Annotated in this window: 51 protein-coding genes and 5 tRNA genes (2 of these 56 only partly in view); 37 read left to right on the top strand and 19 right to left on the bottom strand. The window is 71.0% G+C overall.

The genetic code is table 11. The annotated features are described in order from the left end of the window. The 3 genes from ilvN to serA form a co-directional block, all read left to right on the top strand. Positions 1–266: the 3' portion of an acetolactate synthase small subunit gene (gene ilvN / locus RI578_RS11875; RefSeq protein WP_121749334.1), read on the top strand. 259 nt of this gene lie to the left of the window's left edge; the window shows 266 of its 525 coding nt (coding positions 260–525); its start codon lies off the left edge, out of view; the stop codon is at positions 264–266. A gap of 118 nt (positions 267–384) precedes the next feature. Further along, a complete protein-coding gene (gene ilvC, locus RI578_RS11870) occupies positions 385–1,383 on the top strand; it encodes a ketol-acid reductoisomerase (protein WP_121749335.1) in 999 nt (332 codons plus the stop codon). 287 nt (positions 1,384–1,670) lie between these two features. Then, positions 1,671–3,260, top strand: coding sequence for a phosphoglycerate dehydrogenase (gene serA / locus RI578_RS11865; protein ID WP_310871051.1), 1,590 nt, complete (start codon positions 1,671–1,673; stop codon positions 3,258–3,260). Between the two features lie 59 nt (positions 3,261–3,319). On the opposite strand, the gene RI578_RS11860 is transcribed toward serA, so the two are convergent. Beyond that, positions 3,320–4,867, bottom strand: coding sequence for an MFS transporter (locus tag RI578_RS11860; protein WP_310871050.1), 1,548 nt, complete (start codon positions 4,865–4,867; stop codon positions 3,320–3,322). 97 nt (positions 4,868–4,964) lie between these two features. Between RI578_RS11860 and RI578_RS11855 the strand changes: the two genes are divergently transcribed. Continuing rightward, positions 4,965–5,543, top strand: a complete 579-nt coding sequence (locus RI578_RS11855) for a TetR/AcrR family transcriptional regulator (RefSeq protein WP_310871049.1) — start codon at positions 4,965–4,967, stop codon at positions 5,541–5,543. Here RI578_RS11855 and RI578_RS11850 read toward each other — a convergent pair. After that, positions 5,524–6,729, bottom strand: coding sequence for a helix-turn-helix domain-containing protein (locus tag RI578_RS11850; RefSeq protein WP_310871048.1), 1,206 nt, complete (start codon positions 6,727–6,729; stop codon positions 5,524–5,526). The genes RI578_RS11855 and RI578_RS11850 overlap by 20 nt on opposite strands. Positions 6,730–6,893: 164 nt before the next feature. Here RI578_RS11850 and RI578_RS11845 point away from each other — a divergent pair, with 164 nt between their 5' ends. The 5 genes from RI578_RS11845 (at position 6,894) to RI578_RS11825 (ending at position 12,414) form a co-directional block, all read left to right on the top strand. After that, on the top strand, positions 6,894–7,820 hold the full coding sequence (locus RI578_RS11845) for a proline dehydrogenase family protein (protein WP_310871047.1): 927 nt from the start codon (positions 6,894–6,896) through the stop codon (positions 7,818–7,820). Positions 7,821–7,866: 46 nt separating this feature from the next. Beyond that, the gene (gene pruA / locus RI578_RS11840; RefSeq protein ID WP_310871046.1) at positions 7,867–9,507 is read left to right on the top strand and encodes an L-glutamate gamma-semialdehyde dehydrogenase; all 1,641 of its coding nucleotides are present in this window, start codon (positions 7,867–7,869) and stop codon (positions 9,505–9,507) included. A gap of 306 nt (positions 9,508–9,813) precedes the next feature. Next, a complete protein-coding gene (locus tag RI578_RS11835) occupies positions 9,814–9,945 on the top strand; it encodes a hypothetical protein (protein WP_007444772.1) in 132 nt (43 codons plus the stop codon). Positions 9,946–10,020: 75 nt separating this feature from the next. Further along, positions 10,021–11,064: a 3-isopropylmalate dehydrogenase gene (locus tag RI578_RS11830; RefSeq protein WP_310871045.1), complete on the top strand. Its 1,044-nt coding sequence runs from the start codon at positions 10,021–10,023 to the stop codon at positions 11,062–11,064. A gap of 261 nt (positions 11,065–11,325) precedes the next feature. Beyond that, positions 11,326–12,414 carry a branched-chain amino acid aminotransferase gene (locus RI578_RS11825; RefSeq protein ID WP_310871044.1) on the top strand — a complete coding sequence of 363 codons (1,089 nt, stop codon included), beginning with the start codon at positions 11,326–11,328 and terminating at the stop codon, positions 12,412–12,414. A 54-nt stretch (positions 12,415–12,468) separates the two neighbouring features. Here the strand turns inward: RI578_RS11825 and RI578_RS11820 are convergent, their stop codons facing one another. Continuing rightward, entirely contained in the window at positions 12,469–13,923 is a 1,455-nt protein-coding gene (locus RI578_RS11820) for a cytosine permease (protein ID WP_310871043.1), read from the bottom strand. 147 nt (positions 13,924–14,070) lie between these two features. Here RI578_RS11820 and ureA point away from each other — a divergent pair, with 147 nt between their 5' ends. The 7 genes from ureA (at position 14,071) to RI578_RS11785 (ending at position 22,002) form a co-directional block, all read left to right on the top strand. Continuing rightward, the gene (ureA, locus tag RI578_RS11815) at positions 14,071–14,772 is read left to right on the top strand and encodes an urease subunit gamma (protein WP_310871042.1); all 702 of its coding nucleotides are present in this window, start codon (positions 14,071–14,073) and stop codon (positions 14,770–14,772) included. After that, positions 14,769–16,484, top strand: coding sequence for an urease subunit alpha (locus RI578_RS11810; protein ID WP_310871041.1), 1,716 nt, complete (start codon positions 14,769–14,771; stop codon positions 16,482–16,484). The genes ureA and RI578_RS11810 overlap by 4 nt, the downstream gene beginning before the upstream one ends. A gap of 11 nt (positions 16,485–16,495) precedes the next feature. Next, positions 16,496–17,533, top strand: coding sequence for an agmatine deiminase family protein (locus tag RI578_RS11805; RefSeq protein ID WP_310871040.1), 1,038 nt, complete (start codon positions 16,496–16,498; stop codon positions 17,531–17,533). 37 nt (positions 17,534–17,570) lie between these two features. After that, on the top strand, positions 17,571–18,065 hold the full coding sequence (locus RI578_RS11800; RefSeq protein WP_310871039.1) for a hypothetical protein: 495 nt from the start codon (positions 17,571–17,573) through the stop codon (positions 18,063–18,065). Beyond that, positions 18,062–18,673 carry a TetR/AcrR family transcriptional regulator gene (locus RI578_RS11795; RefSeq protein WP_310871038.1) on the top strand — a complete coding sequence of 204 codons (612 nt, stop codon included), beginning with the start codon at positions 18,062–18,064 and terminating at the stop codon, positions 18,671–18,673. The genes RI578_RS11800 and RI578_RS11795 overlap by 4 nt, the downstream gene beginning before the upstream one ends. 309 nt (positions 18,674–18,982) lie before the next feature. Continuing rightward, complete coding sequence (gene cimA, locus RI578_RS11790; RefSeq protein WP_310871037.1) at positions 18,983–20,587, top strand: citramalate synthase; 1,605 nt, start codon at positions 18,983–18,985, stop codon at positions 20,585–20,587. Between the two features lie 62 nt (positions 20,588–20,649). After that, entirely contained in the window at positions 20,650–22,002 is a 1,353-nt protein-coding gene (locus RI578_RS11785) for a hypothetical protein (RefSeq protein WP_310871036.1), read from the top strand. Between the two features lie 97 nt (positions 22,003–22,099). Here the strand turns inward: RI578_RS11785 and RI578_RS11780 are convergent, their stop codons facing one another. Continuing rightward, entirely contained in the window at positions 22,100–23,302 is a 1,203-nt protein-coding gene (locus RI578_RS11780; protein ID WP_310875743.1) for a Cmx/CmrA family chloramphenicol efflux MFS transporter, read from the bottom strand. A gap of 188 nt (positions 23,303–23,490) precedes the next feature. Further along, positions 23,491–24,456, bottom strand: a complete 966-nt coding sequence (locus RI578_RS11775) for a DMT family transporter (protein ID WP_310875742.1) — start codon at positions 24,454–24,456, stop codon at positions 23,491–23,493. Between the two features lie 82 nt (positions 24,457–24,538). Between RI578_RS11775 and RI578_RS11770 the strand changes: the two genes are divergently transcribed. Then, positions 24,539–25,204: a helix-turn-helix domain-containing protein gene (locus RI578_RS11770; protein WP_310871035.1), complete on the top strand. Its 666-nt coding sequence runs from the start codon at positions 24,539–24,541 to the stop codon at positions 25,202–25,204. After that, positions 25,201–25,341, top strand: a complete 141-nt coding sequence (locus tag RI578_RS11765) for a hypothetical protein (RefSeq protein ID WP_310871034.1) — start codon at positions 25,201–25,203, stop codon at positions 25,339–25,341. The genes RI578_RS11770 and RI578_RS11765 overlap by 4 nt, the downstream gene beginning before the upstream one ends. Here RI578_RS11765 and RI578_RS11760 read toward each other — a convergent pair. Then, positions 25,328–25,885 carry a YceI family protein gene (locus RI578_RS11760; protein ID WP_310871033.1) on the bottom strand — a complete coding sequence of 186 codons (558 nt, stop codon included), beginning with the start codon at positions 25,883–25,885 and terminating at the stop codon, positions 25,328–25,330. The genes RI578_RS11765 and RI578_RS11760 overlap by 14 nt on opposite strands. A gap of 92 nt (positions 25,886–25,977) precedes the next feature. Continuing rightward, positions 25,978–27,471, bottom strand: a complete 1,494-nt coding sequence (gene hpnR, locus RI578_RS11755) for a hopanoid C-3 methylase HpnR (protein WP_310871032.1) — start codon at positions 27,469–27,471, stop codon at positions 25,978–25,980. 145 nt (positions 27,472–27,616) lie between these two features. On the opposite strand from hpnR, the gene RI578_RS11750 reads away from it, so the two are divergent. The 3 genes from RI578_RS11750 to RI578_RS11740 all read left to right on the top strand — a co-directional run bounded on the left by RI578_RS11750 (position 27,617) and on the right by RI578_RS11740 (position 31,960). Then, positions 27,617–30,007, top strand: a complete 2,391-nt coding sequence (locus RI578_RS11750; RefSeq protein ID WP_310871031.1) for a polysaccharide lyase 8 family protein — start codon at positions 27,617–27,619, stop codon at positions 30,005–30,007. A gap of 154 nt (positions 30,008–30,161) precedes the next feature. Continuing rightward, positions 30,162–31,745: an acyl-CoA carboxylase subunit beta gene (locus RI578_RS11745; protein WP_310871030.1), complete on the top strand. Its 1,584-nt coding sequence runs from the start codon at positions 30,162–30,164 to the stop codon at positions 31,743–31,745. A gap of 17 nt (positions 31,746–31,762) precedes the next feature. Then, on the top strand, positions 31,763–31,960 hold the full coding sequence (locus RI578_RS11740; RefSeq protein WP_210960261.1) for an acyl-CoA carboxylase subunit epsilon: 198 nt from the start codon (positions 31,763–31,765) through the stop codon (positions 31,958–31,960). A 247-nt stretch (positions 31,961–32,207) separates the two neighbouring features. Here RI578_RS11740 and RI578_RS11735 read toward each other — a convergent pair whose 3' ends face one another. The 8 genes from RI578_RS11735 to RI578_RS11700 form a co-directional block, all read right to left on the bottom strand. Next, a complete protein-coding gene (locus RI578_RS11735) occupies positions 32,208–32,789 on the bottom strand; it encodes an ATP/GTP-binding protein (protein ID WP_009314218.1) in 582 nt (193 codons plus the stop codon). Then, complete coding sequence (locus RI578_RS11730; protein ID WP_053137547.1) at positions 32,770–33,342, bottom strand: DUF742 domain-containing protein; 573 nt, start codon at positions 33,340–33,342, stop codon at positions 32,770–32,772. Before RI578_RS11730 ends, RI578_RS11735 begins: the two co-directional genes overlap by 20 nt. 94 nt (positions 33,343–33,436) lie before the next feature. Then, the gene (locus RI578_RS11725) at positions 33,437–33,850 is read right to left on the bottom strand and encodes a roadblock/LC7 domain-containing protein (RefSeq protein WP_004983065.1); all 414 of its coding nucleotides are present in this window, start codon (positions 33,848–33,850) and stop codon (positions 33,437–33,439) included. Between the two features lie 10 nt (positions 33,851–33,860). Then, positions 33,861–37,142 (bottom strand): nitrate- and nitrite sensing domain-containing protein, encoded by a 3,282-nt coding sequence (locus RI578_RS11720; RefSeq protein WP_310871029.1) that lies wholly within the window; start codon positions 37,140–37,142, stop codon positions 33,861–33,863. A 402-nt stretch (positions 37,143–37,544) separates the two neighbouring features. Continuing rightward, complete coding sequence (locus RI578_RS11715; protein ID WP_055421789.1) at positions 37,545–38,120, bottom strand: ATP/GTP-binding protein; 576 nt, start codon at positions 38,118–38,120, stop codon at positions 37,545–37,547. After that, positions 38,101–38,499 carry a DUF742 domain-containing protein gene (locus RI578_RS11710; protein ID WP_003973454.1) on the bottom strand — a complete coding sequence of 133 codons (399 nt, stop codon included), beginning with the start codon at positions 38,497–38,499 and terminating at the stop codon, positions 38,101–38,103. The genes RI578_RS11715 and RI578_RS11710 overlap by 20 nt, the downstream gene beginning before the upstream one ends. Before the next feature lie 111 nt (positions 38,500–38,610). After that, entirely contained in the window at positions 38,611–39,024 is a 414-nt protein-coding gene (locus tag RI578_RS11705; protein ID WP_005479910.1) for a roadblock/LC7 domain-containing protein, read from the bottom strand. 9 nt (positions 39,025–39,033) lie between these two features. Then, positions 39,034–42,969, bottom strand: coding sequence for a nitrate- and nitrite sensing domain-containing protein (locus RI578_RS11700; protein WP_310871028.1), 3,936 nt, complete (start codon positions 42,967–42,969; stop codon positions 39,034–39,036). Between the two features lie 601 nt (positions 42,970–43,570). Here RI578_RS11700 and RI578_RS11695 point away from each other — a divergent pair. The 9 genes from RI578_RS11695 to RI578_RS11655 all read left to right on the top strand — a co-directional run bounded on the left by RI578_RS11695 (position 43,571) and on the right by RI578_RS11655 (position 47,620). Next, positions 43,571–43,759, top strand: a complete 189-nt coding sequence (locus tag RI578_RS11695; protein WP_193776563.1) for a hypothetical protein — start codon at positions 43,571–43,573, stop codon at positions 43,757–43,759. A 170-nt stretch (positions 43,760–43,929) separates the two neighbouring features. Continuing rightward, on the top strand, positions 43,930–44,706 hold the full coding sequence (locus RI578_RS11690) for a fumarylacetoacetate hydrolase family protein (RefSeq protein WP_310871027.1): 777 nt from the start codon (positions 43,930–43,932) through the stop codon (positions 44,704–44,706). After that, the gene (gene gltX, locus RI578_RS11685) at positions 44,699–46,183 is read left to right on the top strand and encodes a glutamate--tRNA ligase (RefSeq protein WP_310871026.1); all 1,485 of its coding nucleotides are present in this window, start codon (positions 44,699–44,701) and stop codon (positions 46,181–46,183) included. Before RI578_RS11690 ends, gltX begins: the two co-directional genes overlap by 8 nt. Positions 46,184–46,282: 99 nt before the next feature. Further along, complete coding sequence (locus RI578_RS11680) at positions 46,283–47,017, top strand: HAD family hydrolase (RefSeq protein WP_310871025.1); 735 nt, start codon at positions 46,283–46,285, stop codon at positions 47,015–47,017. Between the two features lie 92 nt (positions 47,018–47,109). Beyond that, positions 47,110–47,181: transfer RNA gene (locus RI578_RS11675), tRNA-Gln, on the top strand. A gap of 39 nt (positions 47,182–47,220) precedes the next feature. Further along, positions 47,221–47,293, top strand: a tRNA-Glu gene (locus tag RI578_RS11670). Positions 47,294–47,355: 62 nt separating this feature from the next. Beyond that, positions 47,356–47,428, top strand: a tRNA-Glu gene (locus RI578_RS11665). Between the two features lie 20 nt (positions 47,429–47,448). Beyond that, positions 47,449–47,520: transfer RNA gene (locus RI578_RS11660), tRNA-Gln, on the top strand. A 27-nt stretch (positions 47,521–47,547) separates the two neighbouring features. Then, positions 47,548–47,620: transfer RNA gene (locus RI578_RS11655), tRNA-Glu, on the top strand. 182 nt (positions 47,621–47,802) lie between these two features. On the opposite strand, the gene ndgR is transcribed toward RI578_RS11655, so the two are convergent. Then, positions 47,803–48,519, bottom strand: coding sequence for an IclR family transcriptional regulator NdgR (gene ndgR, locus RI578_RS11650; RefSeq protein ID WP_121749358.1), 717 nt, complete (start codon positions 48,517–48,519; stop codon positions 47,803–47,805). Positions 48,520–48,716: 197 nt separating this feature from the next. Here ndgR and leuC point away from each other — a divergent pair, with 197 nt between their 5' ends. From leuC to RI578_RS11630, 4 genes are all read left to right on the top strand, one after another. Further along, the gene (leuC, locus tag RI578_RS11645; protein ID WP_310871024.1) at positions 48,717–50,147 is read left to right on the top strand and encodes a 3-isopropylmalate dehydratase large subunit; all 1,431 of its coding nucleotides are present in this window, start codon (positions 48,717–48,719) and stop codon (positions 50,145–50,147) included. Between the two features lie 5 nt (positions 50,148–50,152). Then, entirely contained in the window at positions 50,153–50,746 is a 594-nt protein-coding gene (gene leuD, locus RI578_RS11640; RefSeq protein WP_310871023.1) for a 3-isopropylmalate dehydratase small subunit, read from the top strand. Between the two features lie 276 nt (positions 50,747–51,022). Further along, positions 51,023–51,253, top strand: a complete 231-nt coding sequence (locus tag RI578_RS11635) for a hypothetical protein (RefSeq protein ID WP_121749361.1) — start codon at positions 51,023–51,025, stop codon at positions 51,251–51,253. 137 nt (positions 51,254–51,390) lie between these two features. Then, positions 51,391–52,050 carry an HU family DNA-binding protein gene (locus tag RI578_RS11630; protein ID WP_310871022.1) on the top strand — a complete coding sequence of 220 codons (660 nt, stop codon included), beginning with the start codon at positions 51,391–51,393 and terminating at the stop codon, positions 52,048–52,050. Between the two features lie 92 nt (positions 52,051–52,142). Here RI578_RS11630 and RI578_RS11625 read toward each other — a convergent pair whose 3' ends face one another. Together RI578_RS11625 and cofC are read right to left on the bottom strand one after the other, a co-directional pair. After that, positions 52,143–52,346, bottom strand: coding sequence for a hypothetical protein (locus tag RI578_RS11625; RefSeq protein WP_310871021.1), 204 nt, complete (start codon positions 52,344–52,346; stop codon positions 52,143–52,145). Between the two features lie 9 nt (positions 52,347–52,355). Then, positions 52,356–52,994, bottom strand: coding sequence for a 2-phospho-L-lactate guanylyltransferase (gene cofC / locus RI578_RS11620; RefSeq protein ID WP_310871020.1), 639 nt, complete (start codon positions 52,992–52,994; stop codon positions 52,356–52,358). Positions 52,995–53,137: 143 nt separating this feature from the next. Here cofC and RI578_RS11615 point away from each other — a divergent pair, with 143 nt between their 5' ends. From RI578_RS11615 to RI578_RS11605, 3 genes are all read left to right on the top strand, one after another. Next, entirely contained in the window at positions 53,138–53,986 is an 849-nt protein-coding gene (locus tag RI578_RS11615; RefSeq protein WP_310871019.1) for a lysophospholipid acyltransferase family protein, read from the top strand. Next, complete coding sequence (locus RI578_RS11610) at positions 53,983–54,993, top strand: NAD(P)H-dependent glycerol-3-phosphate dehydrogenase (RefSeq protein WP_310871018.1); 1,011 nt, start codon at positions 53,983–53,985, stop codon at positions 54,991–54,993. The genes RI578_RS11615 and RI578_RS11610 overlap by 4 nt, the downstream gene beginning before the upstream one ends. A gap of 103 nt (positions 54,994–55,096) precedes the next feature. Further along, positions 55,097–56,254, top strand: a complete 1,158-nt coding sequence (locus RI578_RS11605) for a D-alanine--D-alanine ligase family protein (protein ID WP_310871017.1) — start codon at positions 55,097–55,099, stop codon at positions 56,252–56,254. 231 nt (positions 56,255–56,485) lie between these two features. Here the strand turns inward: RI578_RS11605 and RI578_RS11600 are convergent, their stop codons facing one another. Continuing rightward, on the bottom strand, positions 56,486–56,661 hold the 3' portion of the coding sequence (locus tag RI578_RS11600; RefSeq protein WP_053137604.1) for an Lrp/AsnC family transcriptional regulator. Its footprint extends 58 nt past the window's final position; 176 of the gene's 234 nt are visible here — the last part of the coding sequence; its start codon lies off the right edge, out of view — the gene reads right to left on this strand; the stop codon is at positions 56,486–56,488.

The following is a 56,661-nucleotide window of genomic DNA, read 5'->3' as shown; positions in this document are numbered from 1 at the left end:
TCGTCCTGGTGAAGGTGCGCGCCGACAACGAGACGCGCTCCCAGATCGTCGAGATCGTCCAGCTGTTCCGCGCCAAGACCGTCGACGTCTCCCCGGAGGCCGTCACCATCGAGGCCACCGGCAGCAGCGACAAGCTGTCCGCCATGCTCAAGATGCTGGAACCGTACGGCATCAAGGAACTCGTCCAGTCCGGCACGATCGCCATCGGCCGCGGCGCCCGTTCGATCACGGACCGCTCGCTTCGCGCACTCGACCGGTCCGCATAACGACGGAAACGGGCGGTCGTGCACACCACCGGCCGCCCGCATTCCGAGACCCCGAAACTTCCCTTCCCCTCACCGGCATACGGTGGGACGCAACACCTGCACACAAGGAGAGAACCCAGTGGCCGAGCTGTTCTACGACGCCGACGCCGACCTGTCCATCATCCAGGGCCGCAAGGTCGCGGTCATCGGGTACGGCAGCCAGGGCCACGCCCACGCGCTGTCGCTCCGTGACTCGGGTGTCGACGTGCGCGTCGGTCTGCACGAGGGCTCCAAGTCCAAGGCCAAGGCCGAGGAGCAGGGCCTGCGCGTGGTGAGCCCGTCCGAGGCCGCCGCCGAGGCCGACGTCATCATGATCCTCGTCCCGGACCCGATCCAGGCCCAGGTCTACGAGGAGCACATCAAGGACAACCTGAAGGACGGCGACGCCCTGTTCTTCGGGCACGGCCTGAACATCCGCTACGGCTTCATCAAGCCGCCGGCCGGCGTGGACGTCTGCATGGTCGCCCCGAAGGGCCCGGGCCACCTGGTGCGCCGTCAGTACGAGGAGGGCCGCGGCGTTCCCTGCATCGCGGCCGTCGAGCAGGACGCCACGGGCAGCGGCTTCGAGCTGGCCCTGTCGTACGCGAAGGGCATCGGCGGCACCCGCGCCGGCGTCATCAAGACGACCTTCACCGAGGAGACCGAGACCGACCTCTTCGGCGAGCAGGCCGTCCTCTGCGGTGGCACGGCCGCGCTGGTCAAGGCGGGCTTCGAGACCCTGACCGAAGCCGGTTACCAGCCGGAGATCGCCTACTTCGAGTGCCTGCACGAGCTGAAGCTGATCGTGGACCTCATGTACGAGGGCGGCCTGGAGAAGATGCGCTGGTCGATCTCCGAGACCGCCGAGTGGGGCGACTACGTCACCGGCCCGCGGATCATCACCGACGCCACCAAGGCCGAGATGAAGAAGGTCCTCGCCGAGATCCAGGACGGCACGTTCGCCAAGAACTGGATGGACGAGTACCACGGCGGTCTGAAGAAGTACAACGAGTACAAGCAGCAGGACTCCGAGCACCTGCTGGAGACCACCGGCAAGGAGCTGCGCAAGCTCATGAGCTGGGTCGACGAGGAGGCGTAAGCCGAACGCTCCGCGACGGTGCCGCCAGTTCCGGGTGCCGTCGCGGGGCTCCGCCCCGGACCCCGCTCCTCAAACGCCGGAGGGGCTGGATTCTCGTTGGCCACCCTGTACAGCCACTTCCGGGTGATCCTTCCGCAGAGGCGCAGGACGCCCGCCGCCGCGCCACTAGACTGCTGCACAACATACGCGTCAGGCCCACAGCGTCGTGCGTCTTCCACGCGGCCACCAACCCTCCACCGCCTGCGGCCGTCGGGACGGCCGTCCGCATTGGACTTGTGAGGACTCACGTGAGCTCGAAACCTGTCGTACTCATCGCTGAAGAGCTGTCGCCCGCGACCGTGGACGCGCTTGGCCCCGACTTCGAGATCCGCCAGTGCAACGGCGCGGACCGGGCCGAACTGCTCCCCGCCATCGCCGACGTGGACGCGATCCTGGTCCGCTCCGCGACCAAGGTCGACGCCGAGGCCATCGCCGCCGCGAAGAAGCTCAAGGTCGTCGCCCGCGCCGGTGTCGGCCTGGACAACGTGGACGTCTCCGCCGCCACCAAGGCAGGCGTGATGGTGGTCAACGCCCCGACCTCCAACATCGTGACCGCCGCCGAGCTGGCCTGCGGCCTGATCGTCGCCACCGCCCGCAACATCCCGCAGGCCAACGCCGCGCTCAAGAACGGCGAGTGGAAGCGCAGCAAGTACACCGGCGTCGAGCTGGCCGAGAAGACCCTCGGTGTGGTGGGCCTCGGCCGCATCGGTGCCCTCGTCGCCCAGCGCATGTCGGCCTTCGGCATGAAGGTCGTCGCCTACGACCCCTACGTGCAGCCCGCGCGGGCCGCGCAGATGGGCGTCAAGGTGCTGTCGCTGGACGAGCTGCTCGAGGTCTCCGACTTCATCACCGTCCACCTGCCCAAGACCCCCGAGACCCTCGGCCTGATCGGCGACGAGGCGCTGCGCAAGGTCAAGCCGAGCGTCCGCATCGTCAACGCCGCGCGCGGCGGCATCGTCGACGAGGAGGCGCTGTACTCGGCGCTGAAGGAGGGCCGCGTCGCGGGCGCCGGTCTGGACGTGTACGCCAAGGAGCCGTGCACCGACTCGCCGCTGTTCGAGTTCGACCAGGTGGTCTGCACCCCGCACCTCGGCGCCTCCACCGACGAGGCCCAGGAGAAGGCCGGCATCGCCGTCGCCAAGTCCGTCCGCCTCGCCCTCGCCGGTGAGCTGGTCCCCGACGCGGTGAACGTCCAGGGCGGTGTCATCGCCGAGGACGTCAAGCCGGGTCTGCCGCTCGCCGAGCGCCTCGGCCGCATCTTCACCGCGCTGGCCGGCGAGGTCGCCGTCCGCCTCGACGTCGAGGTCTACGGCGAGATCACCCAGCACGACGTGAAGGTGCTGGAGCTCTCCGCGCTCAAGGGCGTCTTCGAGGACGTCGTCGACGAGACGGTGTCCTACGTCAACGCCCCGCTGTTCGCGCAGGAGCGCGGCGTCGAGGTCCGGCTGACCACCAGCTCGGAGTCCCCGGAGCACCGCAACGTCGTCACCGTGCGCGGCACCCTCTCGGACGGCGAGGAGGTGTCGGTCTCCGGCACGCTGGCCGGCCCGAAGCACCTCCAGAAGATCGTCGCCGTCGGCGAGTACGACGTCGACCTCGCCCTCGCCGACCACATGGTCGTCCTGCGCTACGAGGACCGTCCGGGCGTCGTCGGCACCGTCGGCCGCGTCATCGGCGAGGCCGGCATCAACATCGCCGGCATGCAGGTCGCCCGCGCGACGGTCGGTGGCGAGGCGCTGGCCGTGCTGACCGTCGACGACACGGTGCCCTCCGGGGTGCTGGCCGAGGTCGCGGCGGAGATCGGGGCCACGTCGGCCCGGTCGGTGAACCTCGTCTGACGTGCCGTGCCCGGGGGCTGTCACCCCCGGCCCCCCGTTCGCCCTGAACGGGCTCGTCCTCAAACGCCGGACGGGCTGACCCGATCAGCCTGTTCGGCGTTCTCCGTGGGCGTCTCCGGGCGCACCCTGATGTGCCGCAGCCCCATCGCCGCCAGTCCCGCCGCCCCGACGAGCAGCAGCGCCCCCGCGATCGAGGCGCCCCGCATGCCGTCGGTGAACGCCTCGCGTGCCGCCGTCGCCAGGGCGTCCCCCGCGCGCCCGGGGAGTTCGGCGGCGACGGCCAGCGCGCCGCCCAGCGTCTCCTGGGCCGGAGCGGGCGCGTCCGACGGCATGCCGCGGTGGTAGAGGGCGGTACCGATGGAGCCGAGTGCGGCCATGCCCAGGGCGCCGCCGAACTCGGTGCCGGTCTCCAGCAGGGAGGACGCCGCCCCCGCCTTCTCGACCGGCGCCGAGCTGAGGGCCAGGTCGGTGAGCTGGGACATCACGATGACGATGCCGACGGCGAGGACGCCGGACCCGGCCAGCACCAGCCACAGCGAGTCCGTGCCGGCCAGGGCCAGCAGTCCGTAGCCGCCCGCCGCGATGACGAACCCGGCCGTCACGACGTGCCCGCGCTCGACCCCCCGCTGGACCAGCTGGGCGGCGACCGGTGCCGCGGCGCCGATGAGCACCGACGGCAGCAGGCTCCACAGCGCCGCCTCCAGCGAGCTCTTGCCCAGGACCGACTGGAGGTACTGGGTGGTGAAGTACGCCGAGCCCATCATCCCGAAGGCCGACAGGGTGTTGAGCGCGAGGGCCGGGGTGAAGCCGTGCCCGCGGAAGACGGCCGGTGAGATCATCGGCGAGGCCGACGTGCGCTGGCGCTGCACGAACAGCGCCGCGAACAGCAGGCCGACGGTGATCGACACGACGTACCGGACGTTCCAGCCCTCTGCGGCCAGTTCCTTCAGTCCGTAGATCACCGGCAGGACCGCCGCCATCGAGAGCGGCACGCTCAGCAGGTCGAAGCGGCCGGGGGAGGGGTTCTTCGACTCGGGGAGCAGTACCGGTCCGAGGACCAGCAGCAGGGCCATCGCGGGCAGGTTGACCAGGAAGACCGAGCCCCACCAGAAGTGCTCGACGAGAACGCCGCTCATCACCGAGCCGAGCGCGATCCCGGCCGTCATCACCCCGGACCACAGCCCGATCGCCTTCGCCCGCTGGGCGGGGTCGGTGAACATCGTGCGGACCAGCGCCATCGTGGTCGGCATCAGCGTCGCCCCACCGATGCCGAGGACCGCGCGGGCCGCGATCAGGGTCTCGGCACTGTGCGCGTAGGCCGCCAGCAGTGAGGCGGCGCCGAAGGCGGCCGCACCGATGAGGAGCAGCCTGCGGCGGCCGATGCGGTCGCCCAGCGAGCCCATCGTCATCAGCAGGCCGGCGAGGACGAAGCCGTAGATGTCGAAGATCCACAGCTGCTGCGTGCCGCTCGGGTCCAGGTCCGCGCTGATCTGCGGGATCGCGAAGTAGAGGACGGAGACGTCCATCGAGACCAGGAGGAGCGGGAGCATCAGCACGGTCAGCGCGGTCCACTCGCGGCGGCCGGCGCGTGGCGGGTTCGGTGTCATGCCGAGGACTGTACGTACGTCTTATACGTCTGTCTAGAACGGCTGTATATGACGACTGTGTAAGACGGCCGTATGGACGTGCGGGTAAGGTGGCGCCATGGGACACCGTGAGGATCTGCTGGAGGGCGCCAAGCGCTGCCTGCTCGCCAAGGGGTTCGTGCGCACGACGGCACGCGACATCGTCAAGGAGTCGGGGACCAACCTGGCGTCCATCGGCTACCACTACGGGTCGAAGGACGCGCTCCTCGCTCAGGCCTACGTGGCGATGGTCGAGAACATGTCCGAGGCCTTCGACGGCGAGATCGAAGGCGAGCCCGGCTCGTTGGAGCGGTTCACCTCGGTGTGGACGAACATCATCGGCACCATGCGCCGGCCCGGCTCGATGTGGCGCCTCAGCATGGAGGTCGTGGCCATGGGCGATCAGCTGCCCGAGGTGCGCGACCATCTGGCGCGGGCCCAGCGGGACGGCTCGCGCGGATTCGTCGCCCTGTTCACGGGCGCGCGCGAGGAGGACGTGCCGGAGGAGGTCGTCGACACGCTCGGGACCTTCTACACGACGCTGATGATGGGCGTCATGGCCCAGTGGACCTTCGACCCGAAGTCCGCTCCCGAGGCGGACCAGCTCACGGACGGCCTGCGTCAGGTGGTGGAGGCCGCTACAGGCGGTACGCCTTGAGGGCCATGTGGAGCAGCAGCCGGTCCTCGCCGTCGTCCAGGTCCAGGCCGGTGAGCTGTTCGACGCGGGAGAGTCGGTAGTACAGCGTCTGGCGGTGGATGCCCAGCTCGGCGGCGACGCGGCCGGCCTGGCCCGCGCAGTCGAGGTAGACCTCCGCGGTGCGGGCCAGTTCCCGGTGGGCGGGGGAGAGCAGGACCCGTACGGCGGGGTCGTGTGCGGCCTGCGGGGGCAGTGCGGTCAGCAGGCGGAACGGCCCGATGGACGTCCACTCGGCGACCGGCCCGAACCGGGTCTCGGCGCGTGCCGCCCGGGCCGCCGCCGACGCCTCCCACCAGGCCGCCCCCAGCTCCGCCAACCCGGTGCGCGGGGCGGAGAGCCCGGCCGCCGGGGTGCCCGCGGCCCCGCTCGCGCCCCGCGCCCGCTCGAGCAGCCGGCCCGCCGCCGAGGTCGCCGGGGTGAGCACATCCACCGAGCGCAGTCGGACCAGCAGTGCCAGTGACTGCCCGGCCGTCCCCCACGGCACCGTGCACAGCGCCGTCGCCCCCGGCACCGTACGGACCGAGGGGGCGTCGTCGGGACCGGCCGACGGCCAGGGGGCGACGCAGACCACCGCGTGCGGGGTGTCCGCGCGGGAGCCGAGGGCCGTGCGCAGTTCCGCCACGGCCATGTCCCGCTGCCAGTCGCGCTCGGCGGTCAGCACGGCCCGCAGCTCCCGGCTCAGGTCGGCGCCGTGCTGCGCCTCGTCCGCGAGCAGCGCGCCGATCCGGGCGGTGACCTCCATGGCCGCCGCCAGCTGCCGATCGGTCGGGCCGGGGTCGGTGTCCAGCAGCCACACGTAGCCGAGGACGACACCCCGGTGGCGTACCGGCAGGCACGTGCGGCCCCGGTACACCCCCGCGTCCGGGGTCGGCGGGATGCGGACCGGGCCGGTCGCGCGGGTGATGCCGAAGCCCTCGAACCAGGCCCGGACGGCGGCGGTGGAGCGCCGGGTCAGGATCGAGCGGGTGCGCACCGGGTCGAGGGCGGACGGATCGAGGTCGCCCTCGCTGTCGTAGGCGCCGAAGGCGATCAGCTCGAAGTCGCGGTTCTCCAGGGTCGCGGGCGCGCCCAGCAACTCGGAGATCTCGTCGACCAGCTCCTGATAGTCATCCTTGGAATCCGACATCACCCGGGCATTCTGCCGCATTTGCGCGCGCCCTTCATACATCTGTCTGAGATCTGCGGCACGGATGCGTGACAGCTGTCGATGGCCGACGATCGGGTGGATCCTTAGATTTCACGGTGGTTCTCCGTGCCGTCCCCCGTTCGTCGGGCAACGGCCTCGTGTTGGTTGGTAAGTGGAGGTGCCCCGTGCTGGGTCCCGTGATTCTCGCCGCGTCGCGCAGCGACCGGATGCGCCGGCTGGTCTCGGCCGCGCCCGTGACCAAGCCGGTCGTCGACCGGTTCATCCCCGGCGAGACGGTCGACGAGGTGCTGCCGATCATCCAGGACCTCACCGACCAGGGCCTGGAGCTGACGATGGACGTCGTCGGCGAGGACATCACCAACCCCGCGCAGGCCGAGGCCGCCCGCGACGCCTACCTGGAGCTGGTCGACCGGCTCAAGCCGCTCGACCTCGGCGCCCGCGCCGAGATGTCGGTGAAGCTGTCGATGTTCGGCCAGGCGCTGGACGGCGGCCACGAGCTGGCCCTGAAGAACGTCCGCCCGGTCGTCGAGGCCGCCGCCGAGATCGGCACCACCGTCACGCTCGACGCCGAGGACCACACCACCCTCGACTCGATGTTCGCCATCCACGACGAGCTGCGGAAAGACGTCCCGCAGACCGGCTGCGTCATCCAGGCCTACCTCTTCCGCACCGAGGCCGACGCGCGCCGGCTCGCCGACAACGGCAGTCGCGTACGGTTGGTGAAGGGCGCCTACAAGGAGCCCGCCGAGGTCGCGTACCAGCAGCGCCACGAAATCGACAAGGCGTACGTGCGCATCCTGCGGACGCTGATGGAGGGCGAGGGCTACCCGATGATCGGGTCCCACGACCCGCGTCTGATCTCCATCGCACAGGAGCTGGCCCGCACCGCCGGGCGCAAGCTCGACGAGTACGAGTTCCAGATGCTGTACGGCATCCGCGGCGACGAGCACCTGCGGCTCGCCGCCGAGGGCCACCGCATGCGCGTGTACACCGCCTACGGCACCGACTGGTACGGCTACTTCATGCGCCGTCTGGCGGAGAAGCCGGCCAACCTCCGGTTCTTCGCCCGCTCGATGGTCAGCAAGGGCTGAGCCCACCCGCTCGCAAGACCGCTCAGTTAAAGGAGTTACGGAACCCATGGACGCTGTGACCCAGGTCCCCACCCCCGTCAACGAGCCGGTGCACGGCTACGCCCCCGGCTCGCCCGAGCGTGCCCGTCTGGAGGTCAAGCTCAAGGAGCTGGCCGACAATCCGATCGACCTGCCCTGCACCATCGGCGGCGAGAAGCGGATGGGCGGCGGCGAGCGCTTCGACGTCGTGCAGCCGCACAACCACAAGTCCCGCCTGGGCACGTACGCGAACGCCACCCAGCAGGACGCCCAGGACGCGATCGACGCGGCCCTGGCCGCCGCCCCGGCCTGGCGCGCGATGTCCTTCGACGACCGCGCGGCGATCATCCTGCGCGCCGCCGAGCTGCTGTCCGGCCCGTGGCGCGAGACCATCGCCGCCTCCACCATGCTCGGCCAGTCCAAGACGGCCCAGCAGGCCGAGATCGACAGCCCCTGCGAGCTGATCGACTTCTGGCGCTTCAACGTCCACTACGCCCGCAACATCCTGGCCGAGCAGCCCCCGGCCAACTCCCAGGGCGTGTGGAACCGCATGGACCACCGCCCGCTGGAGGGCTTCGTCTACGCGATCACGCCGTTCAACTTCAGCGCGATCGCGGCCAACCTGCCCACCGCTCCGGCCCTGATGGGCAACGTGGTGGTCTGGAAGCCGTCCCCGACGCAGACCCACGCCGCCGTGCTGCTGATGCAGCTGCTGGAGGAGGCCGGGCTGCCCAAGGGCGTCATCAACCTCGTCACCGGCGACGGCATCGCGGTCTCCGAGGTCGCCCTTGAGCACCGCGACCTCGCGGGCATCCACTTCACCGGCTCGACCAAGACCTTCCAGCACCTGTGGAAGACGGTCGGCAACAACATCGAGAAGTACCGCACCTATCCGCGTCTGGTCGGTGAGACCGGCGGCAAGGACTTCCTGGTCGCCCACCCGAGCGCCGACCGCGCCGTGCTGAAGACCGCCCTGACCCGCGGTGCCTTCGAGTACCAGGGCCAGAAGTGCAGCGCCACCTCCCGCGCGTACATCCCGGCGTCCATCTGGAACGACGGCTTCAAGGAGGAGTTCGCCACCGAGGTCGACTACCTCACCATGGGTGACGTCACCGACCTGTCGAACTTCATGGGCGCCGTCATCGACGAGCGGTCCTTCGCCAAGAACAAGGCCGCGATCGACCGCGCCAAGGCGGACGACACCTGCACGATCGTCGCGGGCGGCTCCTACGACGACTCGGTCGGCTACTTCGTCCGCCCGACGGTCGTCGAGTGCTCCGACCCGGAGAACGAGGTGTTCCGCACCGAGTACTTCGGCCCGTTCCTCGCCGTGCACGTGTACGACGACAGTAAGGCCGACGCGTACGACGAGATGCTGACCCAGATGGAGTCGGTGTCCGACTACGCCCTCACCGGCTCGGTCATCTCGGGCGACCGCGCGGCGGCGGCGTACACGATGGAGAAGCTGCGCTACGCGGCCGGCAACTTCTACATCAACGACAAGTCGACCGGCGCCGTGGTCGGCCAGCAGCCCTTCGGCGGCGGCCGTGCCTCCGGCACCAACGACAAGGCCGGCGCCCCGCAGAACCTGATGCGCTGGACGCTGACCCGCGCCATCAAGGAGACGCTGGTCGCGCCGACCGACTACACGTACCCGCACATGGGCTGACGCCCCGTGGAGCAACGCCCGACGGGCCAGGTCACCCGACCTGGCCCGTCGGGCGTTTTCGCAGGTCGGGGCAGTGTGACCGAGTGCACCGTCTCAGATAGTAGGAAGTCCGAGTAATTGTGGAGACAGACGCTCCGTGCTCCCTTAACTTTGTAGGAGCCGAACGTCCCGCTCGATCGAGCGAATGGCGGTCGTGAGCCGGGCCCCGTGCAGGCAACCCCTGCGGCACCGTGCTTCCCGCCCCTTCCGGCGTCTCCCCTTCCACTCGCTTTCCGCGCTGCCCGCGTGCCGAAGGAGTCGATTCCCATGGCCGAGACGACCGTCCGCCGCCGAGTCCGCCACCTCTCCCGCACCAGTGACTCCGACCGCAAGAACGCCGCGGCCGCCCTCCAGCGCGCCCTCGACCGCCGGGACAACGGCGGCGCCACCGGCCACTGAGCCGGAGGTGACAGGCCGGCGTCCGCATGCCGGACGCCGCATGTCATCCCGTGGGACGAGGGGTAGGGTGCCGTCATGTCTCGCAGCCTCAATCTCGCAGTGATTCCCGGTGACGGCATCGGCCAGGAGGTCGTGGCCGAAGGTCTCAAGGTCCTCTCCGCCGTCCTTCCGCAGGATGTGAAGCTGGAGACCAAGGAGTTCGACTTCGGCGCCCGGCGCTACCACGCCACCGGTGAGACCCTCACCGACGCCGACCTCGACGCCCTCAAGGCGCACGACGCCATCCTGCTCGGCGCGATCGGCGACCCGTCGGTGCCGTCCGGCGTCCTGGAGCGCGGCTTCCTGCTCAAGCTCCGCTTCGCCTTCGACCACCACGTCAACCTGCGGCCGTCCAAGCTGCTGCCGGGTGTCGCCACCCCGCTCGCCGGCCAGCCGGAGATCGACTTCGTCGTCGTCCGCGAGGGCACCGAGGGCCCGTACACCGGCAACGGCGGCACCATCCGCAAGGGCACCGAGCACGAGGTCGCCACCGAGGTCTCCGTCAACACGGCCTACGGTGTCGAGCGCGTCGTCCGCGACGCCTTCGCCCGCGCGCAGGCCCGCCCGCGCAAGAAGCTCGCGCTGATCCACAAGAACAACGTGCTGACCTTCGCCGGTCACCTGTGGACGAACGTCTTCAACAAGGTGGCCGAGGAGTTCCCCGAGGTCACCACCGAGTACATGCACGTCGACGCGGCGACGATCTACCTCGTCACCCAGCCCGAGCGCTTCGACGTGATCGTCACCGACAACCTCTTCGGCGACATCATCACCGACCTCGCCGCGGCCGTCTCCGGCGGCATCGGCGTCGCCGCGAGCGGGAACATCAACCCCTCCGGCGACTTCCCCTCGATGTTCGAGCCGGTCCACGGCTCCGCGCCCGACATCGCCGGCCAGGGCAAGGCCGACCCCACCGCCACGGTGCTGTCCGTCGCCCTGCTGCTGCGCCACCTCGGCTACGAGGCCGAGGCGGCCCGGATCGAGGACGCCGTCTCCACCGACCTCGGCGGGCGCGGCGACCTGCCCGCCCGGAGCACCTCCGAGATCGGCGACGCACTCGCCGTACGAGTAGCCGGCTGACACCCGCCGCGCCACTCGATCGAATCCGTTTCGAAGCCGCCGGGTCCCAAAACAAGGCACCCGGCGGCTTTCTCCTGCGTCCGCCAGGTGCGACCATCGAACCCTGGGCCGCATTCACCCCGTTTCAGCCGTCGCCACCCGCGCGCGATAATCGAACGCGAAGCCGCGACATGAGGGAATGCTCGGACGTCCTAGCACCGGCCACCGGCCGTACGGGCGTGACCGCGGCCCGTCACGACAACCGGTGAAGGACATCAACCCATGACGACGCCCACGATCGAGCTCAAGCCCTCCGCCAACCCGCTCTCCGACACGGAGCGCCAGGCGATCCTGGCCAACCCCGGGTTCGGCCGCCACTTCACCGATCACATGGTGACGGTCAAGTGGACCGAGGGCCGGGGCTGGCACGACGGCCAGCTCGTTCCGTACGCCCCGCTCTCCCTCGACCCGGCCACCATGGTCCTGCACTACGCGCAGGAGATCTTCGAGGGGCTGAAGGCCTACCGCCGCCCCGACGGATCCGTCGCCACCTTCCGCCCGGAGAAGAACGCGCAGCGCTTCCAGGCCTCCTCGCGCCGGCTCGGGATGCCGGAGCTGCCGGTGGAGACGTTCATCGAGGCGTGCGACGCGCTGGTCCGGCAGGACCAGGACTGGGTCCCGGCGCACGGCGGCGAGGAGTCCCTCTACCTGCGCCCGTTCATGATCGCGACCGAGGTCGGCCTGGGCGTGAAGCCGGCCAACGAGTACCTCTTCATCGTCATCGCCTCCCCGGCCGGCGCCTACTTCCCCGGCGGCGTCAAGCCGGTCTCCATCTGGGTCTCCGAGGACCGGGTCCGCGCCGTCCCCGGTGGCATGGGCGACGCCAAGACCGGCGGCAACTACGCGGCCTCCCTGCTCGCGCAGGCCGAGGCGGCGGCCAAGGGCTGCGACCAGGTCTGCTACCTCGACGCGGTCGAGCACCAGTGGGTCGAGGAACTCGGCGGCATGAACCTGTACTTCGTCTACGGGGACAAGATCGTCACCCCGACCCTCACCGGCTCCATCCTGGAGGGCGTCACCCGCGACTCCCTCCTCACCGTCGCCCGCGACCTCGGCTACGAGGCCGAGGAGGGCCGCGTCTCGGTCGAGCAGTGGCAGCGCGACTCGGAGAACGGCACCCTCACCGAGGTCTTCGCCTGCGGTACCGCGGCCGTGATCACCCCGGTCGGCACGGTGAAGCGGGCCGGCGCCCAGTGGCAGCAGAGCGGGGGCGAGCCCGGCGAGGTGACGCAGCGGCTGCGGGGCGCGCTGCTGGACATCCAGCGCGGTACCGCCGAGGACAAGCACGGGTGGATGCACCGGCTGGTGTGACGCACCCGGCGTCGGTGCGGGACGCGCCGGGGGCTCCGCCCCCGGACCCCCGGCCTATGCCCGCCCACCACCCGACTCGGTCGGGCAGGAAGCGGGCTCGACCAGCGCCTCCCCGGGTGCCGTCGCCGCGACGGCACCCGGAGTCGACAGCACGTACACCACCCCGCCCACCAGCCCCGACAGCAGGAAGCTGCAGTCCACCCCGCCGGTGAACGCCAGCAGCGGGCCCTCGTACGACGGCAGGGACACCGCCAGCAGGCCGACGGCCGCGCCCACCGCCCAGGCCGCCGTGGCCGGGACGTTCCAGCCGGCCCGGTACCAGTACGCGCCGCCGCGGGCCCGGCGGTTGAAGACCTGGAGCGCGTCGGCGTCGTACACCCCGCCGCAGCGGACGAAGCCGATCATCGTGATGACCGCCCACGGCGTGCCGATCGCCGTCAGCAGCAGCACGAACGACGTCATCGCCGACTGCGCGTCCCAGGCGTAGTGCCCGACGAAGACACAGGCCGTGGCGACGACGGCGACGGCGCAGGTGGCCCGTGCCCGGGAGGCGCGCGGCAGGATGGCGTCCAGGTCCAGGCCCATGGAGTAGAGCATCAGCCCCGCGTTGCCGACCGACCCCGCCGAGGCGGCGAGCAGCAGCGGGACCAGGTACCAGGTGGGGGCGGCGTCGACCAGCGGCCCGGCGTAGTCCAGGGCGGCGCGGGCGGCGTACGACGTGAAGGTGCCGAAGAGCTGCGGCACCAGCAGGCCCAGCATCAGCCCCAGCCAGGTCGCGTGCAGCACCCGGCGGGAGGAGAAGCGGGCCGGGGAGATGTACCGGGTGTAGTCGCCGAGCAGCGTGATGAAGGCGACCGGCCCGGACAGCCCGGCGGCCACGGCCGCGAGCAGCCACGTCGGCCAGAACCCGCCCAGCAGATACCCGCCCGCCGCCGGCAGCGCGGCGGTCGTGAAGTCGGGGGCGTAGGCGATCACGCCCAGGACCAGCAGGGCGGTCATGCCGAAGGCCAGCACCCGGGACATGGCGAGCAGCACCCGGTAGCCGTAGACCGCGCCCGCGACCGTCGCCGCGGCGAGCAGTCCGTAGACCACGGCGTACGCGACCCCGCCCTGCGGCAGACCGAAGAGCCGCCCGAGCACGCCCATCATCACGTCGCCGCCGATCCACACGGTCAGCGCGGTGTAGCCGAGGGCGAGGAGCAGACCGACCACCGAGCCGACCAGCCGTCCGCGCACGCCGAACTGGGCGCCGGACGACGTGGACAGGTTGGTGCCGGTGCGCAGGGAGACCAGGGCCAGCGGAGCCGTGAAGACGGTACCGGCGACCGTACCCGCCACCACCGAGCTGACCGACGCCCACCAGTCGAGGCCGAAGGACGGCGGCAGCCAGCCGAAGACGATCACTCCCAGGCAGAGGTTGGACCCCAGCAGGATCGAGACCAGGTCCCGGGGCCCGCTGGTGCGTTCCTCTTCGGGGATGGTGTCGACTCCGCGCTGTTCTATCGGCATGGCTGGTCTCCTTCGACGGCCGCCTGATGAGGTTTAGAGCGACGTTCAATGTGACGTCTGCCCTGTAGGTCCGTCAATCCTTCCGTCACATGAATCGCAGGTTTAGAGTGGTGCTCTAATGTCATGTCGGCAAGGAGGTACCGCGTCGTGAGACTGACTCCCACGGAACGTGACCGGCTGCTGCTCTTCGGGGCGGCCGAGCTGGCCCGCGCCCGCCGCGCGCGGGGGCTCAGGCTGAACGTGCCGGAGGCGACCGCGCTGATCGCGGACACCGTGTGCGAGGCCGCCCGCGACGGTGCCCGCCTCGCGGAGGCGATCGAGCGCGCCCGGTCCGTACTCGGCCCGGACGACGTGCTGCCCGGTGTCGCGGACGTGGTCACCGAGGTGCATGTGGAGGCCGTCTTCGACGACGGCTCCCGGCTCGCGGTGGTCTCCGGCCCCATCGGGGGCGGGGCACTCGGACCGGCGGGCCCGGGAGCCCTCCTGCCGGGCCCCGGCCACGCCGAACCCGAGGCCGCGGTGCGCGTCCCGGTCACCAACACCGCGACCGTGCCGGTCTCCGTGACCTCGCACTTCCACTTCTTCGAGGCCAACCCGCGCCTGGACTTCGACCGCGAGCGGGCCTACGGAATGCGCCTCGCCGTCCCCGCCGGGTCCTCGGTCCGCTTCGGACCCGGGGAGAGCGCCGAGGTCGGCCTCGTGCCCATCGGCGGCCGGCGGATCGCGATCGGCTTCGCCGGCCTGGTCGACGGTCCGCTGGACGCGCCGGGGGCGAAGGAGGAGGCACTGCGGCGGGCCGCGGCCTGCGGATACCTGGGGATCACCACATCGGAAGGAGGCGAGCGATGAGCCGCTCGAAGGGACGCGAGATCAGCGAGTCGATCCACATCGACCCCCACGCCTACGCCGCCACCCACGGCCCCCGCGCCGGCGACCGCGTCCGCCTCGGCGACTCGGGGCTGGTGATCCGCGTCGAGTCCGACGCCCAGCGCTACGGCGACGAGTTCCTCGCCGGCTTCGGCAAGACCGCCCGCGACGGACTGCACCTCAAGGCCGCCGCCGTCCGCGAGACCTGCGACGTCGTCATCAGCAACGTCGTCGTGATCGACGCCGCGCAGGGGATCAGGAAGGTCTCCATCGGCATCCGCGAGGGCCGGATATGCGGGATCGGCCGGGCCGGGAACCCCGACACCCTCGACGGGGTCGACGTCGTGGTCGGCACGGGCACGTCCATCGTCTCCGGCGAGGGCCTCATCGCCACCGCCGGCGCCGTCGACACCCACGTCCACCTGCTCTCCCCGCGCATCATGGAGGCGTCGCTCGCGTCCGGCGTGACGACGATCATCGGGCAGGAGTTCGGCCCGGTGTGGGGCGTCGGCGTCAACTCGCCCTGGGCGCTGAAGCACGCGTTCGGCGCGTTCGACGCCTGGCCGGTCAACATCGGGTTCCTCGGCCGGGGGTCGTCCTCCCACGAGGCGCCGCTCGTCGAGGCGCTGGCCGAGGGCGGCGCGTCCGGCTTCAAGGTGCACGAGGACATGGGCGCCCACACCCGCGCCCTCGACACCGCCCTGCGCGTCGCCGAGGAGCACGACGTCCAGGTCGCCCTGCACAGCGACGGCCTGAACGAGTGCCTCTCCGTGGAGGACACCCTCCGCGTCCTGGAGGGCCGCACCATCCACGCCTTCCACATCGAGGGGTGCGGTGGCGGACACGTCCCCAACGTGCTGAAGATGGCCGGTGTCCCCAACGTCATCGGCTCCTCCACCAACCCCACCCTGCCCTTCGGCCGGGACGCGGTCGCCGAGCACTACGGCATGATCGTCTCCGTCCACGACCTGAAGACCGACCTGCCGGGCGACGCCGCCATGGCCCGCGACCGCATCCGCGCCGGGACCATGGGCGCCGAGGACGTGCTGCACGACCTGGGCGCGATCGGCATCACCTCCTCCGACGCGCAGGGCATGGGCCGGGCCGGCGAGACCGTGCGCCGCACCTTCGCCATGGCCGGGAAGATGAAGGCCGAGTTCGGCGCCCCCGACGACGACCACGACAACGAGCGCGTCCTGCGCTACATGGCGAAGCTGACCATCAACCCCGCCATCGCCCACGGCCTCTCCCACGAGGTCGGCTCCATCGAGGTCGGCAAGCTCGCGGACATCGTCCTGTGGCGCCCGGAGTACTTCGGTGCCAAGCCGCAGCTCGTCCTCAAGTCGGGCTTCCCGGCGTACGGCGTGGTCGGCGACCCCAACGCCGCCACCGACACCTGCGAACCCCTGGTGCTGGGCCCGCAGTTCGGCGCGCACGGCGCCACGCCCGCCGACATCTCGGTGGCCTTCGTCGCGCAGGCCGCCCTCGACCAGGGCGGCGACACGATGCCGACCCGCCGCCGCCGGGTCGCGGTGCGCGGCACGCGCGGCATCGGCCCGGCCGACCTGCGCCTGAACTCCCGTACCGGCGCGGTCGACGTCGACCAGCGCACCGGCCTGGTCACCCTGGACGGCGACCCGCTGCGCTCCGAACCGGCCGAGTCCGTCTCCCTCAACCGCCTCTACTTCCTGTGAAGGTACCCACCATGACCGCTGCCGCCGACGGCTTCCGCATGCCCCCCGAATGGGCCCCGCACGAGCGCACCTGGATGGCGTGGCCGGGCCCCAACCACACCTTCGAGAGCGCCGAGGACCTGGCCGCCGCGCGGATCGCCTGGGCGTCGGTCGCCCGTGCCGTCCGCCGCTTCGAGCCGGTCACGGTGGTGTGCGGTCCGGGGCAGTCGGCCGAGGCGCGCGCTCTGCTGGGCGACGGCGTCGACACGGTCGAGCGCGACCTGGACGACGCCTGGATGCGCGACATCGGCCCCACCTTCCTCACCGACGGCACCGAACTGGCCGCCGTCGACTGGACCTTCAACGGCTGGGGCGCCCAGGAGTGGGCCCGCTGGGAGCACGACGCGAAGATCGGCGGGTACGTCGCCGACCTCGCCGGCGCCCGCACGTACACCTCTTCGCTGGTCAACGAGGGCGGCGGCATCCACGTCGACGGCGAGGGCACCGTCCTGCTCACCGAGACCGTGCAACTCGGGCCCGAGCGCAACCCCGGCTGGACGAAGGAGCGGGTCGAGGCGGAGATCCACGCCCACCTCGGCACCCGCAAGGCGATCTGGCTGCCGCGCGGCCTCACCGGCGACTACCCCCCGCACGGCTTCGGCACCCTCGGCCACGTCGACATCGTCGCCGCGTTCGCCGCCCCCGGAGTCGTCGTCGCCCACCACCAGCCCGACCCGGCCCACCCCGACCACGAGGTGACCAAGGAGGCCATCGGCATCCTGCGTTCGGCCACCGACGCCCGGGGGCGCCGCCTGGAGGTCGTCGAGGTACCCGCCCCGACCGTCCTGGAGACCGACGGCCACTGGGCGGACTACTCCTACATCAACCACTACCTCTGCAACGGCGGCGTCGTGCTCTGCGGCTTCGACGACCCGCGCGACGAGATCGCGGCCGGCATCTTCCGCCGGCTCCACCCGCAGCGCACGGTGACCCTGGTGGACGCGCGCACGATCTTCGCGGGCGGTGGCGGCATCCACTGCATCACGCAGCAGCAGCCGAAGACGGGCTGACGGCGGGGCGACGGCGGTGATCGGGTAGAACGTACGGGTGGATGTACTGCTCTGCACGGCCTGCGGACACCGACTGACCGAGCCGCTGCGCCTTCTGCCCGAGGTGCCACCGCACCCGGAGTACGACGGACTCAAGAACCCGGACGGCTCGCGGCACGCCCCGCCGACCCTGCCGCCCGGCAGGTACGCGGTGGACCCCGAGCCGAGCGGCGCGCCGTACGTGCCGCACCCGGACCCGGAGTGGGAAGGGGCGACCCTGCCCGGCGTCTCGGTGGGGGAGTCGGACGGCCCCCGCACCATGGTCTCGCGGGGGCCGCGCGGCACCCTGGTGGTGAACCCGGAGGACGCCCGCGAGCGGCTGTCCGGCCATACGGACGTCCAGGAGTCGGGGTGCTGCGGAGCGCTCGGCATGGAAGGGCCCAACCAGGTGTGCGGGGGGTGCGGAGCAGCGGTGGCCACCTGGCACAGCGAGTGTTACGGGCCGTGGGAGATCCGCTTCCTCCCGGACGCGGTCCGGGTGGCCTCCGCATGAGCACCCCGGGCGCCCGCCGCCGCAACACCGCCCCGCCGCGCGAGGACGTCCTCGCCGCCGCCATGGAGATGATCGCCGAGCGCGGCCTGGAGAAACTCACCATGGCGGCACTCGGCCGCGAGGTCGGCATGAGCAGCGGCCACCTCCTCTACTACTTCCACTCCAAGGACGAACTGCTGCTGCGCACCCTGGAGTGGAGCGAGGGCCGACTGGGAGTCGAACGCGGCCGCCTGCTCACCCGGCCGGGCCCGGCCCGCGACCGCCTCGACGCCTACGTCGACCTGTACGTCCCCGACGGGCACCGCGACCCGCACTGGACGCTGTGGCTGGAGGTCTGGAACCGCTCGCAGAACGCCGCCGACGAGGCCCGCGACCGCCAGGCCGCCATCGAGGGCGCCTGGCACCGCGACCTGGTGGCCCTGCTCGCCGAGGGCGTCTCGCGCGGCGAGTTCCGCCCCGTCGACCCCGACCGCTTCGCCTCACGACTGCGCGCCCTCCTCGACGGCTTCGCCATCCACGTGGCGATCGGTCTGCGCGGGACGGACCGGGCCCAGGTACTAGCCCACGTGCGGGAGTTCCTCGCCGAAGGGCTCCTCGCGCGGCCTTGATCCGCACGCCCACCGTTCGCATTCTGAGACGGACGGTGGACAGGGTGACGGAATGTGCCAGACTGCCCCCGTGCTCTCGTTCGCCATGATTATTGGCAGCAGGCGCGCCGGTCCGCAGTGACCACCGCGTACGACCAGGTACGGGTGGACACCGTCGTCCTCGACCCGCGCGCAGACCTCTCGCACCCGCGAGAGGTTTTTCGTTTTCCTGGCCCACCCCCAGCCGGGAAGAGAGCGTGCGGGATCATAGACGGACGGTGGAACCGGTCATTCCGGTAGACCGAGATCCCATACAGGAGTCTTCAGATCATGACCGCAACCAGCGAACTCGACGATTCGTTCCACGTCTTCGACACCACCCTGCGCGACGGCGCGCAGCGCGAGGGCATCAACCTCACGGTCGCGGACAAGCTGGCCATCGCACGGCACCTGGACGACTTCGGTGTGGGCTTCATCGAGGGCGGCTGGCCCGGCGCGAACCCGCGGGACACCGAGTTCTTCGCCCGCGCCCAGCAGGAGATCGACTTCAAGCACGCCCGGCTGGTCGCCTTCGGCTCCACCCGCCGCCCGGGCGCCACCGCGGCCGAGGACCACCAGGTCAAGGCGCTCCTGGAGTCCGGCGCCCAGGTGATCACCCTGGTCGCCAAGTCCCACGACCGGCACGTCGAACTCGCCCTGCGCACCACGCTCGACGAGAACCTGGCGATGGTGCGGGACACCGTCTCCCACCTTGTCGCACAGGGCCGCCGGGTCTTCGTCGACTGCGAGCACTTCTTCGACGGCTACCGCGCCATCCCCGAGTACGCCAAGGCCGTCGTCCGCGCCGCCTCGGAAGCGGGCGCCGACGTGGTCATCCTGTGCGACACCAACGGCGGCATGCTCCCGGCGCAGATCCAGGCCGTGGTCGGCACCGTGCTGGCCGACACCGGCGCCCGGCTCGGCATCCACGCCCAGGACGACACCGGCTGCGCCGTCGCCAACACCCTCGCCGCGGTCGACGCGGGCGCGACCCACGTCCAGTGCACGGCCAACGGCTACGGCGAGCGCGTCGGCAACGCCAACCTGTTCCCGGTCGTGGCCGCCCTGGAGCTGAAGTACGGCAAGCAGGTGCTGCCCGAGGGCCGGCTGCGCGAGATGACGCGGATCTCCCACGCCATCGCCGAGGTCGTCAACCTCACCCCCTCCACCCACCAGCCCTACGTCGGCGTCTCGGCCTTCGCGCACAAGGCCGGCCTGCACGCCTCCGCGATCAAGGTCGATCCCGACCTGTACCAGCACATCGACCCCGAGCTGGTCGGCAACACCATGCGGATGCTGGTCTCCGACATGGCCGGCCGCGCCTCCATCGAGCTCAAGGGCAAGGAACTCGGCATCGACCTCGGCGGCGACCGCGAACTGGTCGGCCGGGTCGTCGAGCGGGTCAAGGAACGCGAGCTGTCGGGCTACACCTACGAGGCCGCCGACGCGAGCTTCGAACTCCTGCTGCGCGCCGAGGTCGAGGGCAGCCCCCTCAAGTACTTCGACGTCGAGTCCTGGCGCTCGATCGCCGAGGACCGCCCCGACGGCACCCACGCCAACGAGGCCACGGTCAAGCTCTGGGCCAAGGGCGAGCGCATCGTCGCCACGGCCGAGGGCAACGGCCCGGTCAACGCCCTGGACCGGGCCCTGCGGGTCGCCCTGGAGAAGATCTACCCGGAGCTGGCCAAGCTCGACCTGGTCGACTACAAGGTCCGCATCCTGGAGGGCGTGCACGGCACCCAGTCCACGACCAGGGTCCTCATCTCCACGAGCGACGGGACGGGGGAGTGGTCCACGGTGGGCGTCGCGGAGAACGTCATCGCCGCCTCCTGGCAGGCCCTGGAGGACGCGTACACCTACGGGCTGCTGCGGGCGGGGGTCGCGCCCGCGGGATGAGTGCCGGTTTTCCCGGCCCGTACTGATGTCTTATTGAGGTCGATTCGGGTACTTTCGAACGTATGAAGGACGTACGTGTTCGAGTCCTCATACGCCTCCTGGTCGCGCCGGTCATCGCCGCGCTGGCGGTGCTGATGGCCGGTGCGCCCGGCGCGCAGGCGGCCACCGACGTCTCCGAGATCGGCGCGGCCCTGCGCGAGAGTCCCGTGTACGTGGACCCGGCCGCCTCCGACCTGCTGTCGTCGTCGGACGCTGAGGCGCTCGCCGACAAGATCGAGGACGCGAACGAACCCGTCTTCGTGGCGGTCCTCCCCGCCGGTTACCCGACCGAGAACCTCTTCCAGAACCTCCGCACCGAGACCGGCATCACCGGTCTGTACGGCGTCCGGCTCGGCGACGAGTTCGACGCGCGCGCCGACAGCAGGGTGCTGAGCCGCCAGGGCGTGGACAACCTGGTCACGGCCGCGCAGGGCGCGGGCGACGCCAAGGCCCAGCTGAACGACTTCGTGGACGACGCGCTGCGCAGCGTGCGCGGCTCCGCCCCCTCGTCCTGGGACTCCGGCGGCGCCTCGGTGCCGACCGGCGCGCTGATCACCGCCGGCGCGGTCGTGGCCGTCGGCGGCGCGAGCGTCTACGCCCTCTCCCGGCGCAACCGGCACCGCCGCGAGGAGGAGCAGCGGGCGGCACTGGAACGGCTGCGGGTGGTGGTCGACGAGGACATCACGGCGTTCGGCGAGGAACTGGACCGCCTGGACTTCCACCCGGCGGAACCGCGCGCCGACGACGCGATGCGCACGGACTACGAACGCGCCCTCGACGCCTACGAGCAGGCCAAGACGTTCATGGCGGACGCCCGTAAACCGGAGGACGTCCGCGCCGTCACCCAGGCGCTGGAGGACGGCCGCTTCTCGCTCGCGCAGCTGTCGGCCCGGCGCGAGGGCAGGTCGCTGCCCGAACGCCGCCCGCCCTGCTTCTTCGACCCGCGCCACGGCCCGTCCGTCGCCGACGTCACCTGGACCCCGCAGGGCGGCACCACCCGCCAGGTCCCGGTCTGCGCCGCCGACCGGACCCGCCTGTCCGACGGTCGGGACCCGATGATCCGCGAGGTGGACACCGAGTACGGCCGCCGCCCCTACTGGGACGCGGGCCCGGCCTACGGCCCCTGGGCGGGCGGCTACTTCGGCGGCGGCATCCTGCCCGGCCTGCTGGTCGGCACCATGCTGGGCAGCATGATGGCGGGCCCCGCCTACGGAGCCGGTTACGGTTCCGGCTACGGCGACTTCGGCGGCTACGAGGGCGGCGACGTCTCCGGCGCGGACTTCGACTCCGGCGACTTCGGGGGCGGGTTCGGCGGCGGCGACTTCGGCGGGGGCGGCGGTTTCGGCGGCGGCGGCGACTTCGGCGGAGGCTTCTGAGGGGGCCGCCCCACGGTGCCCGCGACGGACGGGGGCGGTCCCGACGGTGCCCCGCCGACGGACGGTGCCCCGCCGACGGACGGGGCACCGTCGTCGGTCAGACCGGCGTCGACGGGGACGACGTGGAGGACGGGGACGACCGGTCCGACCGGGACGCCCGCGCAGCCGACGCCGCGACCGCGACGGTGAGAACAAGCGCGGAGGCGACCAGCCCCGCGCTGACCCACACCGGCGACCGGTACCCGAACCCCGCGCCGATCGCCGCACCCCCGGCCCACGGGCCCAACGCCGCCCCCACGTTGAACGCGGCCGTCGCGAAGCCCCCGGCCAGCGTGGGCGCACCCGGTGCCGCGTACAGCACCTGTGAGATGAGCGTGGAGCCGACCCCGAAGGACAGGGCGCCCAGCAGGAACACGAGCCCGAGGGCCGGGACCGGGTCACCGGCGCCGAGCGCGAGCACGCACCACCCGGTGCAGAGCGCGGCACTGCCCGCCGTCACCACCAGCACCGGACGACGGTCGGCGAACCGCCCGCCCGCGCTCACCCCGGCGAACGCCCCCGCCCCGAACAGCGCCAGCACGCCGGGCACCCACGCGTCGTCGAGCCCGCCGACCTCGGTGGCCAGCGGCGCGAGATACGTGAACGTACAGAAGGTCGCCCCGTTCACCAGGGCTCCCAGCACCAGCGTGACCAGGAGGTGCGGGCTGCGCAGTGCCCGTACCTCGCCCCGCAGCGGGGGAGGAGCGACATCGGCGGCCCCGGCAGGAACCGACCGGGCGACCGCCACCACGGCGGGCACCGACAGCAGCGCCACCGCCCAGAACGCCGACCGCCAGCCCCACAGCTGCCCGAGCAGCGCCCCGGCGGGCACCCCGACCACGCAGGCCAGCGTGACCCCGGCGAGCAGCGTGGACGTGGCCCGGCCCTTGGCCTCCGGCCCGACCATGCCCGTGGCGGCCACCAGGGCGACGGCCAGGAACCCGGCGTTGGCCAGCGCCCCGACCACCCGCGTGGCCAGCAGCACTCCGAAACTGTCGGTGACGGCACCGACGACATGGACGGCGAGGAAGACGATCAGGAAGCCCAGCAGGGCGCCCCGTCGTGACCAGCGCCGGCCGAGCGCCGCCATCAGCGGCGCCCCGACGACCATGCCCACCGCGAAGGCGGAGGTCAGCGCCCCCGCCGCCGGCACGGTGACCTGTAGGTCCCTGGCGATGTCCGGCACCAGCCCGGACAGCATGAACTCGGACGTTCCCTGGGCGAACACGGCAAGGCCCAGCAGAAGAAGAGCGAACGGCATGAGGAAACTCCGCACCCGGAAGTCGACGTCGAACACGACACGGCGGACGGTCTTCCGGCGGGCGGCGGTGGAGACAGCGGCGACTACGGGTACGCGCGCGGCGCGTCCCTCAGCCCGGCATCACGAACGGCCACCGGAGGACCGGTGGCCGGAGTCTGGACGCTTCGGGGCTGTTCACGTCGGGCAGATTAGCGCCTCTCGGCGCCGGACACGACCGAATATTCGGCGCTGGACCGGGTGGGCCGGGTGACCCGGGCGGACCGGGTCCGCGACCCGCCGTCGCCCCCTTCCCCGCCCCCGCGCCGGACGACGACGACCGCCGCGAGGCCGACGGCCAGGCCGAGCGCGGTCTGTACGCCGAAGGGTTCACCGAACATCAGGGCGCCCCACACGGCCGTGACCGGGGCCATGAGGAACATGAGCGTGTTGACCTCGGTGATCCCGGACCGTCGCAGGATCAGCCAGTACAGCCCGTAGCCGCCGAAGGTGGGCAGCACCACGAGCCAGGCGGTCGCCACCCAGAACGAGGAGTCGGCGGGCGGGGCGGCGGCCCCGAAGCCGACCGCCATGCCGGAGAAGAGGACGGCGCTGGTCACGCAGTGGATCGTCAGCGCCACCCGGGGCTGGACCGGCGCGCGCGAGCGGCCCTCCAGGAAGGTGGCCGCCACCAGCGACAGCATGCCGAGGAAGGGCACGAAGTACGCCCACCAGGCCACGTCCGCACCCGCCGCCGCGGCGTCGGCGACCGTGACCGTGGCGACGCCGGCCAGCCCCAGCCACAGCCCGAGCCACTGCCGGCGCGAGACGTACTGCCGCAGCAGGGGGCCGGCGAGCGCACCGGCGACGAGCGGCTGGACGCCGTCGATCAGGGCGGTGGTGCCGCTGGAGACGCCGAGTTGGATGGCGTAGTAGACGCTGAGCAGATACCCGCTCTGCGACAGCGCGCCGATGGCGACCTGCCGGCCGGCGTCCCGGAGCTTCAGGCCCCGCCACGCCGCGCGGGAGAAGGCCGCGACGGCGACCAGGACCACGGCGAGCGGCAGGAAGCGCCACATCAGGAGCGTGGTCGCGTCCGCCGTTCCGGCGCCGAGCTTGGCGCCGATGAAGCCGGAGCTCCAGCACAGTACGAAGGCGACCGAGAGCAGGGATTTCACGTCGACCACATCCGGAATCCAGTAGACAGATCGGTTTACTTGCTTCCGGGTGCCCACTATACAGATCGGTATACTCGTGAACATGGAGCCTGTGGAGAAGCAGGAAAAACTGGAGAAACCGCACCGCGTCCGCATGACGCCCGGTGCGCGACGCGTTCTGGAGGCCGCCGAGCGGCTGTTCTACGAGCACGGCATCCATGCCGTGGGCGTGGACCTCATCGCCGCCGAGGCCGGGGTGACCAAGAAGACGCTGTACGACCGGTTCGGCTCGAAGGAGCAGATCGTCGTGGAATACCTGGCCGGGCGCGACGAGCGCTGGCGGGAGCTGCTGGCCGGCCGTCTGGAGGCGGCCTCGGGGCAGCCGCCGGCCGCCCGGGTGCTGGCCGTCTTCGAGGCCTCGCGCGCGTGGGCGGCGGAGTACGGGGCCAAGGGGTGCAGCATGATCAACGCCCACGCGGAGATCAGCGACCCGGCCCACCCGGCGTACCCGGTCATCACCGGGCAGAAGCGGTGGATGCTCGACCTGTTCACCCGCCTCGCCCGGGAGACCGGCGCGGTCGGCGAGGTCGGAGCGACCGGCGCGGCCGGAGCGGACCGGCTGGCGCGCACGCTGATGCTGCTGCACGAGGGCGCGCTGGTCACGCACGGTCTGGGCGTCTTCCCCGACCCCTTCGGCCAGGCCCTCGACCAGGCGCGGGACCTGCTGGGAATCGGCGCGGCGGCCGGGCGCGACACGCCGCTACGGTGAGCGCGGACCGTTCGATCGCGCGGTGCAACACGGTCTACCGGACGATCGGTCGGCCCGGCCGGCGTATCCGGGTCCGGGCCGTCGTCGACGTGGACTTCGCCGCCCCGGAGGGGGTGCGGGGCGTCACGCCTGCTTGATCGCCGAGATGTCGAAGTTCAGCTTGATCTTGTCGGAGACCAGGAAGCCGCCGGTCTCCAGAGCCGCGTTCCAGGTGAGGCCCCACTCCGAGCGCTTGATCTCCGCCTTGCCCTCGAAACCGACGCGCTCGTTGCCGAACGGGTCCTTGGCGGCGCCGTTGAACTCCAGGTCGATGGTGAGCGGCTTGGTGGTGCCGAGAATCGTGAGGTCGCCCGTGACGCGGTAGTCGTCGCCGCCCAGGGCCTCCACGCCGGTGGAGCGGAAGGTCATCTTCGGGAACTCGTCCGTCTTGAAGAAGTCCGAGCTCTTGAGGTGGCCGTCGCGGTCGGCGGACCCGGTGTCCACGCTGTCCATCGTGATGTCGAGGGACGCGGTGGAGCGGGTCGGGTCGGCGCCGTCCAGGTGCAGGGCGCCGCTGAAGTCGAGGAACTTGCCCTTGACGTTGGTGACCATGGCGTGGCGTGCCGTGAAGCCGATCGTGGTGTGCGCGGGGTCGATCGTGTACTCGCCGGTCAGGGTGGTGAGGTCGGGGGTGGTGGTCATGGCGTCCTCCGGAAAGGGTCGAGTCGTGATGTTGAATGTTCAACCAGTTCAACGGTCACGACTGTAGACCTATTCCGTTCAGCCTTCAACGGTTACGCGCGGGGTGGCCGCGATGCCTGCGGTGCCGTCCGCGTGTGGACGTACAGCTGCCGCCGGTCGCCGACGTCGACGGGCTTGGGCAGCGGCAGTTCGTAGCGCACGGGCATGCTGTGGTCCGCGAACTGCCGGCGCGGGTTGTAGACCTGGTTGAACTTCCACAGCATGCGGGCGAAGTTCGTCTGCCCGCGCAGCAGGTTCCGGCCGAGGATCCGGGCCGCGCCGAACGCCGTCCGCAGACCCAGGTGCTTGCGGTTGATCACGGCCTGGGTGCGCACCAGTTCCTCGTAGAACCGGTCCAGCGGCAGCGTGGTCGGCACCACGGCGTGCTGGATGTCGAAGAGGCGGTAGTCGCGGGTGGTGAGGCGGCGGGACTCGGTGTGCCAGATCTCCGTCCCCGGGTACGGCGTCATCACCGTGAAGTGCACGATCTCCGGCACCGACAGCGCGAACTCCCGCACCACCCGGAAGCGCTCCTCGTCCCAGGCCGGGTCCACGATGAGGTTGATGGCGACCTGGATGCCCAGGCGCCGGGCCGTCTCCAGCGCCCGGAAGTTCTCGTCCGGGCTGATCCGCTTGCGGAACAGGTCCAGGCCCTCGGCGTCGATGGCCTCCATGCCCAGGAACATGTAGCGCAGGCCGAGCCTCGCCCACCGCTCGAAGACCTCGGGGTGGCGCAGCAGCACGTCGCTGCGGGTCTCCAGGTAGTACTGCTTGCGGATGCCGCGCCGTTCCACCTCGTCGGCGATCGCGTTGCCGTGCTCGGGCCGGATGAAGGCCACGTCGTCCACGATGAAGACGTTGGGCTCGCGGACCCTCGCCAGGTCCTCGGCCGCGGCCTCGGGGGAGGCCTTGCGGTAGCTGCGGCCGTAGAACGTCCAGGCGGAGCAGAACGAGCAGTCCCAGGGACAGCCGCGGGTGAACTCGATGGAGGCGCACGGGTCCAGCTCGCCGATGAAGTAGCGGCGCCGGTTGCGCATCAGGTCGCGGGCCGGCAGCGGGGAGTCGATGCCGTGCATCATCAGCGGCGCGGGCCCCCTCCCGGCCGCGGTGATGATTCCGGGGACGCCCTCCACCCCGCCGTCGCGCACCGCCTCCAGCAGCGGCGCGATCACCGGTTCGCCCTCGCCCCGGACCACCGCGTCCACCGCCCCGGCCGCCTGCTCCAGCACGTCCTCGGCGACGAAGGAGACGCTGTGCCCGCCGAAGAAGACGAAGCAGCCGGGGACCTCCCGCTTCACCTTCGCCGCCAGGTCGATCGCCTCGGGGATGTTCGCCAGGTAGTTCAGCGAGACGCCGAGGGCCTCCGGCCGGAACGACCGCACCTCGTCCCGCAGGGTCGCCAGGTCCAGCACCTGGAGGTCCACGACCCGGACCTCGTGCCCCGCCTCGCGGGCCGCGCCCGCCACGCGTTCGAGCCCCAGGGGCTCCAGGCGCAGGAAGATCTCGGAGTACAGCAGGGCGCTGGGATGGACGAGCAGCAGGCGCATGGTCACCTCGTCGCGGATCGGAACGCACCGGCACGGAGGCGAACCGGAACGGTGGTCAGGCCTCCTCTTGGTAACCCGGCGGACCCCGTCCCGCAGCACGCGTACCGCCGCCTGGCGGACCCCGGATCGGGGAAGGGTCATGAGCATGACCTCCACGTGGCCGCACGTCCGCCGAACCGGCGCCGAACCCACCCGCCGCACCGTCCTGCTCGCTACCGCCCTGGCCGCCACGCTCACCCCGGCCCTCGGCACCCGCGCCCTCGGTGCCCCGTCCCCGGGCGCCCCCGCCGCGGCCACCGCCGACCCCTACGACACCCTCCGCCGACGCTGGCTCGGCATCGCCCTCGGCGACGGCTACGACCCGGCCGCCGAACCGTACGCCTCCCGCCTGGCCGAAACCGGCGAACGCGCCCGCGCCCACCGCGCCGCCATGGCCCCCACCCCCACCTCCCTGTGGCCCGGCCACCCCTTCGACCCGCCCGCCGGCATCACCTTCGCCTACGGCCGTCTGTGGACCATGACCGAGGCGTACGTCCAGCAGGGCACCGGCTCCACCGGCGACGAGGCCCTCCTGGCAGACATCCTGCGCGGCCTCGACCACCTCTCGGCCACCGTCTACAACCCGGGCACCACCCGCTACGGCAACTGGTGGGAATGGCAGATCGGCAGCCCCCGCCTCCTGATGGACATCACCGCCGCCCTCCACGACCACCTCGGCACCGACCGCACCGCCGCCGCCTGCGCCGCCGTCGACCACTTCATTCCCGACGCGATGCTCGGTGACTACTCCGGCACCTCCACCGGCGCCAACCGCGTCGACCTGTGCCGCTCCGTCGCCCTGCGCGGCATCCTGGGCCGGGCCCCCGGCAAGATCGCCCTCGCCCGCGACGCGCTCTCGCCGGTCTTCCCGTACGTCACCGAGGGCGACGGCCTCTACGCCGACGGCTCGTTCGTCCAGCACACCTGGGTCGCCTACTCGGGGACGTACGGCCAGGTCATGCTGGACGGGCTGGGCCGGCTGTTCACCCTGCTCGCCGGCTCGGAGTGGGAGGTGACGGACCCCGGTCGGCAGATCATCCTCGACAGCGTCGAACACGCCTACGCGCCTCTCGTCCACGACGGACTGGTCATGGACCTCGTCAACGGCCGTGCCATCAGCCGGGGCTACCTCAAGAGCGACGACCTGCACGTCATGCGCAGCGACCACTTCCACGGACAGCAGATCGTCGCCGCCATGGCGGTCCTCGCGGGCGGCGCGAGCGACACCGAGCGCGAACGGTGGTACGCGCGGATCAAGGGCTGGATCGAACGCGACACCGTCACCCCCGTCCTGACGGCGCCGCAGTTCGGGGTCGCCGACCTGGCCCGGCTGCACGAGATCGCCGACGCCCCCGTCGAGGCCGCGCCCGAGCCCACCGGGCACCGACTCTTCGCGGCCATGGACCGCGCCGTCCACCGCCGCCCCGCCTTCACCGCGGGCCTCGCCATGGCCAGCGACCGCATCGCCCACTACGAGTGCGGCAACGGCGAGAACCCGCGCGGCTGGCACACCGGCGCGGGCATGCTCACCTGGTGGGGGAACGGGACCAGATCCGGCCGGTCCGATCAGTACACGGACTGGTTCTGGCCGACCGTCGACTGGTACCGGCTGCCCGGCACCACCGTCTCCACCAAGCGCCTGCCCGACAAGGCCGGCGGCGAATGGGGCGCGCCCAAGCCCGACGCCCGCTGGGTCGGCGGCACGACCGACGGCGAGTACGCGGCCGTCGGCCAGCACCTCAAAGGGCTCGGCTCGACCCTCGAAGCCCGCAAGTCCTGGTTCTTCCTCGACGACGAGGTGGTCTGCCTGGGCGCCGGCATCACCTGCGCGGACGGCGTCCCGGTCGAGACGGTCGTCGACAACCGCAACCTCGGGGAGGGCGGCCGCCAGGCCCTCGTCCGGGGTCGCGGCTGGGCTCATCTGGCGGACCACGGCGGCTGGATCGTGCCCGGGGGCGGGCTGCGGACCCTGCGCGAGGACCGCACCGGCGCCTGGTCCGACATCAACACCACCAGCACGACCGAGCGCCGGACCCGCCGCTGGCAGACCCTCTGGCTGGATCACGGCACGGACCCGGCCGACGCGGACTACGTCTACGTCCTCATGCCGGGCGCCTCCCGCCGGGACGTCGCACGCCGCGCCGCCGACCGCCGCCGGCTCGCGGTCCTGGCCAACGACGACCGCTGCCAGGCGGTCGCCGTTCCCCCGCTCGGCCTCACGGCCGCGAACTTCTGGCAGCCCGGCACGGCCGGCCCGCTCACCGCGACGGCGGGGGCGAGCGTGCTGGTCCGGCGCAGGGGGCGTACCGCTACCCTCTGCGTGAGCGAACCACCGCGCACGGGAGAGCCCCTGGAGATCATCTGGGACCACCCGGTGCGAGCGACCGTACGGGCCGACGAGACGGTCGAAATCGTCGCGACGGGCCGCCGACTGCACCTCCGCGTCACTCCAGGGGTGGTATGTACCACCCATGAATGTGAGGTGACTCTCAGCTGACGGCTTTGTGCGACTCCTACAAGGATCAGGCCCCCTGAGCAGTCGAAACGGCTGCATGCCGTGAGGGTTCTGTTCAGTGCTACCAGTAAAACGCGTCGGAGACTGTACGGAGTCGACGGCTGGCAATCCTTGGTCGGCTTCGTAGAGTCGCTACATGACCGTTTTGGATGAGGCGCCGGGTGAGCCGACGGACGCGCGCGGGCGAGTGGCCGAACTGCACGAGATCCGTGCGCAGGCACTGGCCGGGCCGAGCGAGAAGGCGACGGCGGCGCAGCACGCCAAGGGCAAGCTGACGGCACGGGAGCGCATCGAGCTGCTCCTGGACCCGGGGTCCTTCCGCGAGGTCGAGCAACTGCGCCGGCACCGGGCGACCGGTTTCGGCCTGGAGGCCAAGAAGCCGTACACCGACGGTGTCATCACCGGCTGGGGCACGGTGGAGGGCCGCACGGTCTTCGTCTACGCACACGACTTCCGGATCTTCGGCGGCGCGCTGGGCGAGGCCCACGCCACGAAGATCCACAAGATCATGGACATGGCCATCGCGGCCGGTGCCCCGCTGGTCTCCCTGAACGACGGCGCCGGCGCCCGCATCCAGGAGGGCGTCAGCGCCCTCGCCGGGTACGGCGGCATCTTCCAGCGCAACACCAAGGCGTCCGGGGTCATCCCGCAGATCAGCGTGATGCTCGGCCCGTGCGCGGGCGGCGCCGCCTACAGCCCCGCCCTCACGGACTTCGTCTTCATGGTCCGCGACACCTCGCAGATGTTCATCACCGGACCGGACGTCGTCAAGGCCGTCACCGGCGAGGAGATCACCCAGAACGGCCTCGGCGGCGCCGACGTGCACGCCGAGACGTCCGGCGTCTGCCACTTCGCCTACGACGACGAGGAGACGTGCCTCGCCGAGGTGCGCTACCTCCTCTCGCTGCTCCCGCAGAACAACCGCGAGAACCCGCCCCGCACCGAGACCGGCGACCCGGCGGACCGTCGCGGCGACACCCTCCTCGACCTGGTCCCGGCGGACGGCAACCGCCCGTACGACATGACCAAGGTCATCGAGGAGCTCGTCGACGACGGCGAGTACCTGGAGGTCCACGAGCGCTGGGCGCGCAACATCATCTGCGCCCTGGCCCGTCTGGACGGCCAGGTCGTCGGCATCGTCGCCAACCAGCCGCAGGCCCTGGCCGGCGTCCTGGACATCGAGGCCAGCGAGAAGGCCGCGCGCTTCGTGCAGATGTGCGACGCCTTCAACATCCCGATCATCACCCTCCTGGACGTACCCGGCTTCCTGCCGGGCGTCGACCAGGAACACGGCGGAATCATCCGCCACGGCGCCAAGCTCCTCTACGCCTACTGCAACGCGACCGTCCCGCGCATCTCGCTCATCCTGCGCAAGGCGTACGGAGGTGCTTACATCGTCATGGACAGCCAGTCCATCGGCGCCGACCTCACCTACGCCTGGCCGACCAACGAGATCGCCGTGATGGGTGCCGAGGGCGCGGCCAACGTCATCTTCCGCCGTCAGATCGCCGACGCCGAGGACCCCGAGGCCATGCGGGCCCGCATGGTCAAGGAGTACAAGGCCGAGCTGATGCACCCCTACTACGCGGCCGAGCGCGGCCTGGTCGACGACGTCATCGACCCGGCGGAGACCCGCGAAGTCCTCATCCGCTCCCTCGCGATGCTCCAGACCAAGCACGCCGACCTGCCCTCCCGCAAGCACGGCAACCCGCCGCAGTGACCCGAGGAGCCACGTCCATGTCCACTCCCGACATCCGCGTCGAGAAGGGCCACGCCGAGCCCGAGGAAGTCGCCGCCATCACGGCCCTCCTCATGGCCCGCGCCGCCGCCCACCCCATCGAGATCGCCCCGACCCACGGCGGCGGCCCCGTCCGCGCGGGCTGGCGCCGCCTGGAACGCGAGCCGGGCTTCCGCGCGCCCCACAGCTGGCGCTGACCTGAGCCCACGAAGAGGCCCCCTCCACCAGGAGGGGGCCTCTTCTTCGCACTACACGCCGGGCGGGGCAACGTCCGTAGGGGCGCGGGGAACTGCGCGACCAGCCACGGGTCACCCGCACCCGGCAACGAAACCGCCCCCGGCAGCCCAGTGGCCGCAGGGGGCGTCGCGCAACCCGGCGCTAGCGGGGTGCCGCCTGCGCCCACCCGTGCCGCCCAAGCGGCACGACTGCCCGCAGGCTGCGCGGCTAGCGCAACCGCGCCATCAGCGCGTGCTCGACCAGCGTGATCAGGGCACTCTTCGCATCGGCCCGATGCCGCGCGTCCGTCGTGATGATCGGCGTGTCCGGCCCGATCTGCAGAGCCTCCCGGACCTCGTCCGGGTTGTACGGCTGCTGGCCGTCGAAGCCGTTCAGCGCGATCACGAACGGCAGGCCGCTGTTCTCGAAGTAGTCGACGGCGGGGAAGCAGTCGGCGAGCCGCCTCGTGTCGACCAGAACGATCGCGCCGATGGCGCCGCGCACCAGGTCGTCCCACATGAACCAGAAGCGGTCCTGGCCGGGCGTACCGAAGAGGTACAGGATCAGGTCCTGGTCGAGCGTGATGCGTCCGAAGTCCATGGCGACCGTCGTGGTCGTCTTGTCCCCCGTGTGGGTGAGATCGTCGATGCCCGCGGACGCGGACGTCATCACGGCCTCGGTGCGCAGCGGGTTGATCTCCGAGACGGCGCCGACGAACGTGGTCTTGCCCACGCCGAAGCCGCCCGCCACCACGATCTTCGCGGACGTGGTGGAGCGGGAAGGCCCTCCGCTAGAGCTTGCGAAGTCCACTGAGCACCCTTTCGAGCAGTGTCACGTCTGGCTGGCCGCCGGCGTTCTCGTCGCCGCCGGGCTGATGGATGGCGACCAGGCCCGCCTCCGCCAAGTCGGCGACGAGGATCCTGGCCACACCGAGAGGGATCGTCAGGAGGGCCGAGACCTCGGCCACCGACTTGATCTCCCGGCAGAGGTTGCAGATCCGCTGATGCTCGGGCAGCTGGCCCTGCATCTGGTGCGGCTGCGCGGTGGTGTGCACCAGCGCCTCGATGGCGAGCTGGTACCGCGGCCTGGTGCGGCCGCCCGTCATGGCGTACGGGCGCACCAGGGGGTTGTTCGACGCCCCGGCGGGCGCCGGCTCAGGGGTGCGGCGCTGCGGCTGCACGGGCTGGATGCGCGGAGCGTGCGGCTGGTCGTACGGCGAAGGGCCGGGGCCCTGCGGCGCGTACGGCTGCCGGTGGCTCGGCACGGAGGGGTAGCCGTATCCGTTTGCCGAGCCGTCGTTCTGACCCTGGCCAGGGCCGTACGACCAGTTGCCCGAAGACGGACCGCCTGGGGGTGTTGCCACTTTTTCCTCCTCCGACTGTGCCTGGCATCCATCACTGTGGAGCCGCGTCCCGAAACTTTACGGCCACGGGACGCCAAAACGCACCGTCTGTCCTTTAGTTGAGAAGGCTCCCTTGGAGCTCAGCCCGCAGATCCGGCGTCAGGACCGTGCCGGCACGGTCCACCAGAAGGGCCATCTCGTACCCAATGAGACCGATGTCCGCCTCCGGGTGTGCGAGAACCGCGAGGGACGAGCCGTCGGAAATGGACATGATGAAGAGGAATCCCCGCTCCATCTCCACAACCGTCTGGTTCACGCTGCCGCCCTCGAAGATGCGCGAGGCACCGGCGGTCAGCGAGGTCAGGCCGGAGGCGACGGCCGCGAGCTGATCGGCACGGTCGCGCGGGAACCCTTCGGACATCGCCAGAAGGAGTCCGTCGGCGGAGACCACCACCGTGTGGGACACCCCCGGGGTGTTGTCCACGAAGTTGGTGATCAACCAGTTCAGGTTCTGCGCCGCCTGGCTCATCGGGCTCACACTAACGCTCCTGGTTGTAGGTGCTGTCAGGACCACGGTGTTCATTCCTTGTGTCCTGGCCGTTCGTTTCACTGCCTGCGCTGCGGCCTCGTTCGACGCCGCGCCGCAGGTTGCTCAGCCTGCCCCGGACGTCCTCCGGGGCGCGGGAGACCTGTGGGCCTCCCTGTGGAGTGGTCTCGGCGGCGCCCTCGACCAGGTTGGCCTTGGGTACCCGTCGCGGCAGGCCCGAGGAGGTGACCCCGCCCGCCTTGGGCTTGCGCAGCGCCGAGGCCTGCTGCCAGCGGTCGTCGTTGGCCGACCGCCAGTTGTCCGTGCCACCCGCCTCCGGGGCGGCGGCCGGCGCCTCCTGGCCCACACGTCCCGCATCGCCCGCGCCGCTCGCGGTGGATCCGCGGCGGGGAAGACCGGCGTCGGTCATCCGGTGGGCGGCGGAGGGGGCCGCGCCCGGACGGTCGAAGCCTACGCGGTCCGCCTCGTTCACGTCAGCGGCCTGCACGGATTCCGCCTCCGGAGCACCCGCGGGGTACTGGTCCGGATAACCGTTCTGGTGCTGGTACCCGTTCTGGTAACCGTCCTGCTGGGGCCAGTCGTCCTGGTGGCGCCGCTGCTCGAAGGGCGAGTACGCCTCCTGGGCGTCGGTGCCCGCCGGCTGGTGCCCGCCTCGGCCCTGTTCCGGGTAGGAGGGGTCCTGGTAGCCGCCGCCCGCCGGGTACGCCTCGCCCTGCGGCATGCCGCCGCCCGGCGCGAAGTACTGCTCGTCGTACGACGTCTGCTGCTGATCGGCGTACGACGACCGCTGGTCGTACCCGCCGGTCTGCCCGGTCTGCTGCTCCTGGTAGCCGCTCTGACCCTGGTCGTACACCGGCTGCTGTCCGGTGAACTGGTCCTGGTACCCGGGCGTCGCGGCCTCCTCGCGGCCGCCGTGGTCCGCCGGACCGGGCAGCTCGGGATTCGACTGGGACTCCAGGGCCGCGCGGCGCTCCTCGCGCATCAGCGAGCGGCCGACCGGGTCGAGCTCGCGTATGTCGTCGGGGACCTCGGAGTACCGGCTGTCGTCGAAGCCCAGCTCGGCGGCGGTCCGCATGGGCTGACCGACCTGACCGAAGCTCTCGCCGCCCTGGAAGTTCTGCTCCGGGATGATCTGCGAGACGGTGAACTCGTCGCGCTGCTGCTCGCCACCGCCACCGTGCGTGATGGCGTCCGGGAGCATGACCAGCGAGGTGGTGCCCGCCTGCTCGCCGGAGGGGCGCAGCTGGACGCGGATGCCGTGCCGGTCCGACAGCCGGCCGACCACGAACAGGCCCATGCGCTGCGAGATCGCGGCGTCCACGGTCGGCGGGTTGGCCAGCTTGTGGTTGATGTCCGCGAAGTCCTCGGCGGTCAGGCCGATGCCCTTGTCGTGGATCTCGACCATCACGCGGCCGTCGGGCAGCCGGGTCGCGGTGACGCGGACCTTGGTCTGCGGGGAGGAGAACGTCGTCGCGTTCTCCAGCAGCTCGGCCAGCAGGTGCACGAGGTCGGTCACGGCACGGCCGTGGATCTCGGCCTCCGGGACGCCGGACAGCTCGACGCGTTCGTACTGCTCCACCTCGGAGGAGGCGGCGCGCAGCACGTCGACCAGCGGGACCGGCTGGTCCCAGCGGCGGCCGGGCTCCTCGCCGGCGAGGACCAGGAGGTTCTCGCCGTTGCGGCGCATACGGGTGGCGAGGTGGTCCAGCCGGAAGAGGTTCTCCAGCTGGTCGGGGTCGGCCTCGTTGTTCTCCAGGTCGGTGATCAGGCTCAGCTGGCCCTCGATCAGCGACTGGTTGCGGCGCGACAGGTTGGTGAAGATCGCGTTGATGTTGCCCCGCAGCAGGGCCTGCTCGGCGGCGAGCCGGACGGCCTCGCGGTGCACCTGGTCGAAGGCGCGGGCGACTTCGCCGATCTCGTCGGTCGAGGTGATCGGGATCGGCTGGACCCGGGTGTCGACCCGGCCGGGGTCGGTACGGGAGAGCTGGTCGACCAGCATCGGCAGGCGCTGCTCGGCGATGCCGAAGGCGGCGTTGCGCAGCTGGCGCATGGAGCGGCTCATCTGGCGGGCCACCATGCCGGCCAGGATGAACGCGGCGAGCAGCGCGATGACGACCGCGGCACCCGTGATGTAGGCGTCCCGCTCGGCGTCGTCGGCGATCGTGGACGCCTCGGACACCGCCTTGTCGGCGAGGTCCGACTCGATCTTCTGGTACGCGTCGAACTTGAGGGTGTTGACCGCCCACCAGTTTTCCGGCGTGATGCCCTGCTCGGCCAGGTCGGCCCGGGCACTGGGGTCCGTCGAGTCCAGCCGGGCCAGCTCCGAGATCATCGTCGTCGGGTTGGCCGGCGGCGGCACGTAGTCCGGGTCCTTGGCCTTGGCCTCCTTGGCCATGGCCGCACCGTCCGTCTTGAGCTGCGCCTCGGCGTCCTCGAGCTTCTGCGCGTCCGCCTCGGTACCGCCGCCGATGTACTCCTCGATGGCGATGCGCTCGAGGTACGCGTACGAGGAGAGCGCGACGCGCTGGCTGGCGAGGTGGCTGGGGTCCGGACCCGGCTTGACCAGCATGTGCATGCCGATGGAGCGCTCCAGGGAGAGCGCCGCCTTGGTCAGCGAGATCGCGTAGACGGTACGGCCGTAGGAGGTGATGTTGCCGGTGCCCAGACCGAGTTCGTTGGCGAACTCCATCAGGGGGTGGGCGATCCCGGTGTAGCCCTCCTCGGTCTCCACGCCCTTGAGCTTGGAGGTGTACGCGGCCACGCGCAGCGTCTGGAGCTTGGGCTCCTGCTCGCGGAAGACCTTCAGACGGCGCTCAAGGCCCGCCTTGCCGGGCATGTCCTGGGCCGCCTCGTCGAACGCGTCGGCCGCCTGGTCGGTCGTCTGGCGGGCCTTGGTGACGGTCGCGTCCTCCTGGCCCTTGCCCTGCAGCAGCGGGGCGGCCGTGAGGTCGCGCTCGTTGTAGAGGGCGTTGGCGTAGCCGAGGGAGGCCCGCACCAGGCGCGCGGTGCTCTCGGCGTCCTCGGCGTCCGACCAGGTGTCGATCGAGCTCTTCACCTGGAAGCCGCCCATGACGAGGCCGACCAGCACGGGAATGAGCAGGATCGCGTTCAGCCGGGTGGTCACCCGCCAGTTGCGCGGGGAGAAACGGCCGCCGCTCGGGGCGGGTTCGGCCTTGGTTTCCGAAGCGGGCACGGGGGCGGGCGCCGCTGTGCGCGGCGGCGGGGTGAAGTTGCCCCGGGCCGATGGCTCGGGACTGTTCTTGCTTCGCCTCACTCGACCAACAACCTCTCGGCGGTCGGCACCTATGTCGTGCCGCTGTGTCTCAGAGCCCAGTCCGTCATCGGGTACGCACTACTGCTGAGTACGTCTTTGACCATTGGGCAGTTCTGGCATTCCAGCACGGCGACCAGCGCTCTTCCAAACAGTGGAACGCGGGGGTTACACGTGATGTAAGCCCCGCGTAAAACGGTCATAAAGAGCGAGGACCGTCAAAAGACGGGGCGTTCGTGCGCGCAGCGAGACCAGTTGACCGCGTCGCGTGTCGGTACCACCCGATTCCTCTGCCGAAACGTTATGAACGGCGGAGCCGACCGTGTCAAAGGACACAGTCGGCTCCGCCCCGCCTACGACAAGTGCCGTAGACCCCTGCCGACTTGGCCGCGGCCGCCCGCGTACCTACCGCAGGCGTGCCATCAGCGCGTGCTCCACCAGCGTGATCAGCGCACTCTTCGCGTCGGCGCGGTGCCGGGCGTCGGTCGTGATGATCGGGGTGTCCGGACCGATCTGTAGCGCCTCGCGCACCTCGTCCGGGTTGTACGGCTGCTGTCCGTCGAAGCCGTTGAGCGCGACGACGAACGGCAGGCCCGAGTTCTCGAAGTAGTCCACCGCGGGGAAGCAGTCGGCCAGCCGCCGCGTGTCCACCAGCACCACCGCGCCGATGGCGCCGCGCACCAGGTCGTCCCACATGAACCAGAAACGGTCCTGGCCCGGCGTGCCGAACAGGTAAAGGATCAGGTCCTGGTCGAGCGTGATGCGGCCGAAGTCCATGGCGACCGTGGTGGTCGTCTTGTCCCCGGCGTGCGTCAGGTCGTCGATCCCGGCGCTGGCAGAGGTCATCACGGCCTCGGTGCGCAGCGGGTTGATCTCGGAGACGGCGCCCACGAACGTGGTCTTGCCGACGCCGAAGCCGCCGGCCACCACGATCTTCGCGGAGGTGGTCGCCCGACCCCCGTCAGAGCTTTCGAAGTCCACTGAGCACCCTTTCGAGCAGTGTCACGTCCGGCGCACCGCCGTTGTTCTCGTCGCCGCCAGGCTGGTGAATGGCGACCAGCCCGGCCTCCGCGAGGTCCGCGACGAGGATCCGGGCCACGCCGAGCGGCATCGCCAGCAGGGCCGACACCTCGGCCACCGACTTCACCTCGCGGCACAGGTGGCAGATGCGCTGATGCTCGGGAAGCAGCCCCATGAGCGCTGCCGGGTCGGCCGTCGTGCTGATCAGCGCCTCGATGGCGAGCTGGTAGCGCGGCCTCGTCCGGCCGCCGGTCATCGCGTACGGACGTACCAGCGGCTGGTCGCCCTCGTCCTCGTACGGCTCCGCGTACGGATCATGAGAGGCGGTGGGCGGGGTCATGAATCCTCCGGGCGGGACAGCAGGTTGGTCAGTCGTGCCGTCTGACGAGGCCGGTGGGGGGATTGTGGCGGCCGGACGGTGATTTGGTAACACGGGTGGTGCCGGGGCCGTTCAGTGGAGCAGACTTCCTTGTAGTTCAGCGCGCAGGTCGGGCGTGAGTACCGCCCCCGCGCGGTCGACCAGGAGTGCCATCTCGTAGCCGACGAGGCCGATGTCGCACTCCGGGTGGGCGAGGACGGCCAGGGACGAGCCGTCCGAGACGGACATGAGGAAAAGGAACCCGCGTTCCATCTCCACGACCGTCTGTGCCACGTCGCCGCCCTCGAAGATCCGGGACGCCCCGGCGGTCAGCGAGGTCAGCCCCGAGGCGACGGCCGCGAGCTGGTCGGCGCGGTCGCGCGGAAAGCCCTCCGACATCGCCAGAAGGAGTCCGTCCGCGGACACGACGACGGTGTGGGACACCCCCGGGGTGTTGTCCACGAAATTCGTGATCAACCAGTTGAGGTTCTGTGCCGCCTGGCTCATCGGGCTCAACTAACGCTCCTGCTGGTGAGTGGGCCGCGGATAGCTGCCGGTCTGGTTGGTCCCGGCCTGGCGGCCCTGTGCGATTCCCCGACGGAGATTGGTCAGCCGGCCGCGCACCTCGTCGGGCGCACGCGATACCTGCGGACCGTTCTGGTGCGACTGCTGCTGAGCCGTGCCCGGGACGAGGTTCGCCCTGGGCACCCGGCGCGGCAGGCCGGATGTGGTGATCCCGCCGGCCGCCGGCTGCCGTACGCGCTCGGCCTGCCGGACGAGGTCGTCGTTCGGCGAGCTGCGCCAGGAGGAGGTGGCGGGCCGCTGAGGGGCCGCCGGGGTCTGGGGCTGGGGGGCCTGCGGTTCCGGGGCCGCGGCCGGGGCGCCCTGCTGGGCCCTCGCCTCGCGGTCGCCGTGGAACCAGTTGGTCTCCAGCGTGTCGTACAGCGGCGTACGTCCGTCACCGGGGCCGGAGGCAGGGGGCAGGGCCCATCCGTCACCCGGCCGCTGCGCGGCGGTCCCGTTGGTGTTCCCACCCGCGGGCTCCTGGTGGGCCGGACGCTGCTGCGGGGCCGGCGGCTGCGGGGCGCCGAAGTCGTTCCCGCCGTGCGCGCCGTTGACCTGCGGGCGCTCGAACTGGCCGGTGGGGGCCGGGTTCTGACGCTCCGGCAGGCGGTGCTGCCCGGTCGAGCCGTTGTCGAAGCCCTGGGCGCCGTTGAACGGGCCGGTCGAGGCCGGGCCGGCCTGGCCGGGCTGTCCGCCGAAGACGTCCGAGCGGACGAAGGAGCCGCCGTTCTGCTGCGGGGCGGCCGGCTCGGGCCGCGCGAACTGGTCGTTCTGCGGGGCGGCGTGCGTTCCGCCCTGACCGTACTGGTCCTGGCCGTACTGGTTCTGACCGGCCTGGTTCTGGCCCGTCTGGTTCTGACCGGCCTGGTTATGACCGGGCTGGGCGAACCGCCCCGCGTTCTGCGGGTCGTCCCGGCGAGGTGCCGGGGCGTCGAAGTCCGGGCGGGCGAACTCGGCCGTGGCGCCGGGTCCCTGGGACTCGCCGAGCCGGGGAACCGCCGGCATCTCGGTGGTCGAGCCCGGGCCCTGCCGGTCGTCGAAGCGCGGCGTGCGGTCCGTACGCGAGCTGTCCGGCTCCTCGTGGCCGCGCGGGGCGTCCAGCGAGGCGCGCGGCACGGGCGGCTGCGCGTTCTCGTCGCTCCAGCTGGGGGTACGGGGCTGCGGGTTGCCGCCGGGCAGCTCGGCCCGCGGACCGCCGCGCGGCGGCAGCTGCGGGCGACGGCCCTGCTCGGCGTCGCCGTTCCCCTTGCCGCGGCGCTTGCCGCGCTGCGGGGGCGCGGACGGGCCGCGTCCGCCACCGAAGGCGTCCTGGCCCTGCTGGGTGTTGCCCTGCGGAGCGTTGCCCTGCGGCGCGTTCATGCCCGCGGCCTGCAGGCCCTGCGGAGCACCGGGCGCCTGACCGGCACCCGCACCCGCGCCGGCCGGAGCCGGGCGGTTCTGCTGGTTCGGTCCCGCCGGGGACTGCGGCCCGCGCGCGCCGCCCGGCGCACCCGGGCGACCGCCCGCGTCACGCCCGGGCAGTGCGGCCCGCGGCCCCTGACCGGCACCGAGCCGGCCACCGCTCGGCGCACCGGCGCCGAGGGCACCGCCACCGCCGCCGAAGGCACCGCCGCCACCGAGGGCGCCACCGCCCTGGCCGCCACCACGCCGGGCCGCCGCGACACCGGCCGCGGCCTGCGCGGCGGCCGGACCGCCGTTGCCCGAGGCGGGCTGACCCGGCTTGGGCTGCGGCTTGCGGCCGCCCTGGGCGACATCGACGGGCAGCATGACCAGCGCGGTCGTACCACCGGAGTCGGACGGGCGCAGCTGGATGCGGATGCCGTGGCGCTGCGAGAGGCGGCCGACCACGAACAGACCCATGCGGCGGGAGACGGAGACGTCCACGGTCGGCGGCGAGGCGAGCCGCTCGTTGATCGCGGCCAGGTCCTCCGGCGAGAGGCCGATACCGGTGTCGTGGATTTCGATCAGCACACGGCCGTCGGGCAGCGCGTGACCGGTGACCTTGACCTTGGTCTGCGGGGAGGAGAACGAGGTCGCGTTCTCCAGCAGCTCGGCGAGCAGGTGCACGAGGTCGTTGACCACGCGTCCGGCGACCTCGGTGGTCGGCACGGAGGACAGCTCGATGCGCTCGTACTGCTCCACCTCGGAGGCGGCGGCGCGGAGCACGTCGACCAGCGGGACCGGCCGGGTCCAGCGGCGGCCCGGCTCCTCACCGGCGAGGACGAGGAGGTTCTCACCGTTACGACGCATGCGGGTCGCGAGGTGGTCGAGCTTGAACAGCGAGGACAGCTGGTCCGGGTCGGCCTCGCGGGACTCCAGTTCCGAGATCAGCGACAGCTGGCGCTGGATCAGACCCTGGGAGCGGCGCGAGAGGTTGGTGAACATCGCGTTGACGTTGCCCCGCAGCAGGGCCTGCTCGGCGGCGAGGCGGACCGCCTCGCGGTGCACGTCGTCGAAGGCCGCGGCCACTCGGCCGATCTCGTCCCGGGAGTGCACACCGACCGACTCCACCGAGGTGTCGACGTCCTGCGGGTCGGTCTCGGAGAGCTGCTTGACCAGCTCGGGCAGGCGGTCCTGGGCGACCTTGGTCGCGGTGTCCTCCAGGCGGCGCAGCGACCGGATCATGGAGCGGGCCACGACGAAGGCGCCGACCAGGGAGACGCCGAGCACGATCAGGATCAGCACACCGGAGATGATCGCCTCGCGCTCCGACTCGCTGCGCAGCTCGCGGGCCTGCTGCTCCATGTCCTCCAGCAGCTTGAGCTCGATGTTCTTCATCTGCTGGATCTTGGTGGAGCTGTCGTCCAGCCAGTCCTGGTAGGACCGGGTCTTGAGGTCGGCCAGGCCGTTGACCTGGCCGAGCGCGCGGCCGGCGTACTGGTCGGACGACTCGATCACCGGGTTGCCCTCGGAGATCGGCTTGAGGAGTTCCTCGGCGCCGTCGCCGTAGATGCTGGTGAAGCTGCGGACCTCGGAGGTCTGGCTCTGCAGCGCCGACTGGGCGTAGAGCCGGTCGTTCTCGGAGAGCTTGCCCTTGCTGGTGGTGTTCGCGGGCAGCGCGGCCGCGAGGACCGCGCGCTGGATCGACGCGTACTCCTTGGCCGAGGAGAAGGCCGACAGGGCGCGCGTGCGCTGGATCATGTCGGGGTTGCTGGTCGCCTCCGCCATGTCCTGCGAGAGGTCGAGCAGGTGGGTGATCAGGCGGTGGTAGGCCTCGACGGTCTGGGTCGAGTTCTCCTCGGCCTGATAGGCGGTACTGCGGATCTTGTTCAGATCGTTCAGGTCGCTGGCGAGGCCGACGAGGCTGTCGCGGACACCGACGAGGTTGCCGTCCTTGCTGGCGGCGTCGATCTCCTCGGACTGGTCGAGGAAGTTCTTCAGGGCCCGGTCGGTCTTCTCCCGGTCGCCCTTGACCGCGATCGCGCTGGACGTCGAGCCGTGCGCCAGGGGACCGGCGGACTGGTCGCGCTCCTCCTGGAGCGCGGCGGCCAGCTCGGTGGCCTGCTTGGTCATCTCGGTCAGCAGCTTCATGTTGTCGAGCTGCTGGATGTCGTCCATCGACTGGTTGATGCGCAGCGCGCCCAGCGAGGTGGCCGCGACCACCGGAAGCGCGAGCAGCGACACCAGACGGGTGGAGATCCGCCAGTTGCGCAGGGCTATTCGCGGGCCGGGGCCGGTCGAGCCCTTGGCCGGCTTCGCGGGCGGCTTCTGGCCGGCGGCGGACGACGTCCCGGCCTGACCGGGGCGGTCGCCGTTGTCGCCGGACTGGCCCTGACCCGGGTTCTGGGCGTGCTGGGGCGAGGAGCTGACGGCCTTGGGGCCAGTCCCGCCGTGCTGCGGCTCCGGCTCCGCCGAAGCGCTGCCATCCCTCTTGAAACGTCCCTGCACTAGCGTCGCAACCTCTGGACCAGGCGCCCTTCCGCGTGAACGGACGGGCACGGTGTCGGCGTCATAGGGGCGCCCTGAATACGCCCCCGTGGTGGTCGTGAGTGACCGGCGCTGGTTCCCCCATCTCGCCGCCGCTCGGCGCTGGTGTGCGCCCCCTGTGCGCCGGCTCGATCCCGCAGCGGTCCGTGGAATTCCAGCACAGTGCAGGATCTCCAACAAGGCCCATGGGGCAGCCCGTGACATAGGTGACAGCACGTGAGGGCCGAGTCACCGGACGTAGAAAATGATCACCCGCAAAACGGACGTATATCCGCGAGTCGTCGACGCCCGGCGGGTGTCCCAGTCGACATGATCAGGAGCGGAATGGTGGGTTCAGGTGGGCAATGTCGCTTTCGTCGCGCTGATGCGGGAGCCTGAATTGACCGGTTTGACCCTTGATAAGTGAGCAAACTCACACGTAGATCATGGGCCTCGCTCGGGTTGGCGGGGAATCGCATGTTTAGCCTGACGCTTTACAGAGAAGGCAAAACCGACAACCCGCGCCCTCGCAAGGGTTCTTGCAGTCCCCGGGCGCCCGGACACGACAGGGTCTCGTACAACCGTGAAGACGACGATGATGTTCCACAAGATCGCCAACCCGCGACGCACGACGCTGGCGCACCTCGACGGTGCCGACGACCTGCGGACGCCGGAGCAGCCGGAGCACGCCGTCGAGCTCCCCGCTCAGACCGCCAACCCCCGGCGCACGACGCTCATGGAGATGCCGGTCGCGGCCTCCGCCGCAGAGTAGTACGTCACCCGGCCGCCGGACGTTCAGGGCGGCCGTACGGGCACACGGGCGCCCGCGCGCCGAACCGCCGCCCCCGGGGCCACGGGACGTAATGCGCGAGGCGCCCCCGCCTTGCCGCGTTAGCCTGGAGCGTCAGACTCCAGCCAGCTCAGCAAGGGGCCAAGCAACCCGTGCGCATCGCCAGGTTCTCCATCGACGGGAACGTCGCCTTCGGCGCGGTCGAGGGCGACCAGCCGGACCAGCTCGTCCTCGACATCATCAAGGGCATCCCGTTCGCGGACTTCGAGCTCTCCGGCACCAAGGTGCCCCTGAGCAAGGTGCGGCTCCTGCCGCCCGTACTCCCCAACAAGGTCGTCGCCTTCGGCCGCAACTACGCCGAGCACGCCCGCGAACTCGGCAACGAGGTGCCCGACGCCCCGTTCGCCTTCTTCAAGCCGTCCACCTCGGTCATCGGCCCCGGCGACGCCATCCAGTACCCCTCCTTCTCCGAGGAACTGCACCACGAGGCCGAGCTCGCCGTCGTCATCGGCCGCATGTGCCGCGAGGTCCCGCGCGACCGCGTCAAGGACGTCGTCTTCGGCTACACCTGCGCCAACGACGTCACCGCCCGCGACGTGCAGCGCCGCGAGAAGCAGTGGGCCAGGGCCAAGGGCTTCGACTCCTCCTGCCCGCTGGGCCCCTGGGTGGAGACCGACCTGGACCCGAGCGATCTCACCATCCAGCTCACGGTCAACGGCGGCCAGCGCCAGCTCGGCCGCACCAGCGAGATGATCCACTCCATCGAGGATCTGATCGTCAACATCTCCGAGGCGATGACGCTGCTCCCCGGCGACGTGATTCTCACGGGCACCCCGGCCGGCGTCGGCCCCCTCAACGTCGGCGACGAGGTCGCCGTCAGCATCGAAGGCATCGGCACTCTCACCAACAAGGTTGTCAAGCGTGGCTAGCGCACCCGGCTCCCCCGTACGCGTCCGTTTCTGTCCGTCCCCCACCGGCAACCCCCACGTGGGCCTGGTCCGCACCGCCCTGTTCAACTGGGCGTTCGCCCGGCACCACCAGGGCACGCTGGTCTTCCGCATCGAGGACACCGACGCGGCCCGCGACTCCGAGGAGTCGTACCAGCAGCTTCTGGACTCGATGCGCTGGCTGGGCTTCGACTGGGACGAGGGCCCCGAGATCGGCGGCCCGCACGCGCCGTACCGCCAGTCGCAGCGCATGGACGTCTACCAGGACGTCGCCGCCAAGCTCCTCGACGCCGGCCACGCCTACCGCTGCTACTGCTCCCAGGAGGAGCTGGACACCCGCCGCGAGGCCGCCCGCGCCGCCGGCCAGCCCTCCGGCTACGACGGCCACTGCCGCGAGCTGAGCGACGCCCGGGTCGAGGAGTACGTGGCGCAGGGCCGCGAGCCCATCGTCCGCTTCCGGATGCCCGACGAGGCGATCACCTTCACGGACCTGGTCCGCGGCGAGATCACGTACCTCCCGGAGAACGTCCCGGACTACGGCATCGTCCGCGCGAACGGCGCCCCGCTCTACACGCTCGTCAACCCGGTCGACGACGCCCTGATGGAGATCACCCACGTCCTGCGCGGCGAGGACCTGCTCTCCTCCACCCCGCGCCAGATCGCCCTGTACAAGGCGCTGACCGAGCTGGGCATCGCCAAGGAGACCCCCGCCTTCGGCCACCTGCCCTACGTCATGGGCGAGGGCAACAAGAAGCTCTCCAAGCGCGACCCGCAGTCGAGCCTGAACCTCTACCGGGAGCGCGGCTTCCTCCCCGAGGGCCTGCTCAACTACCTCTCCCTGCTCGGCTGGTCGCTCTCCGCCGACCAGGACATCTTCTCGATCGAGGAGATGGTCGCGGCCTTCGACGTCTCGGACGTCAACCCCAACCCGGCCCGCTTCGACCTCAAGAAGTGCGAGGCGATCAACGCCGACCACATCCGCATGCTGGAGGTGAAGGACTTCACCGAGCGCTGCCGCCCGTGGCTGAAGGCCCCCGTCGCCCCTTGGTCTCCGGAGGACTTCGACGAGGCCAAGTGGCAGGCGATCGCGCCGCACGCGCAGACCCGCCTGAAGGTCCTCTCCGAGATCACGGACAACGTCGACTTCCTGTTCCTGCCGGAGCCGGTCTTCGACGAGGCCTCCTGGAACAAGGCGATGAAGGAGGGCTCGGACGCCCTGCTCCGCACCGCCCGCGAGAAGCTGGACGCGGCCGACTGGACGTCCCCCGAGTCCCTCAAGGAGGCCGTCCTGGCCGCCGGTGAGGCGCACGGCCTCAAGCTCGGCAAGGCGCAGGCCCCCGTCCGGGTCGCCGTCACGGGCCGCACGGTCGGCCTGCCCCTCTTCGAGTCCCTGGAGGTCCTGGGCAAGCAGAAGGCGCTGGCCCGGATCGACGCGGCGCTGGCGAGGGCGGCCGCGTAACGCACACGTGCACGTGCAGGGGCGGCGCCCGGGCTTCCGGGGGCCGCCCCTTCGCCGTACGGGCGGACGCCGCGGGCCCGACGGCGTTACCGTCGGATCATGAGCATCCGCGCCGTGGTCTGGGACGTCGACGACACCCTCTTCGACTACACCACCGCCGACCGCGAGGGCATGCGCGCCCATCTGGTGGCCGAAGGGCTCCTCGCCGGGTACGGAACGGCCGAGGAGGCCCTCGTGCGCTGGCGGGAGATCACCGACCAGCAGTGGGGCCGCTTCGCGGCCGGTGAAGTCGACTTCGTCACACAGCGCCGCGACCGCACCCGGGTCTTCCTGGGCCGGCCGGAGCTGACGGACGCCGAGGCCGACGACTGGTTCCAGCGTTACGTCACCCACTACGAGGCCGCCTGGTCGCTCTTCCCGGACGTGCTGCCCGTCCTCGACGCCCTCGCCGCCAGCCACCGGCACGCCGTGCTCTCCAACTCCAGCCTGACCGTCCAGGACCGCAAACTGCGCGTCCTCGGTGTGCACGACCGCTTCGAGGCCATCCTGTGCGCCGCCGAGCTGGGCGTCTCCAAACCCGAGCCCGGCGCCTTCCTGGCGGCCTGCGACGCCCTCGGCCTCGCCCCGCGGGAGGTCGCCTACGTCGGCGACCACCCGGAGATCGACGGCCGCGGCGCCGCCGACGCCGGGTTGCTGTCGGTGTGGATCGACCGCGGCGGCGTCTACGCGACCGTCGACCCGCCGGTCGGGCCGCGCCGTATCGCCTCGCTCTCCGAACTCCCCGCGCTCCTCGGCGCCGATACCCGTTTTGGAGCCCCGTCCACCTTCGGGTAATGTTCTTCCTGCGCCGCCGAGGAGCGGGCCGAAAGGGCCGGGAACCGGAAGCGCAACGCTAGAACAAGATCCCCCCGGGGCTTGCGTTCCAGTGGCCTATGGTGTAATTGGCAGCACGACTGATTCTGGTTCAGTTAGTCTAGGTTCGAGTCCTGGTAGGCCAGCTCGCAGAGCTTATCTGCGCCGCGGATCACATCCGCAAAGCCCCCGTTGTGTAGCGGCCTAGCACGCCGCCCTCTCAAGGCGGTAGCGCCGGTTCGAATCCGGTCGGGGGTACAGATCCTTCCCGCGGGGACGGTCAGGGTAGCTCCCGCCGTCGCTGATGCAGGATCGCTAGGGCCCCCGTTGTGTAGCGGCCTAGCACGCCGCCCTCTCAAGGCGGTAGCGCCGGTTCGAATCCGGTCGGGGGTACAAACTGGTCTAAACCACATTGGTCTATGGTGTAATTGGCAGCACGACTGATTCTGGTTCAGTTAGTCTAGGTTCGAGTCCTGGTAGACCAGCTCGGATCTGCGGAAACGCAGCTCCTCGCCCCCGTTGTGTAGCGGCCTAGCACGCCGCCCTCTCAAGGCGGTAGCGCCGGTTCGAATCCGGTCGGGGGTACAAGATCAGGAGGCCTCCCGCTTCGGCGGGGGGCCTCTTTTCATTGCGAGTCCCAGTCTGTTCAAGTCCCGGTAGGACCGGGCCGGTTCGGCGTCCAGGGTGCTGCTGGACGCCGGCGAGGAAAGGCCCGCCGCGGCGTTGAGGCGGGCCCCTTCCCGGGTCACGTGCCGAAGTGGGTGCGGTCAGCCCGTGCGGCGCAGGGCCTCGGAGAGGCGGCCGGCGGCGTCGATGATGGCCTGGGCGTGCATGCGGCCCGGGTGGCGCGTCAGGCGCTCGATGGGGCCGGAGACGGACACGGCGGCCACCACACGGTTGGAGGGGCCGCGCACGGGCGCGGAGACGGACGCCACGCCCGGCTCCCGCTCGCCGATGGACTGGGCCCAGCCGCGGCGCCGCACGCCGGACAGGGCCGTCGCCGTGAAGCGGGCGCCCTGCAGTCCGCGGTGCAGGCGCTCGGGCTCCTCCCAGGCCATGAGGATCTGCGCCGAGGAGCCGGCCTTCATGGTGAGCGTGGAGCCGACCGGGACCGTGTCCCGCAGGCCCGAAAGGCGCTCGGCCGCGGCCACGCAGATGCGCATGTCGCCCTGGCGGCGGTAGAGCTGAGCGCTCTCGCCCGTGACGTCGCGCAGGTGGGTGAGGACCGGGCCCGCCGTGGCGAGCAGGCGGTCCTCGCCGGCCGCCGCGGCCAGTTCGGCCAGGCGCGGGCCGAGAATGAACCGGCCCTGCATGTCGCGCGCCACCATACGGTGGTGTTCCAGCGCCACGGCCAGGCGGTGGGCCGTGGGTCGTGCCAGTCCGGTCGCACCGACCAACCCCGCGAGGGTGGCCGGGCCGGACTCCAGAGCGCTCAGGACGAGGGCCGCCTTGTCCAGAACGCCGACGCCGCTACTGTTGTCCATGAAACGATACTCGCGTCTCACTCTGTGAAACGCAAGTTCAATTTTCCATGGAACCCGCCACTCTTGATGGCAGGAAGTCACAACGGCCCGTGATGAGTGGGCCTGGTGGCGGTTGCCCGGAAACACAGGGGTGAGGGCACCGCTTCCCCAAGATCTCTAGTTGGGTCGGCGCTTTGTCGCCGGCCGGAGGGAAAGCGATGGGTAGGACACTCGCGGAGAAGGTCTGGGACGACCACGTCGTCCGGCGCGCCGAGGGCGAGCCCGACCTCCTCTTCATCGATCTGCACCTGCTGCACGAGGTGACCAGCCCGCAGGCCTTCGACGGCCTCCGCAAGAGCGGCCGTCCGGTGCGCCGGCTCGACCTGACCATCGCCACCGAGGACCACAACACCCCGACGCTCGACATCGACAAGCCCATCGCCGACCCGGTCTCCCGGGTCCAGCTGGAGACGCTGCGCAAGAACTGCGCGGACTTCGGCGTCCGGCTGCACCCGCTGGGCGACGTCGAGCAGGGCGTCGTGCACGTCGTCGGCCCGCAGCTCGGCCTGACCCAGCCCGGCACCACCGTGGTCTGCGGCGACTCGCACACCTCCACGCACGGCGCCTTCGGCGCGCTGGCGTTCGGCATCGGCACCTCCCAGGTCGAGCACGTGCTGGCCACCCAGACGCTGCCCATGGTCCGTCCGAAGACCATGGCGATCACCGTCAACGGCGAACTGCCCGACGGCGTCACGGCCAAGGACCTGATCCTCGCGATCATCGCCAGGATCGGCACCGGCGGCGGCCAGGGCTACGTCCTGGAATACCGGGGCGAGGCCATCGAGAAGCTCTCGATGGAGGCCCGGATGACCATCTGCAACATGTCGATCGAGGCCGGCGCCCGCGCGGGCATGATCGCCCCCGACGAGACCACCTTCGCCTACCTCCAGGGCCGCCCGCACGCCCCCGAGGGCGCCGACTGGGACGCGGCCGTCGAGTACTGGAAGACGCTGCGCACGGACGACGACGCCGAGTTCGACGCCGAGGTGGTCATCGAGGCCGCCGAGCTGGCGCCGTTCGTCACCTGGGGCACCAACCCGGGCCAGGGGTCGCCGCTGTCCGCCGCCGTCCCCGACCCGGCTTCGTACGAAGACGCTTCGGAGCGCTTCGCCGCCGAAAAGGCCCTGGAGTACATGGGGTTGGAGGCCGGGCAGCCGCTGCGCTCCATCAAGGTGGACACCGTCTTCGTAGGTTCGTGCACCAACGGTCGCATCGAGGACCTGCGCGCCGCCGCCGAGATCGTGCGGGACCGCAAAGTCGCCGACGGCGTACGGATGCTGGTCGTACCCGGCTCCGCGCGGGTGGGTCTGCAGGCCGTCTCCGAGGGCCTGGACGTGGTCTTCAAGGAGGCCGGTGCCGAATGGCGGCACGCGGGCTGCTCGATGTGCCTGGGCATGAACCCGGACCAGCTGGCCCCGGGGGAGCGCTCCGCGTCCACCTCCAACCGCAACTTCGAGGGGCGGCAGGGCAAGGGCGGCCGCACCCATCTGGTGTCGCCGCAGGTCGCGGCCGCGACGGCGGTCCTGGGCCATCTGGCCTCCCCGGCCGACCTGACCGCCGCCGACGTTCCCACGCCCGCTGGAGTCTGAGAGTCATGGAAGCATTCACCACGCACACCGGCCGGGCCGTCCCGCTGCGGCGCAGCAATGTCGACACCGACCAGATCATCCCCGCCCACTGGCTCAAGAAGGTGACGCGGGACGGGTTCGAGGACGGGCTGTTCGAGGCCTGGCGCAAGGACCCGGAGTTCGTGCTCAACCGCCCCGAGCGCGAGGGCGCCACGGTCCTGGTCGCCGGCCCCGACTTCGGCACCGGCTCCTCCCGTGAGCACGCCGTCTGGGCGCTGCAGAACTACGGCTTCAAGACCGTGATCTCCTCCCGCTTCGCCGACATCTTCCGCGGTAACTCGCTGAAGAACGGCCTGCTCACGGTGGTCCTCGACCAGAAGATCGTGGATGCCCTGTGGGAGCTGACGGAGAACGACCCGCAGGCCGAGGTCACGGTCGACCTGCAGGCCCGTGAGGTCCGCGCGGAGGGCATCACCGCCTCCTTCGAGCTGGACGAGAACTCCCGCTGGCGGCTGCTGAACGGGCTGGACGACATCTCGATCACCCTCCAGAACGAGGCGGACATCGCCACGTACGAGGCGAAGCGCCCGTCGTTCAAGCCGCAGACCGTCCAGGTCTGACCCCGGAGCCTCTTCGGAGGCCCCCGCAAGGTCGAGTTTCGGCCACCCAACACCCCGGCTGTACCCCCGATCGGCCCGATCGGGGGTACAGCCGTTTCTGCTGCCGGTCGCGTGTGTCTGTCACGGCTGTGTCGCTCAACTTCCCACGTTAGAGGCGTGGTTGCTGGGGTACGCGGGTCATGGAGGCGCGGCTTCCGGGTGTGCTCGGGAGGCCGTTCGAGGCGGCAGTTGCCCCCTGCGCAGGCGACAACTCGCCCCAGATGGCACAATCTGTGCATGGAACACGACGGCCAACTCGAGCTCTATACGGCGGTCGCGGTCCGGCTCAAGGAAGCGCACACAAGAGTGCGCGCACTGCAAGTCCCGGAGGGCGTACGGATGGCGCTGACCCGGAAGCTGCTGGTCATTACGGCCGCGGCCAAACACGATCTCGCCGGTGCGGCAAGGCGCCTGGATCGGTTCACCGCCGACCTCGACGAGGGTCGATTCCCCGAAGAGGAAGGCTGAACAGGCCGGGACCGCCCGAGTCCGTTGCGGCACAAGGGTGATTAGCCCGTTTCGTGTTTGATTTGCGGTATATATCTGCCTAACGTGCGAAAAAGCTTGAACACATTCGTTCTGGCGATGTCTCCGAAGGGGAAGACGTGAACAAGGCGCAGCTCGTAGAAGCGATTGCCGACAAGCTGGGCGGCCGGCAGCAGGCCGCCGACGCTGTCGACGCGGTCCTGGACGCCCTCGTCCGTGCAGTGGTCTCGGGCGACCGGGTCTCGGTAACCGGCTTCGGTTCCTTCGAGAAGGTCGACCGTCCGGCCCGTTACGCCCGCAACCCTCAGACGGGCGAGCGGGTTCGGGTCAAGAAGACCTCCGTGCCGCGCTTCCGCGCGGGCCAGGGCTTCAAGGACCTGGTGAGCGGCTCGAAGAAGCTCCCGAAGAACGACATCGCGGTCAAGAAGGCCCCCAAGGGCAGCCTGTCCGGCCCGCCGCCCACCATTTCCAAGGCCGCGGGCAAGAAGGCCGCCGCCAAGAAGGCCACGGGCGCCGCGAAGAAGGCCACCGGCGCGGCCAAGAAGACGACCGCGACGGCGAAGAAGACGACCGCCAAGAAGACCGCCGGCGCGGCGAAGACGGCGACGGCGAAGAAGGCCCCCGCCAAGAAGTCCACCGCCAAGAGCACCACGGCGGCGGCGAAGAAGTCCACGGCCAAGAAGGCCCCCGCGAAGAAGGCGACCGCCAAGAAGGCCCCGGCCAAGAAGTCGACCGCCCGCAAGACCACCGCCAAGAAGGCCACCGCCCGCAAGAAGTAGCAGGTAGCAGCAGGCGACCAGGCACAGGGGCACTCACGCGCCGGGCCGGACTCCCTCTCGGAGTCCGGCCCGCGGCGTGTTCGGGGCCCGTGTCAGAACGTCTGGAGCGTCACCAGCGTGACCCGGCGCTCCGCGCCCGCGCCCTCGGTCTCGATCCGCACCCGTTGTCCGGGCCGCAGCAGTCTCAGGCCCCCCGCGTCGAACGCCGCCGCGTCGAAGGGCACGGGCGTGCCGTCGTCGAGCAGCACCTGCCCGCTGCGGTTCTCGGGGTCGTACGTGTATGCGGTCGCCTGCATGTCGGCAGCCTACTGCCCGGCGATCAGCAACCGCGCCGCCACCGCGGCCGTACGGGGCCCCACCCCGAGCGCCAGCGCGATGCGCAGATCGCCGCCGGTGTCGACGTCCTGCCGTACGGAATCCACCGCGCCGAGCCGCAGTTCCACCGCGCCGGACGCGCGGTGCCGGGCCCGGGAATCCGTACCGAATACGGGGGCCAATTCACGGCCCGGTGCCGCGGCCAGCAGGGTCGTTCCGATTCCGGCCGCGTCCGGCAGAAAAGCGCGCGGGAATTGTGCCGCCGCCGCCAGGACCCGCGCCAATTCCGCCGGCCGCAGTGCGGGCAGATCGGCGTTGAGCGCGGCCACCGGACTTTCGGGACGTGCCGCCCGTACCGCGGCCGCACCGTGTGCCAGGGCCGCGTTCAGGCCGCCGCCGGGCTCGTCCCGGACGACCCTCGCGCCCAGCGCCGCCAGCTCCCGTCCGGCCCGCGCGTCGTCCGTGACTACTGCCACATCGGCCACCGCCGGGCAGGCCAGCGCGGCTCCGACGGTGTCCTGGGCGAACGCCAGCGCGAGGTCCGGCCGTACCCCGCCGTCCGCGGTGTCCGACAGCCTGCTCTTGGCCCGGGCGAGGGGCTTCACGGGTACGACCAAGGTCCACTGCACGGGCGTTCCGTCCTTCTCTCGTCGCTGTCATTGTCACCTGGGGGACCTGGCGGTTCACTCTCCGGGGCGTACGGTGTTCTCGACAGACGGGCGGCCCGGGGCGACACTTGTCCGGCCCCAGGCCCTGGAGGAAAGGTGTCAGCGTGCCCCGCCGCAGAATCGGCTTCTGGTACCGCTTCGCCGCGGTGATCTGCAAACCGCCGCTGGTGGTTCTGATCAAGCGGGACTGGCGGGGAATGGAGAACATTCCGGCCGATGGTGGATTTATCACCGCCGTGAACCACAATTCGCACGTCGACCCCTTCGCGTACGCGCACTACCAGTACAACACCGGGCGCGTCCCGCGATTCCTGGCGAAGAGCGGCCTTTTCAAGAAAGGATTCGTCGGTGCCGCGATGCGGGGCACCGGACAGATCCCGGTCTACCGCGAGAGCACGGACGCGCTGAGCGCCTTCCGGGCCGCGATCGACGCCGTGGAGCGCGGCGAGTGCGTCGCCTTCTACCCCGAGGGCACCCTCACCCGCGACCCGGACGGCTGGCCGATGACCGCCAAGACCGGTGCCGCGCGCGTCGCCCTGCAGACCAAGTGCCCGGTGGTCCCGGTCGCCCAGTGGGGCTGCAACGAACTGCTGCCGCCGTACGCCAAGAAGCCCAGCCTTCTCCCGCGCAAGACCCACCGCGTGCTGGCCGGCCCGCCGGTCGATCTGTCGCGGTTCTACGACAAGGAGATGACCACGGAGCTCCTGAAGGAGGCCACCGAGGTCATCATGGCCGCCGTCACCCGCCAGCTGGAGGAGATCCGCGGCGAGAAGGCGCCCGAAACCCCCTACGACCCGCGCCGGGAGCGGATCGAGCAGCGGCGCCGGACCCAGGCACAGCACCAGCAGACACAGCACCCGCAGACACAGCACCCGCAGACACAGAACCCGCAGCCGCCGAACGAGCAGGCACAGTCCCGGCAGTCGCAGCAGGCAGAAGGGCAGAGCACGTGAGCAACCCGGTCAAGGCGGCCGTCTTCGGCACCGGATCGTGGGGCACGGCCTTCGGCATGGTCCTCGCCGACGCGGGGTGCGACGTCACCCTGTGGGGGCGCCGCGCCGAACTCGCCGACGCCGTCAACTCCACCCGGACCAACCCGGACTACCTGCCCGGCGTGGAACTCCCCGCGGGCCTGCGGGCCACCACCGACGCCGCCGAGGCCGCGCGGAACGCCGACTTCACCGTCCTCGCGGTGCCCTCCCAGACGCTGCGCGCCAACCTCGCCGACTGGGCACCCCTGCTGGCGCCCGGCACGATCCTGGTGTCCCTGATGAAGGGCGTCGAACTCGGCTCCGCGATGCGGATGAGCGAGGTGATCGACGACGTCGCCAAGGTCGGCGCCGAGCGTATCGCCGTGGTCACCGGGCCCAACCTGGCCCGGGAGATCGCCGCCCGCATGCCGGCCGCCGCCGTGGTCGCCTGCCCGGACGAGTCCGTCGCCCAGCGCCTCCAGACCGCCTGCCACACGCCGTACTTCCGCCCGTACACCAACACCGACGTCATCGGCTGCGAACTCGGCGGCGCCGTCAAGAACGTGATCGGGCTGGCCGTCGGCATCGCGGACGGCATGGGCCTCGGCGACAACGCCAAGGGCTCCCTCATCACCCGCGGCCTCGCGGAGACCACCCGCCTCGGTGTCGCCCTCGGCGCCGACCCGCTGACCTTCTCCGGACTGGCCGGTCTCGGCGACCTGGTGGCGACCTGCTCATCGCCGCTGTCCCGCAACCACACCTTCGGCACCAACCTGGGCAAGGGCATGACCCTCCAGGAGACCATCGCGGTCACCAAGCAGACCGCCGAGGGCGTCAAGTCCTGCGAGTCGGTGCTCGATCTGGCCCGCAGGCACGGCGTCGACATGCCGCTCACCGAGACGGTCGTCGGCATCGTGCACGAGGGCAAGCCTCCGGTGGTCGCGCTCAAGGAGCTGATGTCGCGCAGCGCGAAGCCGGAACGACGCTGAGCGACGCCGGGCGGCACCGGAACGGAAGCTCGGCGTCCACCCGCGCCACGCGGTCCCGCCGACGCTGTCTCGCGGCACCGCGGACGGGTACTCTCAACGCGATATGAGCACCGAGAACCTCCCCCAGAGCCCCGAGCAGCCGCCTCGCAAACCGCGTGTGGCCGTCGTGTTCGGCGGGCGAAGCTCCGAACACGGGATCTCCGTGGTCACCGCCGGCGCCGTCCTCGCGGCCATCGACCGGACGCGGTACGACGTCCTGCCGATCGGCATCACCAGGGACGGCCGCTGGGCCCTCACCGCCGACGAACCGGAACGCATGGCGATCACCGAACGCCGTACGCCCGACGTCGAGGAACTCGCCGAGTCGACCGAGGGCGGCGTACTGCTGCCCGTCGACCCCGCCAGCCGCGAGGTCGTCTACAGCGAACCCGGCTCGGTGCCCAAGGCGCTGGGCGAGGTCGACGTCGTCTTCCCCGTGCTGCACGGCCCGTACGGCGAGGACGGCACCCTCCAGGGCCTGCTGGAGCTGTCCGGTGTGCCCTACGTCGGCGCGGGCGTGCTCGCCTCGGCCGTCGGGCAGGACAAGGAGTACATGAAGGCGGTGTTCACCTCCTACGGGCTGAAGGTCGGCCCGTACGTGGTGATCCGGCCCCGCGAGTGGGAGCAGGACCGTTCCGGCGCCCGCGAGAGGATCGTGGACTTCGCCGGCGAGCACGGCTGGCCGCTGTTCGTGAAGCCCGCGCGCGCGGGTTCCTCGATCGGCATCACCAAGGTCGACGACCTCTCCGGACTCGACGAGGCGATCGAGGAGGCCCGGCGCCACGACCCGAAGATCCTCGTGGAGGCGGCGCTGCGCGGCCGGGAGATCGAGTGCGGGGTGCTGGAGTTCGAGGACGGCCCCCACGCCTCCGTCCCCGCCGAGATCCCGCCGCCCTCGGAGCACGCGTACTACGACTTCGAGGCCAAGTACATCGACTCGACGCCCGGCATCGTGCCCGCCCCGCTCACGCCCGAGGAGACCGCCGAGGTCCAGCGGCTCGCCGTCGAGGCGTTCGACGCGGCCTCCTGCGAGGGCCTGGTGCGCGCGGACTTCTTCCTCACCGAGGACGACGAGTTCGTGATCAACGAGATCAACACGATGCCCGGCTTCACGCCGATCTCCATGTACCCGCAGATGTGGCAGGCGAGCGGCGTGAGCTACCCGGAACTGGTGGACCGGCTGGTCCAGGCGGCGCTGCGGCGGTCCACGGGACTGCGCTGACGTCCTGCTGCACGCACGCCCGGAAGGCGGTCCCCTCGGGGATCGCCTTCCGCAGTATGATCAGCGGGTTTCCCCGGCCCGCCGCTCGTCGGTGGCAGCGCCTTGTCCGGGTTCCGGAACAGCTCGGTGACCTTGTGCCCGGGGCGGGAACCACCGCCGACCCGCTGTCGTCTGCTGAGGAGCAGCCTGCGGCGGCGATCAGCAGAGCGAGAGCGAGCGGGCGGAAGGGGGTCAGAGATGAACGACCGGGCAGGTCAGAGTACGGGTGATGCCGTCCACTTGCTGGACCTTGGCGACCACCATGCGACCCAGGTCGTCGACGGTGTCGGACTGGGCGCGGACAATGACGTCGTAGGGTCCTGTCACGTCCTCGGCCTGGATCACTCCAGGGATCTTGCTGATCGTCT

Source organism: Streptomyces sp. BB1-1-1 (assembly GCF_031597775.1).
In the GTDB taxonomy this organism is placed as follows: domain Bacteria; phylum Actinomycetota; class Actinomycetes; order Streptomycetales; family Streptomycetaceae; genus Streptomyces; species Streptomyces thinghirensis.
This window is presented reverse-complemented; position numbering and strand designations above follow the sequence as displayed.

What these genes read in the sequence shown, in the direction of transcription:
- RI578_RS11860 (WP_310871050.1), bottom strand. Translation starts at nt 4,867, where the DNA reads ATGACACCGAACCCGCCACGCGCCGGCCGCCGCGAGTGGACCGCGCTG.
- RI578_RS11855 (WP_310871049.1), top strand. Translation starts at nt 4,965, where the DNA reads ATGGGACACCGTGAGGATCTGCTGGAGGGCGCCAAGCGCTGCCTGCTC.
- RI578_RS11850 (WP_310871048.1), bottom strand. Translation starts at nt 6,729, where the DNA reads ATGCGGCAGAATGCCCGGGTGATGTCGGATTCCAAGGATGACTATCAG.
- pruA (WP_310871046.1), top strand. Translation starts at nt 7,867, where the DNA reads ATGGACGCTGTGACCCAGGTCCCCACCCCCGTCAACGAGCCGGTGCAC.
- RI578_RS11835 (WP_007444772.1), top strand. Translation starts at nt 9,814, where the DNA reads ATGGCCGAGACGACCGTCCGCCGCCGAGTCCGCCACCTCTCCCGCACC.
- RI578_RS11830 (WP_310871045.1), top strand. Translation starts at nt 10,021, where the DNA reads ATGTCTCGCAGCCTCAATCTCGCAGTGATTCCCGGTGACGGCATCGGC.
- RI578_RS11825 (WP_310871044.1), top strand. Translation starts at nt 11,326, where the DNA reads ATGACGACGCCCACGATCGAGCTCAAGCCCTCCGCCAACCCGCTCTCC.
- RI578_RS11820 (WP_310871043.1), bottom strand. Translation starts at nt 13,923, where the DNA reads ATGCCGATAGAACAGCGCGGAGTCGACACCATCCCCGAAGAGGAACGC.
- RI578_RS11810 (WP_310871041.1), top strand. Translation starts at nt 14,769, where the DNA reads ATGAGCCGCTCGAAGGGACGCGAGATCAGCGAGTCGATCCACATCGAC.
- RI578_RS11805 (WP_310871040.1), top strand. Translation starts at nt 16,496, where the DNA reads ATGACCGCTGCCGCCGACGGCTTCCGCATGCCCCCCGAATGGGCCCCG.
- RI578_RS11795 (WP_310871038.1), top strand. Translation starts at nt 18,062, where the DNA reads ATGAGCACCCCGGGCGCCCGCCGCCGCAACACCGCCCCGCCGCGCGAG.
- cimA (WP_310871037.1), top strand. Translation starts at nt 18,983, where the DNA reads ATGACCGCAACCAGCGAACTCGACGATTCGTTCCACGTCTTCGACACC.
- RI578_RS11785 (WP_310871036.1), top strand. Translation starts at nt 20,650, where the DNA reads ATGAAGGACGTACGTGTTCGAGTCCTCATACGCCTCCTGGTCGCGCCG.
- RI578_RS11780 (WP_310875743.1), bottom strand. Translation starts at nt 23,302, where the DNA reads ATGCCGTTCGCTCTTCTTCTGCTGGGCCTTGCCGTGTTCGCCCAGGGA.
- RI578_RS11770 (WP_310871035.1), top strand. Translation starts at nt 24,539, where the DNA reads ATGGAGCCTGTGGAGAAGCAGGAAAAACTGGAGAAACCGCACCGCGTC.
- RI578_RS11760 (WP_310871033.1), bottom strand. Translation starts at nt 25,885, where the DNA reads ATGACCACCACCCCCGACCTCACCACCCTGACCGGCGAGTACACGATC.
- hpnR (WP_310871032.1), bottom strand. Translation starts at nt 27,471, where the DNA reads ATGCGCCTGCTGCTCGTCCATCCCAGCGCCCTGCTGTACTCCGAGATC.
- RI578_RS11750 (WP_310871031.1), top strand. Translation starts at nt 27,617, where the DNA reads ATGACCTCCACGTGGCCGCACGTCCGCCGAACCGGCGCCGAACCCACC.
- RI578_RS11745 (WP_310871030.1), top strand. Translation starts at nt 30,162, where the DNA reads ATGACCGTTTTGGATGAGGCGCCGGGTGAGCCGACGGACGCGCGCGGG.
- RI578_RS11740 (WP_210960261.1), top strand. Translation starts at nt 31,763, where the DNA reads ATGTCCACTCCCGACATCCGCGTCGAGAAGGGCCACGCCGAGCCCGAG.
- RI578_RS11725 (WP_004983065.1), bottom strand. Translation starts at nt 33,850, where the DNA reads ATGAGCCAGGCGGCGCAGAACCTGAACTGGTTGATCACCAACTTCGTG.
- RI578_RS11710 (WP_003973454.1), bottom strand. Translation starts at nt 38,499, where the DNA reads ATGACCCCGCCCACCGCCTCTCATGATCCGTACGCGGAGCCGTACGAG.
- RI578_RS11705 (WP_005479910.1), bottom strand. Translation starts at nt 39,024, where the DNA reads ATGAGCCAGGCGGCACAGAACCTCAACTGGTTGATCACGAATTTCGTG.
- RI578_RS11680 (WP_310871025.1), top strand. Translation starts at nt 46,283, where the DNA reads ATGAGCATCCGCGCCGTGGTCTGGGACGTCGACGACACCCTCTTCGAC.
- ndgR (WP_121749358.1), bottom strand. Translation starts at nt 48,519, where the DNA reads ATGGACAACAGTAGCGGCGTCGGCGTTCTGGACAAGGCGGCCCTCGTC.
- leuC (WP_310871024.1), top strand. Translation starts at nt 48,717, where the DNA reads ATGGGTAGGACACTCGCGGAGAAGGTCTGGGACGACCACGTCGTCCGG.
- leuD (WP_310871023.1), top strand. Translation starts at nt 50,153, where the DNA reads ATGGAAGCATTCACCACGCACACCGGCCGGGCCGTCCCGCTGCGGCGC.
- RI578_RS11635 (WP_121749361.1), top strand. Translation starts at nt 51,023, where the DNA reads ATGGAACACGACGGCCAACTCGAGCTCTATACGGCGGTCGCGGTCCGG.
- RI578_RS11625 (WP_310871021.1), bottom strand. Translation starts at nt 52,346, where the DNA reads ATGCAGGCGACCGCATACACGTACGACCCCGAGAACCGCAGCGGGCAG.
- RI578_RS11605 (WP_310871017.1), top strand. Translation starts at nt 55,097, where the DNA reads ATGAGCACCGAGAACCTCCCCCAGAGCCCCGAGCAGCCGCCTCGCAAA.